A 57,134-nucleotide genomic window follows, 5' to 3' on the forward strand; every position below is an offset into this window, starting at 1 on the left:
GGGTGACGCTCGGCGCCGACCTGGCCGTCTCCGGCAAGGCCGAGCCCGCCCCGCTCCCGCCCGTCCGCGTCACCGCCGAGGTCGACGGCTACCAGGTCGCTCTTGCCGGCGCCCTGACCCCCGGCAAGGCCAACGAACTGAAGCTGACCGTCAGCGAGGACGGCAAGCCCGTCACCAACCTCCAGCCCTACCTCGGCGCTTACGGCCATCTCGTCGCCCTCCGCGCAGGTGACCTCGCCTATCTGCACGTCCACCCGAACGGCGAACCGGATGACGGCGTCACCGAGCCGGGCCCGGACGTGTCCTTCACCGCCACCGCACCCAGCTCCGGCGCGTACCGGCTCTTCCTCGACTTCCAGCACGAAGGCAAGGTCCGCACGGCTGCCTTCACCGTCGACGTTCCGGCCGAGGACGCCGACGCGAAGCCCTCCGCGAAGCCCGGTGGGACGGAGGAGGCCGAAGGCCACGGCCACTGAGCCGAGGGCAGGGGGCGGCGCGGCGACGCACACAGGCCGGGCCGCCCGACCGGTCTGCTTCGGGGGGGCACCGTCACGGGCTGTCGCCCTGCCAGTCCCACCGGTCCGGATCACCGGCGCGCGGCCCGTACCCGGCTCGCCCGCCCGGTCCGTACGCCCCTATCTCGGTGACGAGCATCGCGCCGGTGTCCAGCTCCTCGTCCGTCCATCCGGTCACGTCCAGGAGCAGCCCGTCCAGCGGCCCGGCGCACAGCTCCCGGTACACGCGGCCCGGCCGAGGTCCCGGATCCGGGTCTTCATGGTCGGCGCCGTACACCCGCCGCCGCATCAGTTCGTCCATCAGGGCAGCATCCCAGCCACCACTGACAACCAGGGCCGGAGCGCCCTCCCGCCGTCCGCCGTCCGCCGTCTCCGGCGACGCCCCGGCGTACATCGAGCAGTTCCTCACCGCCTTTCAGCCGCGCGCGTGTGAGCCCTCCGTACTGCCGTTGTTCCGGCACGAGTTGGACGACGACTCGCTGTGGGCCTTTCTGCTCTCGCAGGACGTCGTGTACGTCGGTGGCGGCAGTACCGCGAATCTGCTCGCGGTCCGGCGCGCACAGCGGCGGGCTGGACCGGACGGGTGTGCGGTAGGTCCGCCGCGCATGACACGACGGGGAAAGGGTCACCGTCAGGTGAGGACCGAGGATTCCCCAGGAAGAGGTGTCTGATGAGTCGTGCGCTGATCGTGGTCGATGTGCAGAAGGACTTCTGTGAGGGCGGCAGCGTTCCGGTGAAGGGCGGTGCGGACCGGGCCGCCGCCATCGCCGAACTCGTACGGGTCTCGGCGGACGGCGAGTACGCGCGCATCGTCGCGACGCGGGACCACCACTACGATCCGGGCGATCATTTCTCCGACCGGCCCGACTACGAGAACTCCTTTCCCGTCCACTGCGTGGCCGGCAGCGAGGGAAGCGAATTCCACCCCGGCTTCGCGGCCACCGCCACCTCGGACGCGGTGGACGAGGTCTTCTTCAAAGGCGCTCACTCCGCGTCGAAGAGCGGCTTCCAAGGCGCGACTGAGGGTGGCACGCCGCTGGCCGACTGGCTGCGCGCAGAGAACATCACCGATGTCGACGTCGTCGGCATCGCTACCGACCACTGTGTGAAGGCCACCGCCCTGGACGCCGTCGCGGCGGGCTTCGGCACGCGGGTCCTCCTCGACTACACGGCGGGGGTCGCCCCCGACACCACCACCCATGCCCTCACCGAGATGCGGGAAGCGGGCGTCGCACTCACCGGGCAGCCCGTCGTCCACGGCTGAGGTTGGGTGAATTCAGCGGTGACGACGAAGACTTCGCCCGCGCCTGCGCCCCCCGCCGACCGTCTCGACGCGGCGGCGGGGGGGGGCGGCGCGCAGCGCGCGGGCGTAAGCGAAGGGCGGAGGCGTAAGCGAGAGGCGGCGAAGAGCTAAGGGCGAAGGCGGAGTTCACCGCCGTCCGCGACTCCTCCGTCACATCCCCGGCACGGACGGCCACCGGACGGTCAGCACCACCGACTCCTCCTCCGCGAACCACGAGTGATCGGTGCCTCGGCCCCACACCACGTAGTCGCCCTGCCGCTCCAGAAGCACGCTGCGGCCCGGGAGTTCGACACGGAAGCGCCCGCTGATGAGAACCAGCAGAGCTGTCCGCTCCTCGCCCCTCACCCAACTCGCCCGCTCGTCGCCCCGGGGATGCACGCCCCATTTGATCTCGACGGCATCGCTGTGGCGCGGATCGCCGGCGTCCTTGAAGTGCCCGAGCAGCCAACCCCGGTCCAGCGCCGCGTCCTTGCCCGCGTTGCCCACGTACACGGTGTCGTTCACGTCACCGGTCACCGGATGCCGCTCTCGCCCCGGTCGGCGGGTCGGTCGGCGGGCAGGTCGACAGGCCGGTCGACAGGCCAGTCGCCGCGCTCCGCCAGATTCAGGATCAGCGCGGCGATGTTCCACGCGTCGTCGTCGCCCCGGTGGTGGCGGCCCTCCAGCGGGAGGCCGGCCGTGGTCAGTGCCTGGGCCATGCCGGGGCGTCGGCGCAGACCGTAGGAGGCGGTGAAGACGACCTTCGCGTTGGTGTGGCGGCTGCCGAAGGGATACTCGACAGCCGTCCGTTGGCACTCGCGGGTGAACTGGTTACGGTCGTAGTCGCCCCAACTGGCCCAGGGCAGCAGGCCCGTTCGGTGCTCGGCGGCCAGTGTGCGGCACGCCTCGGCGAAGGACAGACCACCGTCCACCTCGGCCCGGGTCAGCCCCGTCAGCTCCGTACAGAACGGGCTCACCTCCGAGCGGGCCGGGCGTACCAACAGCCGGTGCTTGGCGAGGCGTTCACCCGCGCGCAGGTCGACCACGGTGAGGCCGATCTCGATGATCTCGCTCACCTGGCCGGGCGGCGGCTGCCCCTCCCAGCATGTCGCTTCGACATCGACCACGTTCAGCAGGTGCGCGCCCTCGTCCATGAGGAGTGAGCGTAGAAAGTGCCGCGCCCCAGGTCATCCGGTTTTCCCCGTGGACGGCTCGGCGCGGCACAGGCCGTGCCGCGCCGAGCCGCGCCGTCCGGCGACCGGTGCTCCGCGTCAGCCCGTGTGCTCGGTCCGGCGGCGTACGACGAAGAGGCTGCCCGCGCCCACGACCACCGCCGCCGCGGCGCCGAGTGCGATCGGCACTGCCGGGGAGGAGGAGCCGGTCTCGGCCAGTTCCTCGTTGTTCGTGGTCGGGTCGTTGCCCCCGGTCGAGGACGAGCCGCCGGACGAGTCGGCCGATCCCGACGAGCCCGACGAGCCGCCGGACGAGCCCCCGCCCGTCACATCGAGGCTTATCTCCGCCTTGTCGTTGGCCTTCTCGGGGTCGAACGGGCGCGGCTCGGTGCTCAGCGCCACCGAGCCCTTGGCGCCCGCCACCTCCTTGTCGATCTTCAGCTTGATCGTGTAGGTCTCGCCGCCGCCCTCGTTGACCCACCTCTGACTCGTACCGCAGGACAGTGCCTTGCCCTTGAGCTCGCAGAAGCCGTCCGGCTTGACGACCGACGTCCCGGCGGGGGGCGTGATCAGGACCTCGACGAGCGGGTCCCCCTCCTTGGTCAGCACCCAGGCGGGCCCGGCGTTCTTGAACTTCGCCGTCAGCGTCACCGTGTCGCCGACGGCGCCCTTCAGGGCGGCTCCCGTCACCTGGTAGTCGGCCGTGTTCACGGAGGTGACCGGTACCTCGACGATGTCCTTGGTGGCCTCACCGCCGGCCGCACGCTCGACCAGCTTGATCGCGGGCGCCGTTCCGGGGACCGGCGTCGTGGCGGACTCGTCCAGGTCCGGGTAGAGGTCCCCGATGGTCATCCGCAGGTCGTCGTTGAGCGCGCGGTCCAGCGCCTTGATCGCGAGGGGCTTGTCCGGCTCGTACACGACACCGGGCTCCACGGGCCCGTCGAACTCACACACCACGTTCGACTTCTCGGTCATCTCGTCGTAGGACGGGACCTGGTGCGCCTCGCAGTTGGCCGGAATCGCCGCGTAGTCGAGACCTCGCGTGACGGAGTAGGAGACGTACACCTTGTCGACGGCCTCGGTGCCCTTGTTCGCCACGATGAGGGACGGCTCGAAGTCGGTGCCCGGCTCGACGCCCTCGATCGGGGCGATGTCTCCCATGACCAGCTCGGGCGCCGCTTCGTCGGCGAAGGCGGCGGGGGCGGCGGCGCCCAGCGCGACCAGACCGGCGGCGCCCAGCGCGGCGACAGTGGTACGGGAGGTGCCGAAGGTGCGGTTGCGGCGGCGGTTGCGTGGGGGGATCGGCATGGAACGAACCTCGTCAGACCTGAGCGCGGGCAAACGGACGGTGGACTCCTGGAGAACAACTCCTCGACCGGTAAGACACCTGTCGACGCCGAACGGTTGCGTCCGCGCCGGTGGTTCGGGGCCGTCGTACAGGACCTCTCGGCGCGAACACACCGCCCTTTATGATGTGTTCAGCGTGACGAGTGGTGACGGAGAGCGGGCTACGGGGCGCCATCGAGCAAGTCCGGGGCTCCGGGGCCGGCTGAGCGGGGGCAGATGGTGCAGACGCAGCAGGTCGTCCAAGTGCGCTGTGGTGAGAGCGGTTTCGGCACCGGGTATCTGATCGCGCCGCGCCTCGTCCTGTCCTCCGCGCATGTCGTGCCATCGCCTCACCGAGAGGCGGAGATCACGCTCTCGGAGTCGGCGACTTCCGCGATGGCGGTGGTGCGTTGGCGACGGTACGACGGCGACAACATGGACGCCGTCCTGCTGGAGATCCCGGCCGACCAGGCATGGACACCGCCCGCGTCGCTGCGCGGCTCCTTCGGCCGAAGCCCGCAGCGCTGGGGACGGTTGGTGACTGGCGGTACGGAAGTACCGGTCTCCGCCACGGGGTTCCCCCGGCAACAACGCGTCAGGACCCGGCGGGACGGGGTGGATCAGGCCGAGCGCCACCGCGAGTCGTTGCGGGGCCGGGTAAGGCCGCACGGTGGCGCGAGATCCTTCGAAATCCTCGACGAGGCCGGGCTGTTGGACGCCGACACGGCGGGACTCGGCGCCGCGACCGCCGCGAAGATCACCCCGTGGTCGGGGATGTCGGGCGCGGCTGTCTTCCTGGCCTCCGAGGATCTGCTCCTCGGCGTCGTACGGGTGGATCGCCGGCCGCGCCACGGCACCCGGCTCGTGTACACCCGCAGCGAGGATCTGCTGGCGTGTGCGGACTTCCGCGCCGTGGTCCGCGAGGCGACGGGCGTCGCCCCCGAACCGGAACCGGCCGAGTTCGCCCGCTTGTTGGAGCCCACACCGCCCAAGCGCGAGGTGTCATCGCCGAGCATGCTGCTGCGGGCGGACGCCGAGGTGGTGTCCTTCCACGGCAGGCAGGACGCGCTGGAAGAGTTGGAGGCGTGGTGCCTGGCCGACTCGGACGGCCTGCCGTCCACCCGTGTGCTCACCGCCCCCGGCGGACAGGGCAAGACCCGGCTGGCGCGGGAGTTCGCGGCACGGCTGCGGGCCAGGGGCTGGGTGGCCGGCCAGGTGCGCAAGACACACGGCGACCTGGGCGCGCTGCGGGCCGTCCAGCACCCGCTGCTCCTGGTCGTCGACTACGCGGAGACCCGACCCGAGTTGGTCAGGGAGCTTCAGGAACGGACGGCCGAGGTCAGGCATCCGGTCCGGCTTCTCCTGCTCGCCCGTTCGCGCGGCTCCTGGACCCGGTCGACCGGTACGGTGCGCGAGATCAAACTGCACGCGCTCAGCCCCGACGCCGACGAGCGGGAGCACGCCTTCCGTAACGCGGCGCGGGATCTCTCCGGCCGCCTGGCGGAGGTGACCGACTGGACCGTCGACTGGCCCCGGGTCGCGGACGCACTGCCCGTCGGACGACCGCGAGGGGCACCGGGTGCCGAGACGGCGCTGGCCGTGCAGATGACGGCTCTGGCCGCGCTGCTGCGCCATGTGCCGTCTCCACGGGAGGACGACGCCACCGTGGGGGAAGAGGCCACCGTGGAGGACAAACTCCTCGCACACGAGGAGCGGTACTGGTCGGACACCGCCCGCTGGAGCAGAGAGCGCCGGGACAGTCTGCGCGGGCAGGCGGTGGCGGCGGCGGTACTGTGCCCCACGCGGAACGAGCGGGAGGCACGCGAGACGCTGACCCGGCTGCTGCCGGGCGAACTCCCGGGGCTGATCGGGGACATCGCCGCGTGGCTGAGCGACCTGTACCCGCCGGCCGAGAACCGCTACTGGGGCCAACTGGAGCCGGACCGGCTGGCGGAGTACCAGGCCTCCGAGCAGGTCGTCGCGGACACGGAACTCCTCGCGAGGCTGTTCGCGCGAGCCCCGGACCACCAGCGCGTACAGATCCTCACCGTGCTGGCCCGGTCGGCCGTGGCCCACGCGAACGAAGACCGCGCGGACAGGGCGCAGGCCGTCATCGGGCAGTTGCGTCAGGTGCTGCGCTCCGTGCCCGCCGACATGCCGTTGACCGCCGCGGTACTGCGCGCCCACTCCGACACGCTGCCGGAGAAGTCCCACGTGCTGCGCGACTACGCGCTCGACGTCGCCCGTGAACTGGCCCGGCTGTGTCCCGCCACGGACCGCACCACGCAGGCGCTCCGGGACCGCGCGTGGGCCCTGCACCATGCGGCCGAACGGTATCTGGCGGTCGGCGACTGGGACGAGGCCCGGGAGGCGGCCGACGAGGCGGCGGCGATCCGCGGCCGACTGGCGGGCGAGGAGGCGACCACGCCCCGTACGGAGTGGGCCGACTCGTTGCTGGTGCTGTCGCAGACCCTGCGTATGACGGGGCGGCGGATGGAGGCGTACGACGCCGGTCGTCGGGCGCTCGACCTCTTCCGCGCGCTGGCGGCGGAGGAGGAAGGCGACGAGGAGGAGAGGCGCCGGCGCGGACTGGTGCGGGCCCTCATCAACCAGTCCCAGGTGGTGTGGCAACTCGACCCGGACGCGGTCCCCTTCGACCAGATCGCGAGGTCCGACGACCATACGGCCGAAGCTGTCCGGCGAGCCCGCGAACTGGCCGCCCGGCGCCCCGGCCTGGAACCGCTCCTGCTGCCCAACGCGCTGGTGGCACGGAGCACGACCCTGTGGCGCTTCCAACGGCATGCGGAGACATTGTCGCCGAGCAGGGAGGCGGTGGAGACCTCCCGCCGGTTGGCACGGGAGAACCCGGACGCCTTCACCGCCGACCTCGCGCGCGCCCTGCTGGGTCTGTCCGTCGACATCCACAGCGTCTCGCGCGGCGAGGCGACGGCGCTCCTGCGGGAGGCGATCGACCTGCTGCGCCCGCAGGCCCGGGATCTGCCCCGCGTCCACCGCTCCTCGCTGGCCCAGATGCTGCACAACCTCGCCTGGGATCAGCTCGACCTCGGGGACGAGCGGGCGGCACGGGCATCCATCGCGGAGGCGATCGCCTACCGCCGAGAGCTGGCACGGGGGCCGTACGCGATCGAGCTGCCGAACGTGGCCGGGTCGCTGCACAGCCTCGCCCGCTTCCATGTGGCTGCGGGGGAGCACGACGCGGCGGTGCAGCACTTCGAGGAGGCTCTCGCGATTTACGCACGGGCCGAACTGCCGCTGAGCGCGAGCGAATTGAACGGGAAGGGCTCCACCGCTCTGCATCTCGCGTTCGCCTACGACGCCGTCGGCCGCTCGGCCGACACACTGACCGCTCTCAACCAGGCCCTCGACATTCACCGCCGCCTCAGCGACTACGGCCAGCTCTATACGGAGGACTACGCCCGCAGCCTGCACGACGGCTCGGGGCTGTACTGGAACCACGACCGGCATGTCGCGGTCCGTATCCTGCTGCGCCAGGCGTTGCCGCACTACCGCCGCCACGCCCGTGTCAACGAGAAGGGGCGCCGGGGGCTGGCCGACTGTCTGTACGACCTCGGCACCAGCTACGGGACACACTGGGGAACGGCCGAGCGGGCGGTTCGAATCCTGCGGGAGGCCTACGAACTGCTGCTGGAGCTGACGGCCGAGGATGCGCAGCATGAGGTATTGCTGGCCGACGCCTGCACGCAGCTGAGCCGTGGGCTGCTGAAGACGAGCCGCTTCCACGAGGCCGTACGCGTCGCGGAGACCGAAGTGCGCGTCCGGAAAAGGCTGTTGGTCGACGCCCCGGCCGACCAGCAGCAGCCCCTGTGCCACGCTCTCTTGAGGCTGGCCGACGGCCGGACGATGGCGGGGCAGACGGCCGCGGCCTGGCGCGCGGCCGTTGAGGCGGAGGAACTGTGCCAGGTGTCGGCCGCCCGGACGGGCGAGCCGCCGGACCGGACGGCGTGGCTCCTCGGGCGGCTGGCCGCCACGCTGAGTCTGTGTGGTCGCCACGACGGACGTCTGGCCGTCCGGGCTCTGGAGCCGGCGCGGCGGTCCGTCCGGCTCTACCGGGGAGTGGTCGACCGGGCCCCGGAGAGACAGGCAGATCTGGGATGGGCGGTCGAGATTCTCGCGAAAGCCCTTGAACGCACAGGCAGGCACGCCGAGGCCATCGACGTACGGATACGCAGAGGAGCATGACGCCGTGACATCACCACTCCATGACGAGGAACGGGGCGAGTCCGCCGAGGACATCCGACGGGACGAGGAGAGCGCCGAGCGCGGGGCCGCACTGTTCTACGGGAACGTGAACGAGTTCGTCACCGACCGGTTCATCTATTTCGTCCATCGTCCCACCGCCGGTTCCGGGCGGGTGTGGTGCGCGGAGTGGTATCGGCACGCGGAGGCGTTGTCCCGGCTGGACTCCGTGTGGCGTGCGTGGGAGGCGTTGCGCTGGGACGCCGGTATGGGAATGTCCCACTGGTGGCTCCATCACGCCGACCCGCACCTGCGTGCCCTGCTGGACCCCATCACGGGGCCGTTCGCCGACTGTTCCGAAGGCCACCAGAACGCCAGGCCGCTTCCGGTCATCGATCCACCGGAAGGGCTCTTCAACGACCAGCGGGAGTTGGGCGGAAGGGATCCGTTCTCCTTCGACTGATCCGGCCCCGCGCCACGGCGCGGGGCGGCTCCTACCGGCCGCCCGGGTCGTCGTCGCGGGTGATCAAATGTTCCAGCCGGTCGAAGCGGGCGTGCAGCGCCCGTAGTTCCAGGTCGGCGTCGGCCCTCCCCCGCGCCTCGGCGTGTTCGAGCGCCTGAGTCGCCTGGCGGGCGCGGCGCGCGGCGGTGCCGACGAACCAGGTGGCCAGGGAGGCGGTGACGATGCTGAACACGGCGATCCCGACGAGCATCACGATCGCCGCGATGACGCGTCCGCCCACCGTGACCGGATACAGATCCCCGTATCCGACGGTCGTCGCCGTCTCGATGGACCACCACAGCGCGAGTGGGAACGAGGTGATGGTCGCCCGGGGCGCCGACGACTCGAACGGGACGATGATCCAGGAGCCGATCAGCATCACCAGTACGACACCCACGGCCGCCCAGACGGACGCCTTCACGTGCAGCCGCCGCCACCGCTCGTTGCTCAGCAGTTTGTGGAAGAGATAGAGCGGCGAGAACGGAGGCATGGACCGAAGCTAACGGTCGGCCGGGCGTCCCGGCGGCAGGACACGGCGTACCCGGGGCGCAGGACTCCACCGAGTCGTCAGGCCAGTGTCGCGTAGACGATGAGGTTGTTCACCGGGTGGCCTTCGGCGTCGAAGTCGCCGTCACAGGTGATCAATCGCAGGGCGTGGTCCGCCGTGTCGCCGTAGACCTTGTCGGTGGGGAAGGAGTCCTTGTCGACGCTCTCGGTGTCCGTGACGGTGAAGCGCGCCGACTTCCCCCGGCTGTCGCCCACGGTGATCTCCGCGCCTTCGGTGATCTTCTTGAGGTCGTGGAAGACGGCCTTGCCGAACCGGGTGTCGTTGTGGCCGATGATGACGGCCGCACCGGCTTCGCCGGGCGTGGCGCCGCCGGTGTACCAGCCGGCGGTCATGCCCTTCTCGGGCGGGGGCACCTCGACGGTTCCGTCCGGGTTGAGGCCGAGTTCCATCAGGGAACTCTTCACGCCGATGGAAGGGATGGAGACCTCGACGGGAGTCGCCGTCCGCCCAACTCCCCCCGGAGCACGGGCCGATGGGGTGTCCGCGTCGGCGCTCGCACCGGGGGCCGAGACCGGGGCGGGGGTGTCCGCGGGGGACGAGCAGCCGGTCAGCGCGATGAGCAGCGCGGGTACGACAAGAGCGAGGCGGGCAGAGGGCACAGCGGGCTCCAGAGCAGGGCGGCCGGGGGCCTGTTGTCGGGTCGTCGGGCTGTCGGGCCGTCGGGGCGACGGGTCGTCGGGTCGTCGGGGCGACGGGTCGTCGGGTCGTCGGGGCGGATGAGCGGGACCGGGGCGCCGCGGGGGTCGTACGGCGGTGGCCGGGCGTACGCCCCGGGGGAAGCGATGGGCGCCACCCTGCGAAGGGCGGCGCCACTGTCGCGTCGGGTCAGATCTCGCGCCGCGCGGCGGAGCGGCGGCGTACCACGACGGTGCCGGCGCCCGCGAGCAGCAGCGCCCCGGCGGCCGAGCCGACGAGGGTGGTGATGCCCGAGTCGGTGGCTGCCGGAGCTTCGCCGGCGGCGACGCCACCGCGCGGGGCCTCCTTGGCCGCGCGCGCCTTCTCCGCCAACTTCTTCGCGGCGTCTTCCTTCGAACTCGCCTCGCCCGAGCCTTCCTTGGCCGCCGCGGCCTTCTTCGCGGCGTCCTCCTTCTGCTTCTCAGCTGCGGTCTTCTTCTCCTCGGCCGCCGACGCGGACGGTGTCGGCTTCCCGTCCGAGGCCACGGCCGCGGTGGCGGGAACGAGCAGCGCTCCGGCCACGACGGCCGGCAGGACGACGAGACGCAGACGGTGACGGTGGGACATGTACGACTCCAGTTCCAGCCCGAGATCGGTGGTGCCTGGGTGCCGAGTCGCAGCCAGGTTCCGGGCAGGGCTCCAGGCTGGCGGCCACTTGTGAAGAAGCTGTCAGGGCGTCATGTTGATCGGATCAGGGCCATCCGGTCCGGCCGCCGTTTCGACGGCCGCCGTTTCGACGAGCGCGGCGGGCGCGGCGGGCGCGGGCGCGGCGGGCAGCCGCAGGGTGAAGACCGATCCCTCTCCCTCGGTGCTCAGCACGCTCGCCGTCCCGCCCTGTGCCTCGGCGAGTTTGAGCACGATCGCCAGGCCCAGTCCGCTGCCGCCGGTACTGCGGTTGCGGGACTTCTCCGCCCGCCAGAAGCGGTCGAACACGTGCGGGATGTCGTCGGCCGGGATTCCGGCGCCGGTGTCGGAGACCTCCAGGGCCACCTCGTTCCTGTCGCCGTTCCCGTGATCGGGGCCCGTCCGGTACGAACGCAGTGTCACCCGGCCTCCGGGCGGGGTGTGGCGTACGGCGTTGGAGACAAGGTTGCTGACGGCCTGCCGGAGCCGCACCGGATCGGCGTACAGCGACGGTCCGGCGGGCCCGGTGGCGGAGACGGTGAGTGTGACACCGGCGGTCTCGGCCGGGCCCTGGTACGCCGCGGCGACCTGGCCGAGCAGTTCGTCGGCGTACAACGGCTCCGGGTGCAGTCGTAGCGCGCCCGCGTCGGCCGCGCCCAGGTCCTGGAGGTCGTCGATGATGTGCTGGAGCTGGACCGCTTCCTCAAGGAGCGAGGAGACGAACGCCGGGTCCGGATCGGCCAGTCCGTCCTGGGCCGCCTCCAGCCAGCCTCTGATGTTGCTCAGCGGGGTGCGCAGTTCGTGCGCGACGTCGCTGACCATCACCTTGCGCTGCTCCTCAAGCCGGGCGCGGTGTACGGCCATGTCGTTGAAGGCCGCCGCCAGCCGGCCTATCTCGTTGTCCGGGCCGACCGGCACCGGCGCCGAGTCCAGGCCGTCCCGCATCCGCTGGGCGGCGCCGGTGAGCGCGTGCAGGGGCCGTACGAGCCGGGCTCCGGCGATCACCGAGACGCCCACGGTGAGAGCGAGGACAAGGGCCGTGACCCCGACGATCCGTGCGGTGTTCGCCGGGGAGAGGTCGAAGCCGGGCACGCTGACGGCGCCGGTGCCGTCGATGAACAGCAGGGCGGGCGCGGCGACATAGTCCGTGAGCTGTTCGCGGCGGGCGCTGCCGACGCAGGAGGCGATGGCCCGGTCGTCCCGGTGGTCGGGAGCCATGGCTGCTTTCTCCTGGGCGGCCTGCTTCCGGGCGGCCTCCGCCTTGACGGCGTCCGCGCCGGGCGGGGCGGGGACGATCTGGTCGTATCCACGGTCCCAGGACAGGTCCAGGTTGAGCGTGGTGCCCTTGTGCCCCTGACGTTTCAGACAGGCGTCGGCGAGCGTGTTGAGCTGGTCGAGGGCCTTCTTCTCGGTCGTGGTGGGGCCCGACTTCGCTGTCAGGCACTTGAGTTCGCGGTCACGGTCGGTGTCGCTGCGGACGAACTCGATACGGGGCCGCCCGCTCGGGCTGTCGACCACGTCCGCCGCGACGCCCACCGAGGACAGGCACGCGACGTGCTGGGCCGTGATCCGGCGCAGTTCGGTACGTTCCTCGGCGGGCAGCAGGAAGGGGCCCACGGCGCGTGGATCGACGCGGTCCGAGCCGGCGGTCACGTCCTCGGGCATCAGTACCGTGTCGACGTTCAGCGGATCGACGACCGCCGAGGCCTGGGCCGGCAGCGGGGTGACGGACGAGGAGCCCGCGGAGTCGAAGAGAGGCCGCCGGTCCTCGGTGGTCAGCACGATCCGGCGCTGGGAGGTCCGAGCCAGTTCGCGCGCGGTGGCCCCGACCTCGTCCCAGCCGGGGTGTGTGGCGGCGTACCCCAGCAGCGTGTTGTAGATCTTCGCGTCGGAGCTGAGGTCCTGCCCCTGCTCCTGTCTGATCGCTCCGGAGGTGGTCTGCACCGCGAGCCAGGCGGTGGCGGCGACCGCGCACGAGGCCACGAGCACGGAGACGATCAGCAGCCGGCCGAGGAGACTCCTGCGCAGCGGCAGACGCGGTCTCCCCCGCTCCCGGGGCCTTTGGTCGTGGGGCTCCTCCTCACGGGGCTTCTCACGAGGACGCACGGCGGGCCTCCTTCGCGGGGTCCGTCAGCTTGTAGCCGACGCCGAACACGGTCAGCAGCCGGGCCGGGCGCCGCGGGGCGTGCTCGATCTTCTTGCGCAGATGCATGATGTGCACGTCGACGGTGCGGTTGCTGATGTACTTGTCGAAGCCGTGCAGTTCCTCCAGAAGCCGTTCCCGGCTGAAGACCCGGTCCGGTTCCATGGCCATCGCGGCGAGAATCCGGAACTCGCCGGGGGTGCACACCACCGGTCTTCCCGCGACAGACACCTCGTGCCGGGCGGTGTCGATCCTGAGGGCGCCCACGGTCAGTGATTCGTCCTCGGCGGGGGCGCCGGGGCGGCGGTTGCGGCGCAGCAGTGTCCGTACCCGGGCCGTCAGTTCCCGGGGGCTGAACGGCTTCGTCATGTAGTCGTCCGCGCCCAGGTCCAGCCCGAGGAGCAGATCGTCCTCGGTACTGCGGGCGGTCAGCATCAGCACCAGTACCTCACGGCACTCGGCGCGCAGGATCCGCACCACGTCGAGGCCGTCGGTCCGGGGCATCATTACATCGAGAACGAGCAGGTCGGGCTCCGCGCGCCGCACCTCCTCAAGGGCCGCGCGGCCGTCGGGGACGACCGTGACGGCGTGCCCCTCGTGCTCCAGATAGCGGCGCACCAATTCGGCCTGTTTGACGTCGTCTTCGGCGATCACGATGTTTGCGCACACGTCGCGATCGTAGCGATCGGCGCCCCGGCGGGGCTTCCGCGGTGGGACTTCCGGAGTGGGACTTCGGGGGTGGGATCCGCCCGTGGCTGTCTCAGCCGGGCCAGGCGCGCATCGCGGCGTCGGCCACGCCCTGGAGTTCCTCTCTGGTGGCTCCGTCGCGCGCCTGTTGGGACATGCCCTGGATGATCGCGCCGACGAAGCGGGCGAGTGCGGACGGGTCGGTGTCGGGGGGCAGTTCGCCCGCCGCGATGGCGGCGCGGAGACGGTGCTCGAAGCTGGCGATGTTGGCCTCACGGCGCTCCCGCAGGGCTTTTTCGACCTCCGGGGTCACGCAGTTGACCGCCGCGCAGATCATCAGGCACCCACGAGGACGCGACGGGTCGGTGAACTCGGTCGCTGTCTCGGTCAGCAGCCGCGCGAGGCCGGCGCGGGCCGTCGGCTCCTCGTCGAGCGCGCGGGCGCCGAAGGAGCCGTAGCGCACCGCGTACAGCTCGACGACCTCGGCGAAGAGCGTCTTCTTGTCGCCGAACGCGGCGTAGAGGCTGGGCGCGCCGATGCCCATGGCGTCGGTGAGGTCGGTGATGGACGTCGTCTCGTAGCCGTGTTCCCAGAAGGCCATCGTCGCCCGTTCCAGTGCCGCGTCGCGATCGAAGGAGCGGGGCCTGCCGCGCTGTTTGGTGGCCATGCCGCCATCGTAACGGATTCTGTAGTGGCCGTTAGATATCTGCTACGGTCTTTTCTGTAACGACCACTAGATAAAGAGGGGGCGATGGCCATGGGCGTGCTCACCGGCAGAACGGCGCTGGTCACCGGCGGCAGCAGGGGTATCGGGCGGGGCATAGCGGAGCGGCTCGGTCAGGAAGGAGCGCGTGTCGCCGTGCACTTCGGCACCAACGCCGCAGCCGCCGCCGAGACGGTCCGGGCGATCGAGAGCGCGGGTGGTTCGGCCTTCGCGCTGGGGGCGGAGCTGGGATCGCCGGGCGACGCGCAGGCGGTGTGGGCGGAGTACGACCGGCACGCGGACGGGGTGGACATCCTGGTCAACAACGCGGGGATCGGCACATCGACCGTTTACGAGGAGATGGAGGAGGCGGAGTACGAGCGGCTGTTCGCGGTCAACACCCGCGCGCCGTTCTTCCTCACCAGGATGGGCCTGGAACGGATGCCCGACGGCGGGCGGGTGATCAACGTGTCGACCGGTCTGACGCACGCGGCGGTGATGCCGGACCTGATCGCCTACGCGATGAGCAAGAGCGCGCTGGACGTCTTCACCCGCGATCTGTCCAAGCTCCTCGGCCCCCGGGGCATCACGGTCAACGCGGTCGCCCCCGGCATCATCGACACCGACAACACCGCGCCCCTGATCCGGGCGAGCGACGAGGCCTGGGCGCGGGCCGCCGCCGTGTCGGCGCTCGGCCGGGTCGGCCGGGTGGACGACGTCGCCGGGGTGGTCGCCTTCCTCGCGTCGGACGACGGCCGCTGGATCACCGGACACTGGCTGGATGTGACGGGCGGCTCGCTGCCCTGACTCGCTGCCTTACGAGGGTGTCGCCGCGTACGTACGGGTGAGCCCGGCCGTCAGACGGGAGACCGGGATGCCTCCCATGCACTGGGTCGCCTCGCAGAGGATCACCGGCGCGCGCCGGCTCCTGGCGGACTCCGGCTGGTCGCCGTCAGGGGTCGGGCAGCAGCACGGATAGGCCCGGCCGTTCCGCGTCCGCGTCGGCGTCGGCGTCGTTCAGTCGGCGCGGGCGCCCGGATCGCGGTCCAACGCGGCCACGGCCCATTTCGCCCGGGTGGACAGCCCGCTCAGTGACTTGGCGGAGTGCTTGCTGATGGTCGACAGCAGCGACTTCGTGTGCCGCATCGTCTCGCGGGCCAGTGGGGCGTCGCCGGATTCCACCGCCGCGAGGGCCAGCTCCAGATGTTGTTCCGTGATCATGCGGCCGAGGCCACGGCGGTGCCACTGCGCGACCGTGCCGTCCTTCGCGGGACCCGCGACCGATGCCCGTGAGTGCTCCAACGCCCGGCGCGCGGCGTCGAGATCACCCTTGTGGCGTTCCAGCCGGGCGAGGACGTACGCCGCGCACGCGCGGTCCCAGTCGGTGTCCTGGAGAGCGAGGAGGGCGGACTGGGCGCGGGCCGCCTGGGAGTGGTCACCGAGTCGTTCCAGGGCCCGGCTCAGCGCGTCGAGGTGATCCGCGTCGCGGCCGGCGTCGTCCAGCAGGCGGATGAGCGCGACCCGGGCGTGTTCGATCCTCCCCTGGCGGCGGGCGAGTTCGATCCAGGTGAAAGGGCTCTCCCTCGCCGGATCCCGGCCGTACCGCTCGGCGTCGGCGCGGCGCGCCCAGTCCAGGTCGCCGGGAACATGCGCGGCCCGCAGCAGCGGCAGATCCGCCTCGTCGCCGTGCAGCGTCACCAGCATCGCGGCTGTCCACCGCTCCTCGTACCACTCGGTCCGCTCGGCCGACTCACGCTCCAGGAGCAGCCGCAACAGGGGCAGGTCGCCGTCCCGGCGGTCGTACTGCGCCGCCCGCACCACGCCCGCGCGAAGCACCGCATCGGCCAGAGCCTCGTCCAGCGCTCCGGGTTCCCCCGCGCGGGCGCGCGCGAGCGCCGCCCGTCCGGGGCCGAGTACGAGGTCCCGCAGCGGCCGGCGGTCGGGGGCGCCCGTCAGCCGGTAGGCCCTCAGTTCCCGGGAGTTGAGCAGGAGGTGGTCGGGCTCGGTGCGGGCGGCGGCCGACTCCGCCATGGCGACGAGTTCGGTCAGCGGGCGTTCCGGGAGTCCTAGTCCGGTGAGCAACGCGGCGCGCTGCGCGTCCAGTTCGGGCGCGAACTCCTCGCGCGCCTCCTCGTCGGCGGCGTCGACCTCCGCGCGCAGCCGGTCCTCGTCGAGGTCGCCGGAGATGGTCTCGCAGTACCAGGGGAGCCGGACGAGCGTCTCCAGCGCCTCGGAGACGCTGTCGGCGATCAGCACGGCGTCACCCTCGGAGGAGGCGTACAGCACGGCCGTACCCGCGCACAGGAAGTACGTACCGCCTGTGTCGTCCCCCGCTATGGGTTCCAGCGGCGCTCCGGATGCCAGGTGGACGTCCTCGACGTGGCGCGCCCGGTCGATGTCGAAGTTGAAGGGGAACGCCGCGACGGCGGCCAGTTCGGGGCGGGCACGGAGCAGACTCAGAACACGGTCGGTCATGCGGGGCAAGCCTAGTGGGGCGCTGTCAGGGGGCCGAGGCGGCGGTCGCGTGACGAGGTTCGCCGCGGCCACTCCGGGGACTCCCGCCGGCCTGTGGATCGTGATCGGCGTTGTCAGTGGTCACCAGTAGGTTCATTCGTGTTCCGCCGTTCTGGCGGCGCGCAAGTCCCCCCTGCTGAAAAGGAGATGGTGCGGTGTCGGATTGGGAAAGGTCGAGCACGGCACGGGTGGTTCCGCCAGCCCGGCCGCGCAAGCTCGCCAAGGTCCCCTTCGTCGAGCTGGCCGACGGACGGCTTCAGGGCGTGGTGTCCAGTGGATCGGACATCGAGCGGGTGTACGTGTCGTCGGTCGGGGCCGGCACCTTCGCGTACGCGTGCAGCACCAACAACAACCGGCCGTGCGGCGGCGCGCGGGGCGGGTTCTGCAACCACATCCGGACGCTGGTCAACGAGGCGGTGCTCCAGTACGGCGCCGAGCGCGTCGCCCGCTATCTCCGGGTCGAGACCGCCGAGGCTGAGCCGACCGCCCAGACCCTCACCATGACCATGACCGGCACGCGTCCTCCACAGGGCGACTCCGCCGCGGCGGCGCCCGTCTTCAGCCGGTTCCTGCGCCATCTGGCGTATCTGGAACTCGCCCCGACGACCGTGCCGTTGCCGGAGATGCAGTGGTTCCCGCCGACGAGGGCGGTGGCCTGATGCGCGCCGACCTGCTCACCGAGCCCGTGGCTGGGGTCGACGAGGCCCTGGCGGCGGTCGACGCCTTCGACCGGGCGCTTGTCGTGGGTCTGCTCCGTCCCCACGCGGTCCTCACCACCGGTCTGACGGCGCTGGCCGACGCCGTCACCGGTACACCGCTGGCCGCGCGGGTCGCCGAGGCGGCGGAGAAGGCGGCGGCCGGTGCCGCGAGCGAGGACCATTTCGTCGCTCTCGCCGCCGCCCGTACGGCCCTGGTCGGCTCCGTCCACGACGCGCTGGCGGCGCGTGTGGCGGAGGCGACCGGTCGGGAGCGCGCCGAGGAGAGCGTCCCGGCCCCGGCCGGCCGGCAGGCTGGGAATCTGCTCGCCGCCGCCCGTTCCTGGCTGTCCGATCTGGCACGGGCCGGCTGGCAGGGCATTGACCACGAGGTGGTCTCCGGGGCGGCGCCCGTCGTCTCCGCGATGCTGCCGGACCCGGAGCTGCGCCGGCCGGCGACGCTGCTCGACGGCTTCGCCGCCGAACTCGCCGCGTCCTGCCCGGGGTCGACCCTGGAGCGGGTGCCGGTCCGGCGCTGGGCCGATCTGTGGTCGCGGGCGACGATCCTGACCGTGCCCGGTGCGGCGCACGTGCCCGTGACCGGGACGGCCACCGGGCGTCTCCTGCCGCTGGGTGTGGACGTGCAGGAGCACGCGACCGCCGTCCAGGCGCAGGTGCACGCGGTGTTCGAGCCGGCGGACGGCACTGCGTCCCGGCTGGTACGGGCGAACGTCTCGGTGCCGAAGCCCGACACGGTCGTCGGCGCCGGCCTGTGGCAGCTCCTGCGCCCGCACATGTCGCTTCTGGCGGCGGTGAGCGAGGGCCGTTCCATGGACCTCACGGACATGCCGCTGACCGCCGAGGGCGACCTGGTGTGGAGCGACGAGTTGGCTCGTGCGGGCAAGCCCGCCGACGCCTTCGCCACGGCCCGTGTCGCCATGTCCACCGCCACGGCTCCCATGACCGCGCCCCTGGACCGGCATCCCGCGCGGATCGCCGCGCCGGTCCTCCTGGAGAGGTACGACGCCCAACAGGGCGACGAGGGACTGACGTTCACACTCGCCGGGCACGACCTGGCTGTCGACACCGACCGTATTCCGACCGCCGGGCCGCTGACGCCCGCGGCGGTGGCCGCGTCGGTGGCGTGCGTCGGGCTGCTCCGCTGGGACGCCGGGGCATTCAGCGTCCAGCCGCTCGCGGTCGAGACGCTGGTACGGAAGAAGCCCGCCGCGATCCACGCCGGGGCATGGGCGGGCGGCACGTCCGACAAGGCCGGTGCCAAGGCCGAGAAGGCCGCCACCGACGCCGGAGCGGTCCTCCGGGAACGAGCCGGAAGGCTGCTGCGGAAATGACGGAAACGACGCAGACGACGGAAGCGGCCGGGCGGGGCGCCGAGTTGAGTGCCGACGACAACCGCCGCCAGGTCCTGTACTGGCGGCTCCTGGCCCGGCTCTTCGACCCCGAGGAGCAGGCGGCCCTGGAGTCGGCGAGTCTCGCCGTGGTCGAGGACATCGGCCTGCCGCCCGCGCTGCTGGACCCGAATGTCTCGATGGATTCGACCGTCCAGCGTCACCCCGCGCTGGCCGCCGAACTCGACGGCCTGATGGTGCCGGCGCCGGTGCCCGCGCCGGATGAACACACCGCCGCCGCCGACGACGACAGCGACAGCGAGAACGCCGACGGCAGCGACAGCGGACGTGACCGTGCCGCCGAGGTGCGGCGCGCGGCGCTGGTGTCGAAGGTGCTGCTCAACGTCTACGCGTGCGCCGGCGGCTCCGGCACGGTCACCGCCGGACAGCTCGCGCAGTGGCAGTCCGACGCGGGCTGGCTGGAGCGCGCGCTGGGCTGCGAGCCGGGCGCGCTGCGCGGCGGGCGCCCCGCAGGGGGTGCGGGCGGGCCGGACATCGGCCGGCTGGTTCCGGGGATCGGCCCCGAACTGGGGGCCATCGAAGCGGATCTGGTCAAGCGGATGCATCTGCGGGAGGTGCTCGCCGATCCCGCGCTCGCCGCGCGGCTGACCCCGAGCATGTCGCTGATCGAGCAGCTGCTGCGCGACAAGAGCAATCTGTCGGGTGTGGCGCTGGCCAATGCCAAGTCCCTCATCAGGCGGTTCGTCGACGAGGTCGCCGAAGTGCTGCGTACGCAGGTGGAGAAGTCGACGGTGGGCGCCCTGGACCGTTCGGTGCCGCCCAAGCGGGTGTACCGCAATCTCGACCTGGACCGCACCATCTGGAAGAACCTCACCAACTGGAGTCCCGAGGAGGAGCGGCTCTATGTCGACCGCCTCTTCTACCGCCACACCGCGCGCAAGACGACACCGCAGCGGCTGATCGTGGTCGTGGACCAGTCGGGCTCCATGGTCGACTCGATGGTCAACTGCACCATTCTGGCGTCGATCTTCGCGGGTCTGCCGAAGGTGGATGTGCATCTGATCGCGTACGACACCCGGGCGATCGACCTGACTCCGTGGGTGAACGATCCGTTCGAGTCGCTGCTGCGCACCAATCTCGGGGGTGGCAACGACGGTCCGGTCGCGATGGCGATGGCCCGTCCGAAGATCACCGAGCCGCGCAACACGGTGATGGTGTGGATCTCCGACTTCTACGAGTTCAACCGCTCGCAGCCGCTGTTCGAGGGCATCGAGGAGGTCCACCGGTCCGGCGTGAAGTTCATCCCGGTCGGCTCGGTGACCAGCTCCGGCCGCCAGGAGGTCAATCCCTGGTTCCGGGAGCGCTTCAAGACGCTCGGCACCCCGGTGATCTCCGGTCACATCCAGAAGCTTGTTCACGAACTCAAGACGTTTCTCGCTTAGAAAGGCCCTGATATGTCAGACATGTTGCGCGCTCCCGCCGAGATCAAGTACGCCGAGGAGCTGGACTGGCTGGAGTCGGTGGACGACGGTCCCAAGCCGTTCTCCTGGCGCCTTTCGCCGAAGATGGTCCGCCTGTTCATCCTGGGGTCCGAGCGGGCCGACGGGCTCGACCGGGAGATCCCGCAGAAGTGGTTCGGCGATCGCAGTCTGGTCGAGCGGGCCGTCGTCACCCTGGCCTCCGACCGCGGCCTGCTGCTGATCGGTGACCCGGGGACCGGCAAGAGCTGGCTGGCCGAGCTGCTGGCCGCCGCGATATGCCGCAGCTCCACCCTGGTGGTGCAGGGCACGGCCGGCACGACCGAGGACCACATCAAGTACTCGTGGAACGTGTCCATGGTGATCGCCAAGGGACAGTCGCGTGAGTCGATGATCCCCTCGCCGATCATGACCGCGATGGAGACCGGCGCGATCGGCCGGTTCGAGGAGCTGACCCGCTCCACCAGCGACGTCCAGGACGCGCTGATCTCGATCCTGTCGGAGAAGTACATCTCGGTCCCGGAGCTGGACAGCGACAGCATCGTCTTCGCCAAGCCCGGCTTCTCGATCATCGCCACCGCCAACAGCCGCGACCGGGGTGTCAACGACCTGTCCTCCGCCCTCAAGCGCCGGTTCAACTTCGTACGTATCCCGGTGGTGACGAACCGGAAGAGCGAGGCGGAGATCGTCCGCTTCCGTACGGAGGAGCTGCTGCGCCGGCACCGGATCGAGCTGGACGTGCCGCCCACCCTGCTGGACGTGCTGCTTCAGAGCTTCGCGGATCTACGGGCCTCCGCCGCCGCTGCGGGCAGTGACGACGAGAAGCTGGAGTCGGCGCTGTCGAGCGCCGAGCAGATCGGCGTCCTGGAGGACGCGATCCTGCACAGCAACTTCTTCGGCGAGCGTGAGCTGACGGCCCGTGCCCTCGCCTCCTCGCTCGTCGGTTCGCTGGCGCGGCGCGAGCCCGAGGACCTGGCCATCCTGAACAAGTATCTGCACGGAGTCGTCGAGCCGCGCAGCAAGGAACAGGGCGGTTCCTGGCCGGAGTTCCTGGAGGGCGGTCGGGACGCGATCGCCACCCTCTCGTGAGCCCCGTGCGGGAAGGCGAGGCGGTCTTCGAGGCGCTGCGTACGCAGTTGGGGGAGGCCGCGACGGCGCTGGCCGACGGGCCCGACGCGCTGGAGGGGATCCTCCTCGGCATCGTCGACGACGTCGACCGGGCGGTCCGTGAACCGCTTGAGATCTTCCCCGTCTGCCATCACTCACCGGCCTCGGCGATCGCCATGGCGCGGCGGCTGCGGGAGAAGCGTCCGAAGGTCGTCTATCTGGAGCTGTGCGAGGACATGGCGCCGCTCCTGTCCGAGCTGCGCAACTGCCGGCTCCCGGTGGCGGTGCAGGCGTTCGCCAGTGAGGTCAACGGCCTCCCCGCGGCCTGGGCGCCGCTGTCGGTCGTCGCGCCGATCACCGAGGCGTCGGCCGAGTACCAGGCCATCGCCTACGCGCTGGACACACCGGGCGTGGAGCTGGTCCTGGTCGACCGCTCGTCGGACCACGTCTTCCAGTGGCAGATGGACGGGGCGGCCGGGGCGGGGCCCGCCGATCCGGAAGCGCCCGAGGTGCTGTCGGAGGCATCGCCGGCCGACGAGGACGCGGCGCTGCACGGCGACGCCGTCGGTGTGGAGATCGGCGATCTGCGTCCGCGCTTCGCCGAGCTGGAGGAGCATCTGCTGCGCCACGGCCGGGTGCGGCACTGGTCGGAGTGGTGGCACCAGTACGTCGAGCTGCCGCTCGGCGACAGCGACCACGACACCTACCGGCAGGTCATGCTGCTGATCGGGAGCCTCTTCCGGCGCCTGGCGCCGGGTGACGCCGAGCGGGTCCGGGTGGACGAGGACCGCGAGCGGTACATGTGGACCAGGATGCGCGAACATCTCGCCGCGTCCGGCACCGATGCCGCGGACTGTCTCTATGTCTGCGGCGCGTTCCACGCGGCCAGCCGGGTCGCGGAGTTCGGTGTCGACGGCGCCGCGACCTTCGAGATCGGTCCGCCGAGCGCGAGTGTGTGGCAGCACGGTCTGATTCCCTCCAGCCACTCGGCGATCGAGGCGCAGTTCGGCCTCACCGCGGGCTCGGTGTCCATCGCCGCGACCCAGTGGGCGAAGAATCTCAAGCGCACCCGGGTCCAGCCGTTCCGGCTCGAGGGGCAGGCCGGTGCGAAGAAGCCGGCGAAGACCGCGAAAGCCGCGAAGCCCGCCGTGCCGGTCGTCCCCGGGGTGGCGGACATCCCCTCGGACAAGCTCTCCGGTTTCCTGCGGCGTGCGCCGGTGCTCGACCCGCTGGACGAGGCCGAGTTGCTGGGCTGGTCGGTGGAGATCGTGCGCGCGGCGCGCCGCAACGGCTATCTGGCCTCCACCGCCGACGCCATCGCCGTGTTCGAGACGTCGATCCTGCTGGCCGGTATGCGTGACCGGGCCAGGCCGACGCCGTACGACTTCCAGGACGCGGCGATCACCTGCGTCGAGAAGGACTCGGTGCCGGGCAGACGCGACGTGCGGCGCATCGTGGAGATCATGATGGGCGGCGACCGGATCGGACAGGTCGGCTACGAAGCCCTGCCGCCGCTCGCGCGCGATGTGCACGACCGGCTCGCGCCACTGAATCTGAAGCTCCAGCAGCGCGGTGTGCAGAGGGCGTTGCTGGACATGGCGGCCAGTCCGGAGCTGGCGCGCTGCTCAGACGTGCTGTGGATGCTGCGCCATCTGCTGCCGTGGGGCGCCGCGCGGGCGATCATGGGCGAGCGCCGGCTCGGCGAGCAGCCCATCCAGGAGTCCTGGGACCTGGCGCTGGGCACGCATCAGCGGGAGCTGATCGAGCTCGGGTACGAGGGTGTCACCATCGAGCAGGTCCTGGAGCAGCGGCTGCGGCGTCGGGCGTACGACTCGCAGGCGACCACGGCGGATGTCCTGAAGGCGGTGGAGGACGCCACGCTGTATCTGCGCAGCCGCCGTCTCGCCGACGAGCTGGGCACGCGCGCCCTGGAGGTCCTGGCGACCGAGCGCAGCGTCGACGGCGCGCCGGAGGTGCTGCGCCGGGTGCGCCGGCTCCTCGCGTACTACCGGACCAGTGAGCCGGTGCTGCCGCCGTGGATCGAGTCCTTCGTCAAGACGGGGTACGCGCATTACTGCACCCTGTTGCCGACGGCGTTCGGCGACGAGGACGCGAAGGTCCGGCAGGTGGCGGCCATGCTGGGCTTCCTGTTCAGCATGGAGACTCTGGCGCTGTCGCTGGGCTGCGACCGTACGCAGTTGGAGCTGGCGTTCGCGCAGTCGCATCCGAGGGAACCGGCCAAGGTGGCGTTGCGGTGGGCGGCCCAGGTCCAGCTGGGTCAGCTCTCCCGTGGTGAACTGCGGGCGCGCTGCGACGACTTGCTCGGCAATCCCTTGGTGGTGCCCGCGTATCCGCGTTATCTCAGCGGGTTCCTGCACGCGCTGGAGCCGGTGCCGCAGTTGGCGGACTTCGTCGTGGAGGCGGTGTCCAACGCGTTCGCACGGCTGCCGGATCCGGTGCTGCTGCCGTGGCTGCCGACGCTGATCAGCACGCTGCGGGCGGACGGCTCCGAGCTGGCGCCGCTGCTGATCCGTGAGGCGGGCCGGATCTTCCCCGGCCGGCTCGCGGCTCTGGACGCGTGGGTGCCGCCCTGGCTGGAGGCCCCCGTAGTGGTGGAGGGCCGTCCAGCGGGCACCGGCGCCGGGGTGGGTGCCGCGCTGCTCGCCGCGTATCCCGCGACGTGCGACGCGGTAGCGGATCTGCTGGGTTACGAGGGCACGTGGGAGACGGCGGCTCCCGGTCCGTCGGGCGCGGTCCTCACCGCCCGGCACCCGGACACGGCCGTGGCATTGGAGGCGCTGTTGGCCGGCCCCTGACCCGGAGGAGTCCCCCGGCCGGGCCCCGATCGGCGACGGGGCCCGGCCGGGGCGGCGGTCCGGCGTCCGGACGGTCAGCGGAAGGCCGCGGCGTTCTCCGCGGCCCATTGCTGGAACGTCCTGGCGGGAACACCGCTTGCCCGGGGAGCGGTGTCGCGCACCATGAGCAGTTCGTCGTTGACGTCGCCGCCCGTCAGGTCGAGTACGGCGGCTGCGGATTCGTCGCCCATGAGGTCGGCCATCTGCTGGTGCGCCTCGGCCCGGCTGATCTCGGTGATCGGAATGTCCCGCCCCAGGACCGTGGCGATGGCCCCGATCTGCTCCCGGGGCGTGATCCGTACGGGACCGGTCAGGGCGTAGGTCAGCCCCCGGTGGCCGGGCCCGGTCAGTGCCGCCCTGGCCACGGAGGCGATGTCGGCGGGGTGGATGGTGGGCAGGCCGACGTCCGGGTACGGCAGTCGGACCGCCTCGTGCTTCCGGATGGCCTGCGCCCACAGCAGGGCGTTCGAGGCGAACTGGGTCGGCCGCAGGATCGTCCATGTCATGCCGCTGTCCTTGAGGAGCCGTTCGACGGCCAGGTTCTGGGCGGCGGGGCCCAGATGCGGATGGGTCTGACCGGTGATGGACGACACGAGCACCACGTGTTCCACACCGGCCGATCCGGCCGCCTCGATGATCTCGGCGTCCGCGCCCCTGCCCGACACGAGGAACAGCGAGCGCGCGCCCTCCAGCGCGGCCTGGAGCGAGGATGTCCGGGCGAGGTCGCCGGCCATGACCTCGACCCCTTCGGGAAACGCGGCCCGTGCGGGCTCACGGGTGAGCCCTCGCAGCGGTCCGACGCCGTACGCCCGAAGCTCTCGCAGCAGGGCGCTGCCTATGTTTCCGGTGGCCCCGGTCACAAGGATCATGAGGTCTTCTCCCGTTCGTCATGCCGTGATCAACGAGACCCGACGCTAGGACCTCAACCGGACTTGTGGTCAAGGGGATCGGCGTCGCCGCGGTGGAGTGTGACGGCGGCGCAGAGCAGCGCCGGTGCGGCGACCAGGACGAAGCAGAGGGACAGCGGCAGCGTGCCCACCAGTACGCCCACGAGGGCCGTACCGCCCGAGATCCCGGCGTTCAGCGCGGTGTTGACCCACGCGCCCGCCCGGGTACGGGCGTCCGGCGCGGCTGCCTCGTCCGCGATGAGATAGGCGGTGGTCAGGGCCGGTGCGACGAACAGGCCCGCGACGAGGGCCGCCGCGCCCAGCGCGTACACGTTCGGCGCGAGACCGGCCGCCGCCAGTGCGACGCCGAGCGCCGCGCAGATGACGGCGAGCCTCGGCCGGGCGGCCGACCGCCAGGAGACGGCGCCGTACGCCAGGCCGCCGACCGCGCTGCCGGCCGAGAGCGCGGCCAGTACCCATGCCACCGCACCGGGCTGGTGCGCCCGCTCGGTGAAGGCGATCGCCAGCAGGTCGAGCCCGCCCAGACAGAGTCCGACACCGGCCGCCGCCAGCACCGGCTGCCCGAGACCGCGCGGTCGGGTCGGCGACTCCGTCGAGACTGTAGGCGCGCTGCAACATCCGCCGGTCCGGCATGAGTTGACCCCACAGGGTCCGCATCGTGGGACCGAGCGGCGGCATACAGGCCCCGGCGCAGACGGCGAGCGCGCCCAGCAGCACGGCCGGTGTGTCCGCCTCCGTCGCCGGGTGATCGCGGGTGACGAGGGCGAACGCGGTGAGCAGCGCGGCGTACACGGCCGCCATCGGCACGAGGGCCCGGCGCGGGCCGTACCGGTCGACCAGGGCGGCGCGTACGGGCGAGAGAACGACGCCGGTCGCGCCGAACAGCGCGAGTGCGGTGCCGGCGACGGCGAACGAGCCCGAGGCGTCCTTCGCCGCCAAAGCGAGGGAGAGGGAGACCGTTCCGTAGGAGAGCCGGCCGAGCAGGGCGGCGCCGAAGGTGCTCAGGGCGTGCGGGGTCCGCAGGACGGCGGCGTACGAAGGCATGGGTGTGTTCCTCGAAGAGGGCGGCGCGGGTTCGGGCGCCGCGGCCGTACAGGGACGCCGGAAGACCGCGACGGAGACAGCCGTCGCGGTCTTTACGAGGTCCTACGCACGGAAGAGGAACACAGGGTCAAGGTAACAGCGGCCGGGCCGGGGGCGGGTGGGCAGGCGGGGGCCCGTACGCCCCGGGCGCCTCCCCCGCCCCCGGCTCGTCTCATCAGGCGTTGGGGTCGAACGGGATACCGGCCGGCTTGGCCTTCTCCAGGTGCCCGTTGAAGTTGCCGTCCTTGAGGCCGAAGACGGCGCTGCCGAAGTTGGCCTGGCTCAACGTGTCGCGCAGACCGGCCGGGTAGCCGTTCCAGCCGACCAGCCTGGGGAACTGCCAGCCGCCCTGGTGGTTCTCCGGCGGCTCGTCGTTGCCGTTCGCGGCGCGGAAGGCGTGCGTCCCGATGCCGTCCTTGTGGTAGACGACCTTGGCGTGCGTCCCGTCGAACCGCATCTGGTCACGGGTGTGGATGTCGAAATTGCCGTGGGCGGAGGTGGAGACGTACTGCACCTGGTCGTTCTGCACCCACACCACGACGTGTTCCCAGTCGTGCCGGTGCCCGCCGAGGCCGCTTCCGACCACGGCCTGGTCCTTCTCGAAGTAGAGGCCGTACATGATGGCGCACCAGCCGTTGTTGCACTTGGACCGCGAGTAGCCGTTGGTGTTGTCCAGGTCCCAGGAGTCACGGCACTGGCCGTTGAGCGCACCGCTCGGGTTGAGGCCGGGGTTGATGGTCCCGTCCTGGCCGATGGCGGGGGTGGGGTAGCAGCCGTCCGTGTCGTAGTCGTACGCCGGCTGGAACGTCTGCTCCAGTCCGTCCGCGTTGGCGGGCAGGGCGCTGGGGGGATCGGCGGCGAGAGCGTTCCCGGGAAACGCGATGACCAGTGCGAGGGCACTGCCAAGGGTGAATGAGACCTTGCGGATGCGCGAGTTTTTCTTCACTGCGTCCTCCTGATCGACCGCGGCGTGGGGGCGTCGGTCATCTTGACATGCTCGGATCATCTTCTCCGGCCCTTGTTGACTTGCCGAGCGTCAGGAAGTGTCAGTGCGGTGAAAGATCAACCAATAGAGGGGGTGGGCGAGTCGGGGACACGCGGCCCCGGGCGCCCGGGCGAGTCGGGGACGCGCGGCACCCGGATGCCCGGCCCCTCCCGTCAGGCCGCCCGATGTGCGCCCGGCTCGGGAAACACGTCTCCGAACCGGTCCGCGAGCCCCGCCGCCAGCCGATTACGCGCCTCGACCAGCCCCTCGATCCGCTCGTCCAGCGCCGCCAGGCGACGGAGGGTCACCTCGGCGACCGGACAGTGGTCCAGCCGCTCGTGGGGCCCGGGCCCCGGCCCCGCGGCTTCGCCGTCCATCGGATAGAGCATGTCGAGGACGTCGACGAAGGCCTTCAGATCGCCGATCGTCAGCCCCGCCTCCAGAAGCCGGCGTACCGCCCGCAGCCGGTGGACGTCCTCGGGCCCGTACTCCCGGTGGCCGGACGCCAGGCGCCTGGCCCGAAGCAGGCCCTCCTCCTCGTAGTACCGCAGTGCCCGCGGGGTGAGGCCCGCGGCAGCCGCCGCGTCGCCGATACGCATCGCTGATCCCTCCAGACCGGGCGCCCACGAACGGACACCGATCACAATTCCACCAGCACGGCGCCCGTGTGACGTCCTTCGAGCAGTTCGCACAGTGCCCGGGGCGCCTGGTCGATGCCCGACAGCCGCGCGTGCGGGAAGACGATGGACCCCTCGCGCAGTCCGCGCCCGAACTCCCGCATGGCCTCCGGGATCGCGTCCAGATGATCGCTGCCCGACATCCCGCGCAGCGTGATCCCCCGCATGATGAGCGAACCGGTGTCAATCCGCACGGGCGCCGCGAAGCCGCCGGAGAGCTGGCCTGACAGCGCGCCGACGAGCCCCACGCGCGCGCCGCGCCGGGCCACGGCCAGGGCCGCGACGAGCTGCTCACCGCCGACGTTGTCGAAGACCACGTCCAGGCCTTCGGGAGCCGCCTCGCGCAACTGGTCCTCGATCGGCACCGCCGCTCCCCGGACGACGATGGCGTCGTACCCCAACTCCCGCACCAGATACTCGCCCTTGAGCCGGGAGCCCGTGCTGCCGATCACCCGCTCCGCGCCGCGCAGCCGGGCGAACTGCCCGGCCATGGTCCCGACACCGCCGGCCGCGCCGGTCACGAACACCGTGTCTCCGGGCCGCACTTCGGCGCCCCGTACGACTCCGAGCCACGCCGTCATCGCCTGGGAGAGGTGCGCGGCCGGATCGGGCAGCTCCGCCGGGTCAAGGCGCTGGGCCTCGGCCACGTCGACGGCCGCGTACTCGCGCCAGCCGAGGCCGTGCGTCACGAGATCGCCCGGCGCCAGCTCACCGCCCGGCGCCGCCACCACCTCGCCGAGAGCGGGCGCCCACATCGGCTCACCCAGCGCGGCCACCGGTACGGGCAGACCGGCGCCGTCCGCCAGCAGCGTACGCATCACGGCGACGACGCTCATCAGCCGATTGCGCACCAGCACCTGCCCGGCCCGTACTTCGGGGACCGGTACACGCACCACCTCGAAGTGGTCGGTGCCGAGCGCTCCTTCCGGGCGGGCGCGCAGCCACACTTCACCGTGGGTGGCAGGGACAGCGGTCATCGCGACTCCTCAGGACGGGGACGAACGGGCCGTGACGACGCTAAAACTTGACGCATACGGCAAGTTCAAGTCCCCCGCCGGGCGCGGTCGGGAGACTCGGTTCGCCACCGATGACCTCGGCCACTTCGCGCTCGCGAACAGGCACCGGCCGGGTCGGCCGGTGCCTGTTCGACGACCCTCGCACCACCCGTCGGCGCGTCAGGCCTTCAGCGCCTCCGCGATCGACTCGGCCAGCGGTGTGGTGGGCCGGCCCGCCAGCCGGGACAGGTCACCCGTCGTACGGACGAGGAGTCCACGCTCGATGGCCTTGTCCACGTCCACGAGAATCCCGGGCATCGGCTCGGGCACCCCGGCGCCCGCGAGGATGCCCCGCAGCGTCTCACCGGGGACGTTGTTGTAGACGATGGTCCGGCCGGTCTGCCTCGACAGCTCCGCCGCGTACTCGGCGAAGGACCAGGCGGTGTCGCCGCACAGCTCGTACGCCCTGTTCAGGTGACCGTCACCGGTGAGTACGGCCGCGGCGGCGTCCGCGTAGTCCGCGCGGGCGGCGGAGGCCACGCGCCCTTCGCCCGCCGCGGCCACGACGGCGCCGTGCTCCAGCACGGGGGCCAGGTTCTCGGTGTAGTTCTCCGTGTACCAGCCGTTGCGCAGGAAGGTGTACGGCAGCCCCGAGTCCAGGATCAGCTGCTCGGTGACCTTGTGTTCGGCGGCCAGTTGGAAGTCGGCGTCGGGGCCGCCGAGCGCGCCGGTGTACGCGAGTTGCGCGACGCCCGCCGCCCGCGCCGCGTCGATGACGGCGGTGTGCTGCGGTACGCGGCGGCCGTTCTCGCTGCCGGAGACGAACAGGACGCGGTCACCGGCCCGGAAGACGTCCGTCAGGGTCTCGGGCCTGTCGTAGTCGGCGACGCGCACGTCGACACCGAGCGCGGCCAGGGGCGCGGCCTTGGCCCTGTCCCGTGCGACGGCGGTGATCCCGCCGGCCGGCACCTCGGCGGCCAGCAGGGATTCGATGACGAGTCGGCCGAGGTGTCCGGTCGCTCCGGTGACGACGATGCTCATGAAGGGCCCAATCCATTTCGTACGTTTTGCCATGCTTGGCACTGATTCGTAACTCGCTGGATCAACGATATGTTCCACACTTACTCAGAGGAAGTACCCACCTTGAAGTAAGGTACCGGAATGGACGAAAGCATCCAGACCCGCGACGTCAACCGGCGAATGTGCCCCTCCCGGCTGGTACTGGAACATGTCACCAGCCGTTGGGGCGTTCTGGTGCTGGCCGCCCTGCTGGAGCGCTCGTACCGCTTCAGCGAGCTGCGCCGCACGGTCGACGGAGTCAGCGAGAAGATGCTCGCCCAGACCCTCCAGACCCTGGAGCGCGACGGCTTCGTCCACCGCGACGCCCAGCCGGTCATCCCGCCGCGCGTGGACTACTCGCTGACCGACCTGGGCCGCGAGGCGGCCGAGCAGGTATGGGCGCTGGCGCGCTGGACGGAGCGGCGGCTGGACGCGGTGTTCACGGCGCGCGAGGCGTACGACGAGGCGCGCGCGGCAGCGTCGCGCCCCTGAACGCCCCCTGCCCCACCGCCCTTTCGGATCACCTTTCACGATCACTCCGCCACGGACACCTTCTTCACGACCATCTTCTTCGCTACCGCGAACGTGTCGATCCGGAAGGGCCGTTGCGCGTGCCCGCCGATCCCCCGGACTTTCCGTCGCCTTTCCCACGGGCACAGCACACCTTTTGATGAATCATTAGAAAGTTGTCGAGATTCATACCGAACCTCTGGACAGTCTTCACGTGGCGCTCTAATGTCTCGGCCCACCGAGACATTGTTTCGTCGCGGTAACACCGCAGCCGACGGGCGTTCACCCGAACACCCTTCACCTCACGAGTCTTTCCACGTCTCTCCCCCCATGGCCGGGCCACCGCCCGTCACGAGGCGCTGCGTCGCACGCCACCACGGCGTTCGTCGCACACGCACCGTGCAGCACCCCCGTCGCAGGACGGGGAAACCGGCCGGGTCACCGACCCTGCCGTGACCGCAGCTGAAGGGAAGCGACATGAAGATCCGTACGTTCATCGCGACGGCCTCGCTGGTGGCATCCGGAAGCCTGGTGGCTTTCTCGGGCTCCGCCCAGGCCGCTCTCTACACCACCTGCGTCGGCGACGGCGGGGCCGTGACCGTCAGCAACGACCTGGTCGTACCGGCCGGGAAGTCCTGCACCCTCACCGGTACCAGAGTCAAGGGCTCGGTGACGGTCGAGGCCGGCGCCGACCTCGTGGCGGCCGGCGCCACCTTCAACGGCGCGGTCAACGTCGAGGAGAACGCCTACCTCGACCTGACCGACACCACCGTCAAGGGCGCGCTGACGACCGAGTCCGCGTTCGGCACGCACCTGGAGAAGAGCAACCTCAAGGCGGTCGACGCCACCGAGGGATTCGTCTACGCGGTCGACTCGACGCTCGGCGGGAACGTCAGCACCGAGAACGGCGAGCTGTACGTCTCCGGCAGCACCCTCAACGCGGCGCTGACGGGCGAGAACAACCAGTACACCGACGTGTACGACTCCACCGTCAAGGGCGCGCTCACCGTCAACGGCAACACCCTCGGCGGCGTGTTCTGCGCCAGCGAGGTGTACGGCGCCGCGAAGTACTCCGGCAACGCCGACAACCTCCAGATCGGCGGCGAGGGCGCGCTGGGTGCCTGCGCGGGCGCCTCGTACTTCGGCGGCAACCTGGCCTTCACCGACAACACCGCGAACTCCGTGCTCGACAACGCGATCGTGCGCGGCTCGCTCACCGCGACCGGCAACAACCCCGTCCTGGTCGTGGGCGAGTTGGCGCGTATCCGTGGCGCCGTCACCGGGGACACCGCCGCCGCCGGCGCGTCGTCCTCCCGCTCCGCCAAGAAGGCCGCGCCGCAGGACCGTGGCGCCGAGCTGGCCGAGAAGTCCGCCGAGCGCGCGGCAGCGGCGAAGGCCGACGCCCACGAGGCCGGCAAGTCCCGCCTCTGACGCCGGGCGGCTCACGCCGCGACACCAGCAGGTGACGGCGACCGCCCCGTCGCCGTACCTGCGAACTCCCGCACCCGCGAACCCGCACCCGCGAATCCGCGTATCGCCGCACGCGCCGTACTTCCGCACGGCCGTACACCGTGCCGCCACACCGTCGCACCTCAGTACCACCGCACCCCCGTACCTCCGCACCCCCGTACCTCCGCACCCGCTCGGCGCTTCCCCTCCCGCCGGCGCACAGCCACCCTCCGCCGTCGTCGGCGCGCACCATCGAGAGCATCGCTCCGGCCGCGCGCGCCCCGGTCCCTACCCTCTTCTCCTCATTCCCCTGGAGTGACCGTGAGCCATATTCACAAGTCCTTCGATCGCAGGGACTTCCTGCGCGCCACCGCCGGCACCACCGTGGCCATCGCCGCCGCCTCCGTCACCGGGGCCGCCGCGACCTCCGCCGCCGCCGCAACGCCGAGCAAGCTGTCCATCCCCAAGGACCGGATCGGCATCCAGCTCTACAGCATCCGTGACAAGGTCAGCGCCCTCGGATTCGGCGTCGTCCTGCCCGAGTTGGCCCGGATCGGCTACACGGAGATCGAGTTCGCCGGATACACCCAGAACACCTCCATCCTGGGCCGGCAGATCACTCTCCAGGAGATCCGCACGCTGCTCGACGACAACGGCCTGCGCGCGGTGGGCAGTCACGTCGGTATCGGCAACTTCCGCTCCAACCTCCAGGGTGAGCTGGACGCCGCGCAGATCCTCGGCATGCCGCACGTGGGCACCGCCAACGCGCCGACGAACGTCAACACCGTCGCGGGCTACCGCGCCGCCGCCGACGAGTTCAACGTCTGGGGCGCCGCGGCGACCGCGCGCGGTCTCAAGCTCTACCAGCACAACCACGCGGGCGAGTTCGCGTTCGCCACCGACCAGCCCTCGGTCCGGCTCTACGACGTGTTCCTCAAGAACACCGACCCGCGCCATGTCTATCTGGAGCTGGACATCTACTGGGCGTACGTGGGCCAGTACCGCTGGCCCGGATTCGACCCGGCGGCGTACGTGCGCAACCAGCCGTACCGCTACCCGCTGTTCCACATGAAGGACGGCGACGCCAACTCGGCGAACGCCAACGGCTTCGACATCGTCGAGTTCGGTGCCGGAGACCTGCCGTACGAGAAGTTCGTCCGTGACATCGGGCCGCGCGCCTCGCACCTCGGCATCTGGGAGCAGGACACCGCGCCCAACACGCAGCCCAATCCGCCGGGTTCGCTCGGCGCGGCCGAGCGCAGCTTCACCGCGCTCAAGGGACTCCTCGGCTGAGCGAGTCACCCCTGGTGAACATGTCGGGCGCCGCCGCGCGCGGGGGCGCCCGACATGTTCTCTCCGCTCCTTACCCTCAGCGATCGAGGAGACGTCATCCCGTGCACCGCACCCTGAGACGCATGATCACAGGGGTCCTGCTCGTGGCGCTGCCCGCCCTGGGCGGTGTGGCCGTCGCGCCCGCCGCCCAGGCGCACCCGGGCCACGAACACGCCCTGGACTGGTCGAACTACGAGAAGGTCACCCTGACCAAGGACACCGGCGAGCCGATCGACCTCGCCGTGCTGCCCGACAACCGTGTCCTGCACACCGCCCGCAACGGCGACGTACGGCTCACGGACCCCGGCACCGGGGTCACGAAGGTCGTCAACCACGTCGACGTGTACCAGAACTCCGAGATGGGGTTGCAGACGGTCACGCTGGACCCGGACTTCGCCACCAACAAGTGGGTCTATCTCTACTACTCGCCGCCGCTGAACACCCCGGCCGGCTCCGCGCCGCAGACGCTGCCCGCCGGTCAGACGGACGCGTACTGGAAGCAGTGGGAGGGGTACGACACCCTGACCCGCTTCAAGTGGACCGGCGACAAGCTCGATCTCTCCACCGCCCAGGAGATCATCCGGGTCGACGCCAACCGCGGTCAGTGCTGCCATGTCGCGGGTGACGTGGACTTCGACAGCAAGGGCAACCTGTATCTCGCGACGGGCGGCAACACGCCGGCGTCGGGCCCGAACGTCAACGGCTACACGCCGATCAACGACGCGGCCGGCTTCAACCCGGGGCTCGACGAGCGCCGTGGCGCGGGCAACACCAACGACCTGCGGGGCAAGATCCTGCGGATCGACGTCCAGGAGGACGGCAGTTACACCATCCCGGACGGGAACCTCTTCGAGCCGGGCACGGCCAAGACGCGTCCCGAGATCTTCGTGATGGGTCTGCGCAACCCGTTCCGGCTGGCGGTGGACCGGAAGACCGACGCCGTGATGTGGGGCGACTACGGCCCCGACGCCGGTACGGCCGACCCGAACCGCGGGCCGATGGGTTACGTCGAGTGGCAGACCACGACCAAGCCGCTGAACAGCGGCTGGCCGTTCTGCACGGGCGACAACACCAAGCCCTACCGGGACTTCGACTTCGCGACCCTCACTCCTGGGCCCGCCTTCGACTGCGCGGCGCCGGTCAACGACTCCCGCTGGAACACCGGTCTGACCGAGCTGCCCGCGTCCGCGCCGGCCACGCTCTGGTACGGCGACAAGGACAGCGACCAGCCGTGGCCCGAGCTGACGGCCTTCCGCGGTCCCGGCGGTCCGGGCGGCCAGGCGCCGATGGGCGGTCCGGTCTACCACTACGACGCTGCCAACCCGTCGCCGGGCAAGTTCCCGGAGTACTGGGACGGCAAGGCGTTCATGGCGGAGTTCTCGCAGGACTACGTCGCCGCGCTGACGCTCGACGGTCCGGACGGCCCGGTGAGCAAGCTGGAGAACGTGCTGCCGAACAGCGAGCGTTCGCAGAACGGCATCCCGCAGTGGGACAACCCGATGGACCTGGAGTTCGGCCCGGACGGCGCGCTCTACGTCCTGGACTACGGTGACGGCTTCTTCCGGCAGAACCCCGACGCGGGCCTCTACCGGATCGACTACGCCGAGGGCAACAAGGCACCCACCGCCGTGATCAAGGCCGACAAGACGTCCGGCCAGGCCCCGCTCACGGTCTCGTTCAGCGCGACCGGGTCCAGCGACCCGGAGAACGGTGAGCTGACCTACCAGTGGGACCTCGACGGCGACGGCACGTTCGACGCCACCGGGCCCACCGCCAACCGTACGTACCCGGACAACGGGCAGTTCCAGGCCCGGCTCAAGGTCACCGACCCGCAGGGCAAGTCCGGTCTGTCGAGCCGTCAGATCACCGTGGGCAACACGGCGCCGACGGTACGGATCACCTCGCCGCCCGACGGCGGGTTCTTCAACTGGGGCGACGCGGTGCCGTACGGCATCGCCGTCGAGGACCCGGAGGACGGCACCACACCGGACTGCGCCAAGGCCGCCTGGACCTTCGGTCTCGGGCACAACCAGCACGGGCACCCGGTCAACAGCGGCACCGGCTGCACCGGCGGCGTCCTGACGCCGGCCGACGCGGGCCACGGCGACACCGAGAACGTGTTCGGCGTCCTCGGCATCACCTACACCGACAAGGGCGCGGGCGGCGTGCCGCCGGCCACCGGTGACGCCCAGGTGGTGCTCAACCCGGCGCTGATGCAGGGCGAGCACTACGACTCCGCCGAGGGTGTCACGATCAGCGACGACACCACGGCGTCCGGCCAGCGCAAGCTCACCTCGTTCGACGCGGGCGACTGGATCGCGTACGACCCGGTGTCGTTCGCCGGGATCGACGGGGTCAAGACCCGGGCGAGCGGGGCCGGTTCGCTGGCGCTGCGCTGGGGCTCGGCGGACGCGGAGCCGTTCGCGACGGTGCAGGTGCCGGCCGGTGAGGGCTGGCAGACCGTCACCACCGCACTGGACAAGGCCCCTTCGGGGACCGGCGAGGTCTTCGTCACCACGTCCGGCGGTGTCGAGCTGGACTCGCTGACCTTCCAGGGCGCGGGTGTCGCGGACAAGACCGCGCCCAAGGTCACCGCCACGCTCAACCCGCCCCGGCCCAACGGTGACGACGGCTGGTACACCAGCAATGTGTCGCTCTCCGTGGCGGCGACGGACAACGGGACGGTCGCCAGCCGTCAGTACTCGATCGACGGCGGTACGACATGGCAGTCGGCCAACTCGGCCGTCACCCTGTCGAGGGAGGGCGCCACGACCGTCCGCTACCGGGCGACCGACAACGGCGGCAACGTCTCCGAGGTGGGCTCGCTCACCGTACGGATCGACCGCACCGGTCCGACGGTGACGGCCACCGGCATCGACGCCGACGGCGTCTACGGGGACTCCAAGCGCCTCACCCCGGTCTTCTCGGCGACGGACGCGGTGTCCGGCGGGGCGAGTGTCACGGCCACGGTGGACGGCAAGGCCGTCAACTCCGGCCAGGCGCTCGATCTGTGGCGGCTGCCGCTGGGGAACCACGACCTCACGGTCAGGGCCCGCGACAAGGCCGGGAACACCACCACGAAGACGGTCGCCTTCACCACCCGTACCTCCTACGCGGACATCCGGGCGCTGATCACCCAGCTGCGGGCCGACGGCCTGGTCACGGCGCAGGGACAGCAGCGGCTGACCGTACGGCTCGGGCAGGCCGAGGCACACGCCGACGCGGGCCGCGCCAGTCAGGCCGCGGCGGTACTGGAATCGTTCGCCGGCTACACGTCCGACACCGCCCTGGTGCCGGACGGCGCGGCGGGCGCGGCCCTGGCACGGGACGCGCGGGCGCTGAAGGGAGGCGCCACCGGCTGACGCCGGGGACCGACAGGGCTGCCCCGCTGCCATGCCCCGCTCTCACCGGCGGGGCAGTTCTGTGCCCGGACCCGGACCGTCCCACGGCCACAGTGGGTTCCCACCGGGGCCGGGGCGAGTTCCGTCAACAAGGCGGCAACTTTCGACGTTCTGTGAAAAAGTTACCGAAAGCCCCCTGCGTACCGCCGGTACGCCCGTGCTCCGCCCCGCGACACCTCCCGAAGCTGTCCGAAGGCGTCCAGAGGAGTTACGTCCGTGAACATCCAGTACCGCGTGTTGAGTCTGCTGCGAGACAACGGCCCGCTGTCCCGCGCCCAGCTCGCGGACCGGCTGGAGGTTCCCCGCCCACGGCTGCTCGGCGAACTCGACCGTATGGTCGCCGCCGGGCGGGTCAGCGAGGCGGGCCCCGCCGCGTCGCGCGGCGGACGGCGCTCCACCCTCGTCCAGCTCGATCCCGGTCTGCGGTTCGCCGCCGTCGACCTGGGCGCCAGCTCCGTCGACATCGAGATCACCGACGGCGCGCTCGCGCCGGTGGCCGCGTGCTCCGAGCCCGTCGACATCCGCTCGGGACCCGTCGCCGTACTGGGCCGGGTCAGCGAACTCCTGCGCGCGATGGCCGACCAGGGGCACTACACCCGGCTCGACGCCATCGGCATCGGCCTGCCGGGGCCGGTCAGCTTCCGCGAGGGCGTCCCGGTCTCGCCGCCGATCATGGTGGGCTGGAACCGCTTCCCGGTACGCGACACCCTCGCCCGCGCGCACGGCTGCCCCGTCGTGGTCGACAACGACGTCAACGTCATGGCGCTCGGGGAGCAGCACAGCGGGGTCGCCTCGACCGTCGACCATCTGCTCTTCGTGAAGATCGGCAGCGGTATCGGCTCGGGCATGCAGCACCACGGCCGTATCTACCGGGGCGCGGAGGGCTGCGCCGGCGACATCGGACACGTCCAGGTGGATGCCGAGGCGGCCGGACCGGTCTGCTCCTGCGGGAACACCGGCTGTCTGGAGGCGTACTTCGGCGGGGTGGCGCTGGCCAGGGACGCCACCCAGGCGGCGCGGTCGGGCCAGTCGCCCGCGCTGGCCGAACGGCTCGCCGAGCGAGGGGTGTTGACCGCGCTGGACGTCGCGGAGTGCGCGGACGGCGGCGACAACACGTGCGTCAACCTCATCCGGGCCGGCGGCCACCGGGTGGGCCAGGTGCTCGCCACCCTGGTCAGCTTCATGAACCCGTCGATGATCGTGATCGGCGGCGGTCTGACGGGGCTCGGCTACCCGCTGCTCGCCGAGATCCGCAGCGTCGTCTACAAACGCTCGCTGCCTCTCGCCACGGGCAATCTGCCGATCGTGATGTCCGAACTGGGCCCGCGTGCCGGGGTCGTGGGCGCGGCGCTGCTGGCCAGCGAACTCAGCTACGGCGAGGAGTCCTGACGGACCGGTTTGTGGCCCGTACGCCCGCCCCCGGTGGCAGCTCGGCCCACGGTCGGCGAACATGACCGGAGCCGGGCGGGGCAGTCGCACAAGTGCGCCCGATCGCGGGGGCCACCGCACAGAGGAGAGCCGACATGATCAATTCTGCGGACATCCGTGAATGGCGCGGCCATGACGTCGTCGACGCCGACGGGCGCAAGATCGGTTCGCTGGAGGCGGTCTACGTCGACACACGTACCGACGAGCCCGCCGTGGCGACGGTCATCGTCGGCATGCCGACCCGGCACCGCCTGGTCTTCGTCCCGCTCGCGGGAGCCGTGGTGGGGCCGGGCTATGTCAGGGTCGGCTACTCGAAGACCGTGGTGAAGGACGCGCCGTCGATGGGCACCGACGACGTGCTGCCGGCGGAGGACGAGAAGGCCGTCTTCTCCCACTACGACCTGCCCTACGAGCCCGGCCCCAGCGGCGAGCGCCAGCTCGCCCGGCGCTGACCCCGCCGGGCTCCTCGGAAGCCGAGGTCCGGCACGCCGGATCCCCGTACGCTGACGCCGGTGGACGAATGGCGTGGCTTCATCAACAAGGTGCTCTACTGCACGCAGTTCAGCGCCCGGCTGGACGACGACGAGGCCGCCCGCGTCGGCGGGCTCATCGCGAGGGGCGTGCTGGGCGACGATCCGCCGACGTACCGGACGCGGATGCTGACGGACGCGCTGCGCTCGGCGGAGCCGATCACGGACGGCGACTGGCAGCCGCACGGTGAGCCTGAGGTCCGCGCCTTTCTGGCGGCGCTGCTGATCAAACTCGGCGCCGGCCCGACGGCATGAACGGCTGACGGCTGACGGCTGACGGCTGACGGCTGACCCTTCCGGCGCGGTCCGCTCAGGGCACCCGCGTGATGCCGGCGAGGGCCCCGGTGTCCCGGTGGGGCGGTCGGTCCGCGGCGAGCACGAAACCCGGTGCCTGCCGGTCTACTCCGCCTTGACGAAGGCCTTCACCGCCGTGGCCGCCGCCCGCTCCACCAGGTCGACGCCGGTCTTGTAGGTGGGCTGGCCATCCGACAGGACGGCGACGAGCAGCGTCCGGCCGCCGTACTCGACGCGCCCGATGCTGTTGACGTCCCACAGGTCCGTCTCGCTGCGCGGCAGCCAGCCGTTCTTCAGCGCGGGTCCGCCCGCGGCCCCCTTGCCGTCGTCGGCTGCGGATATCCCCCACCGCTGGTCCGACTCGACCGTGCTCATGAGTGAGCGCAGGTACGCGCGCGAGTGCGCGGTCAGCGGGGAGTGGCCGTCGCCGAGGACGGTCTCCAGGAGCACCATCTGGTCGGCCGCCGTCGTACGGGTCAGGCCCCAGTGGCCGTCCGGGTCACCGTGGGTGGCCTTCAGGCCGAGGCGCTTGTTGGCGGCGTCGAGGCCGTCGGTGCCGCCTATCGCCTTCCAGAGCTTGTCCGTGGCCTTGTTGTCGCTGCTGCGGATCATCGCGGCGGCCAGCTTCTGCTGCTGCGCGGTGAGGGTCTTCCCGTGGTCCTGGGCGTCGAGCAGCAGGGCGGCGAGGATGTCGACCTTGACGATGCTGGCCGTGTCGTAGGCGCCGGTGCCGCCGCCGTACACGGCCGAGGTCCGGCCCTTGAGGTCCTCGACGGCGACGGTGTAACGGCCGTCACTCTTGGGCAGCGCGTCCAGCGCCTTGCGCATCGCGCCGTCGACACCGGCCGACGACGCCTTGGCGGCGTCGACGACGTCCACGGTCTGTGCCGGCCCGTCGGTGGTCTGGGCCGCGGCGAACGCTCCGCCCGACGCCGTCACGGCGAGGGCGAGCGCGGCTGCGGCCAATTGCGGCAGTCTGTGGTTTCGAAGCACAAAACGGACATTAGGCAATTCGGACCGCAGAAGGCAACGTGTGTAAGGTCACACGGACGCCACCGCCCGGCCCGGCGATGCGCCGGGCCGGGGGCGCGCCGACAGCCGCTCAGCAGGTCAGATCGCGGCCGGGCGCGGTCCGCAGGACCCGCGTGAACTGCTTGTACAGCTCGACCCGGTGTTCCATCTGCGCGGGGTTGCCGCCGTTGCACTCGGCCGATCCGTTGAGGCTCCAGATGGTCTGCCCGAAGCCCTTCTTGTTCACGATCGCGTCGTGGCCGGTCATGGTGCCGGGGCCGGACTGGGTGTTCCAGTACCAGAGCGCCGTCATCCAGGCCACTTCCGGGTCGGTCTCGACGAGCCACGGATTGTTCAGCAGGTCGAGGCCGAGCGCGTCGCCGGCCGCCTTGTAGTTGAAGTTCCAGCTCAGCATGATCGCGCCGCGCCCGTAGTACGCGTCGCGTCCGGCCGGGCAGCCGTAGGGCTGGGTGTCGTCGCAGAAGATCGGGTACATGTCGGGGTTCTGCGACACCACGTAGAACAGCCCGCCGGTCTCGTGGCTGATGTTGGCGAGAAAGGCCGCCGCCTCCTGCTTGCGGGTCGTACGGCTGCCGGTCCGCGCGAAGTCGGGGTACGCCTCGGTGGCCTCGACGAGGCCGTCGTACGTGAAGAACGGGTCCCGGTCCGGGAACATCCGCTCGAACTGGGCCTCGCTGACGACGAATCGCGGCTTGTGGTGCCCGCCGCGCGCCTCGCCCGCCGCCGCCGCGGGAAGCGCGGAGACGAGCAGTCCGCAGACCAGCAGCAGGGCGGCCATGACGGCCGTGGTGCCTCTTCTCAACACTCTGGCTTCACTCCTGAACGGTGTGGGGGCGTTCACGACGGATGGACGCATGTCCACAACTGCCCTCCACCAGAGCGCAGTTGCACGGACATCGCCGCGCAGAGGCTACGGGCCCGGACCCCTCGAAGGAAAGGTCCATACCAATTCTTTGAAGAACGGACACACCGGCGACGGGGACATCGACCGGGGCGCCGAGGACGCCAGGGAGCCGTCACTCCCCCGGCAGCACCCGGACCTCCGCGCTCGGCGGCAGCTTGGCCCACCAGTGCCCGTAGCGGCCGTAGACCCCCGGCTCCCGGTCGGCGAGCAACGCCGTCAGCGACCGGGCCTCCGCCGCGAGTCCCGCCCAGGCCTCCTCGGTCAGCGGGTGGAAGGCCCGCGCCTCGATCCCCTCGGGGACCGGCCGCCACACCCCCGCCACATACCCGTCCACCAGCAGCGTCGGCAGCACGTCGCCGTTGATCCGGATGACGAGCCTGCGGTAGTCCGGCGGCAGCACCCGGCTCCGGTCGGCATAGGCCAGCAGCGTGCTGTCCCACATCGCCATCAGCCGGGGCGGCGCCGGCGTGTCGCCGTCCGGACGCGGCGCGCCCGGGACGTCGTACAGCTCCACGCCGTCCGGCCCCTCCAGCACGTCGAGACGGCCCGCAAGCGCCTTCAGGGCCTCTCTGACACGCCCGCGCTGGACCAGGGCGAACTGCGCCACGTCCGCCACCGAGGCCGGCCCGAACCCCTCCAGATAGCGCACCGTCAGCCTCGCCAGCGCGGCCCCCGACGCCTCCTTGTCCCGCAGCCCCGGCCAGGACCCCGCGGCGACGTACGACGGCCGGGAGCCGAAGGACCACGGCGTCCCGGTGGGTACGTGCAGCAGCGGCGCGTACCCCCGCAGTCCGCGCCACGCCCCGGGGCCGGGCGGGGCGCCCAGCCGCTCCCCCAGCCACGCCTCCAGCTCGGCGGCGGTCCGCGGCCGGTCCGCGTGCCCCAGCAGGGCGGGGACGAGCGCATCGGCGTCGTCGAGGGTGAGTCCCGTCGCCGTGAAGCGGCTGTCGAGCCTGCCGCCGCGCAGCGTCGGCTCCACCGCCTCCCGGAACGTCCGGTGGTCGTCGGCGTGGACGGCGTGCAGCGTGATCCGCATCAGCGTCGCCTTCACCACCTCGTAGCCGGTGAAGGCGGCGTCGAGAGCGGCCGGGTCGAAGCCGGTCGTCCTGTTCCACAGCGCGAGATACGGCGAGGCCGCCTGCTGGGCCTGGAGGGCGACGACACGGCGGACCGCCTCGGCGACGCCGAGGGGTTCACGGCGCAGGAGGAGCTGGCGGGCGAGGGTGGAGCGGTTCAGCTCCGGTGCGGTGATCTTCACCCGGGGATTCTCGCGCCGGCGGGCCCGGGGACGCCACCGACGGTTGCCGTCGGCAACCGGCCAGTCCGCGCGGCCGGCGTCCGACCGCCGCTCGACCGGGGGCGGGCCGCCGCACAGCCCTTAAGCTCGGTCAATGGCCAAGTATTTCGACGTACATCCCGAGAATCCCCAGCGGCGCACGATCACGAGCGTGGCCGAGAGCATCCGGTCCGGCGCGCTCATCGCGTACCCGACGGACTCCTGTTACGCGTTGGGCTGCCAGCTCGGCAGCCGCGACGGCATCAGCCGGATCCGGTCCATCCGGAATCTCGACGACCGTCACCACTTCACGCTGGTCTGCCAGAACTTCGCGCAGCTCGGGCAGTTCGTGCAGATCGACAACGACGTGTTCCGCGCCATCAAGGCGGCGACGCCCGGCAGTTACACGTTCATCCTCCCCGCGACCAGGGAGGTGCCGCGTCAGCTGCTGCACCCGAAGAAGAAGACGGTCGGAGTCCGTATCCCGGACCATGTCGTCGCCCAGGCGCTGCTCGCGGAGCTGGGTGAGCCGCTGCTCTCCAGCACACTGCTGCTGCCCGACGACGGCGAGCCGATGACCCAGGGCTGGGAGATCAAGGAACGGCTCGATCATGTGCTGGACGTCGTGGTCGACTCCGGCGACTGCGGCACCGAGCCGACCACCGTCATCGACTTCTCCGGTGGCGAGCCGGAGATCGTACGCCGAGGGGCGGGCGACCCCGCACGGTTCGAGTAGGCGGCGGGGCGTGTCTCCGGGCTCCGGGCGGCGCCGGCCCCGGTCTCGCGTCGCCGCCCCGGGCCCGCGCGTCTACGCTGGTCTGAGGCTGTCCGGACCGTGCTCCCGACCGTCCGGGCGGAGGAAGGAAGTCCCGCCATGGCGATCATCTCGCGCGGGTTCCACGGCCGAAGGCCCGCTCCCGGCCGGAATCTGCCGCCCGGACAGTACGAGGTCCATGACTTTCCCGTCCTGTCCGCCGGTCCCACGCCCCGCGTGACGCACGACGAGTGGGAGTTCACCCTCACGACCGAGACGGGCGCCCGGCGGACGTGGGACTGGGCGCGGCTGATGGCACTGCCCGGCGAGACACCCACGGTCGATCTGCACTGTGTGACGAAGTGGTCGAAGTTCGGCACCCGGTGGGAGGGTGTCTCGCTCGACGTCCTCATGGCGGACGTCGAGACGGCGGCCGATTACGCGCTCGTCCACTCCTACGGCGGCTACACGACCAACCTGCCGCTGGAGGACCTGCTCGACGGCCAGGCGTGGATCGCCCACCGCTACGACGGTGAGGACCTGCCTCCCGAGCACGGCGGGCCCGCGAGGCTGCTGGTGCCGCACCTGTATCTGTGGAAGTCCGCGAAGTGGGTGCGCGGGATCGAGCTGCTGCTCGACGACGAGCCCGGGTTCTGGGAGGGCCTGGGCTATCACTCCTACGGTGACCCGTGGCGCGAGCAGCGGTACCAGGGCGACTAGCGCCGCCCCGGCCGATGCGCTGGCTGGTGGCCGAGCTGGTCGACCGGCGGGCGGAGTCCCGGACGGCCCGGACGCTGGTCTTCGACGTGCCGGGCTGGCCGGCGCATCTGGCGGGCCAGCACGTCGACGTACGGCTGACGGCGGAGGACGGGTACAGCACGCAGCGCAGCTACTCGGTGGCGTCCGCGCCGGACGGTGACCGGGTGGAGCTGACGGTCCAGCGGGTCGGGGGCGGTGAGGTGTCGCCGTATCTGATGGACGTGATGGAGCCGGGCGACCGGGTGGAGCTGCGTGGCCCGATCGGCGGCTGGTTCGTGTGGCGGCCGGAGCGGGCCGAGCCGGTGCTGCTGGTGGGTGGTGGCTCGGGGATGGTGCCGCTGATGTCGATGGTGCGCACGCGTGGCGCGGTGGGCGGGCGCGCGCCGTTCCGGCTGCTGTACTCCGTACGCGAGCCGGACGATCGGCTGTATGTGCCCGAACTGCGCCGCGGGGAGCCGGGCCTGGACACGGAGTTTCTCTACACGCGTGCCGCGCCGCCCGAACACCCGAGGCCGGTGGGCCGGTTGACGGCCGAGGATCTGGTCCGCGGCGGCTGGCCCGCCGATCGGCGGCCCCTGTGTTTCGTGTGCGGGCCGACGGGCTTCGTGGAGAACGTCGCGACGCTGCTGACCGGCCTCGGCCACGACCCGGACCGGATCAAGACCGAACGCTTCGGCCCGAGCGGAGGATGACATGGACGGTGACCGCACCCGCGACGAGGAGTACGAGACGGCGTACGAGGACGGCAACACCCTCGGCGGCCCGCTCTCCGAGATCTTCGCCGTCGACCTGACCGCAGCCGTCGGACGGTGCGCCGGGTGCGGCGCCACGGGTCCGCTGGCGCGGCTTCGCGTCTACGACCGGGCACCGGGTCTGGTGGCCCGGTGCCCGGACTGCTCACGGGTGGTGCTCCGGCTGGTCCGGGGACCGGACACCGCGTGGCTCGATCTCCAGGGCGCCTCCTCGCTCGCGATTCGTCTCGGCGAGCAGACCTGACAGGCCGTCAGATCTGTTGTCAGTCAGATCTGTTGTCTGTCAGGTCTGTTGTCCATCAGGCGCCCACCCTGCGTTTGTTCCAGACGTCGAACCCGACGGCGGCCAGCAGCACCAGCCCCTTGATGACCTGCTGGTAGTCCGTGCCGACACCGACCAGGGACATACCGTTGTTGAGCACACCGAGGACGAGACCGCCGATGACCGCGCCGAGCACCGTGCCGACCCCGCCGCTCATCGACGCGCCGCCGATGAACGCCGCCGCGATGGCCTCCAGTTCGAAGTTGACACCGGCCTGCGGGACGCCCGCGTTCAGGCGCGCGGCGTAGACGATCCCGGCGAGCGCGGCCAGCACGCCCATGTTGACGAAGACCAGGAAGGTGACGCGCCGGTCCTTCACGCCGGAGAGTTTCGCCGCCGCCCGGTTGCCGCCCAGCGCGTACACATGGCGGCCGACGACCGCGTTGCGCATGACATAGCCGAAGCCGATGAGCAGCGCGGCGAGCAGCAACAGGACGACGGGGACGCCTCGGTAGCTCGCGAGTGTCATGGTGAAGGCGAGGACCGCCGCCGCGAGTGCCACGCACTTGGTGACGAACAGGCCCCGGGGCAGGACCTCCAGGTCGTACTCCTTCTGCCGACGGCGGTCCCTGACCTCCTGGATCAGCGCGAACGCGAGCAGCGCCAGCCCCAGCAGCAGGGTCGGATTGTGGTAGTCGGTGGCCGGGCCGAACTCCGGGAGATAGCCGGTGGATATCTTCTGGAATCCCTCGGGGAACGGGCCGAGCGAGCGTGAGCCGAGGAAGATCTGTGTGCCGCCGCGGAAGAGCAGCATCCCGGCGAGGGTGACGATGAACGAGGGGATGCCGACGTACGCGATCCAGAAGCCCTGCCACGCGCCGGCCACGGCGCCGATGGCGAGCCCGAGCACGAGGGCGAGGACCCAGGGGATGTCGTGCTCGACCATCATCACGGCGCACGCGGCCGACACGAAAGCGGCGAGGGAGCCGACGGAGAGGTCGATGTGTCCGGCGATGATGACGATCATCATGCCGATGCCCAGCACCAGGATGTAGCTGTTCTGGAGGACCAGATTGGTGACGTTGTTGGGCTTGAGCAGTACGCCGTCGGTCCAGATCTGGAACAGCACGACGATCAGCGCGAGCGCGACGAGCATGCCGTACTGCCGCATGTTGCGGCGCGCCGCGTCGAGCAGAGTCGCGCGGGTGGTGGCCGGGCCGGTGCCTTCGACCATGTCGTTCACCTCGTGTTCCTGGTCATGTGGCGCATCAGCACTTCCTGGGTGGCGTCCGCGCGCGGGATCTCGCCGGTGAGCCGGCCGGCCGCCATCGTGTAGACGCGGTCGCACATCCCGAGCAGCTCCGGGAGTTCGGAGGAGATGAGGACGACGGCCTTGCCCGCCGCGGCGAGCCGGTCGATGACGGTGTAGATCTCGTACTTGGCGCCGACGTCGATCCCCCGGGTGGGCTCGTCGAGCAGGAGGACATCGGGACCGGCGAAGATCCACTTGCTGAGGACGACCTTCTGCTGGTTGCCGCCGGAGAGCCGGCCGGTCTGTTCGAAGACGGTCGGGGCCTTGATGTTCATGCTTCGGCGGTAGGACTCGGCCACGCGGGTCTCCTCGTGTCCGTCCACGATGCCGCGCCGCGCGACCTTGTCCAGGGCGCTGAGGGTGATGTTGCGGCTGATGGTGTCGATGAGGTTGAGCCCGTACCGCTTGCGGTCCTCGGTGACGTACGCGATGCCGTGTGCCACGGCCTCGGGCACGGTCTTCGTGCCGATCTCGCGGCCGTCCTTGAGGACGGTGCCGCTGATGTCGCGGCCGTAGGAGCGGCCGAAGACGCTCATGGCGAGTTCGGTGCGGCCCGCGCCCATCAGACCGGCGAGACCGACGATCTCACCCCGCCGGACCTGGACCGAGACGTTGTCGACCACCTTGCGCTGCCGGTCGATCGGGTGGTGCACGGTCCAGTCGCGGATCTCCAGCGCGGGCCGCGCCCCGGGGTCGCCCTCGTAGGGGGTGCGTTCGGGGAAGCGGCGGTCGAGATCGCGGCCGACCATCCCCCGGATGATGCGGTCCTCGGTGGCCGATCCGTCCCTGACGTCGAGGGTTTCGACGGTGCGGCCGTCGCGGAGGATCGTGACGGAGTCGGCGACCTCGGCGATCTCGGCGAGCTTGTGCGAGATGATGATGCAGGTGATGCCCTGCTCCTTCAACTCCTTGATCAGAAGCAGGAGTTGGGCACTGTCCCGGTCGTTGAGCGCGGCGGTCGGCTCATCGAGGATGAGCAGCTTGACCTTCTTCGCGAGGGCCTTCGCGATCTCCACCAACTGCTGTTTGCCCACGCCGATGTCGGCGACCCGGGTCCCCGGATGCTCGGCGAGTTGGACGCGTTCGAGGAGCGCGGCGGCGTGCCGAAGCGTCTCGTGCCAGCTGATGATCCCGTGCCTGGCGTGTTCGTTGCCGAGGAAGATGTTCTCGGCGATCGACAAGTACGGGACGAGGGCGAGTTCCTGATGGATGATCACGATGCCGCGTGCCTCGCTGGCGCCGATGTCCTTGAACGCGCAGGGCGCGCCCTGGAAGAGGATCTCGCCGTCGTAACTGCCGTGTGGATGTACCCCGCTGAGGACCTTCATCAGCGTGGACTTGCCCGCCCCGTTCTCTCCGCAGATGGCGTGCACCTCCCCCGGCGCGACGGTGAGCGTGACATCGGAGAGCGCCTTGACGCCGGGGAAGGTCTTGCCGATGGAGCGCATCTGAAGGACGGGTGCGCTCACTTCAGGTCACTCGCCTTGAGGTAGCCGGAATCGACCAGGACCGTGCGGTAGTTGGCCTTGTCGACGCTGACCGGGTCCAGCAGGAAGGCCGGGACGACCTTCTTCTCGTTGTCGTACGTCTTGTCGTCGTTGACCTCGGGCTTCTTGTCGTTCAGTACGGCGTCGGCCATCTGGACGGCCTGCTTGGCCAGCGCCCGGGTGTCCTTGTAGACGGTCTGTGTCTGCTGTCCGGCGACGATCGACTTGACCGAGGCGACCTCCGCGTCCTGGCCCGTGACGACCGGGTACGGCTTGTCGGCGGTGCCGTAGCCGTCCGATTTCAGGGCGGACAGGATGCCGATGGAGATGCCGTCGTAGGGCGAGAGCACGGCGTCGACGTCCTCGGAGCCGTACGACTTGGTGAGCAGGTCGTCCATCCGCCGTTGCGCGGTGCCGCCGTCCCAGCGGAGTGTGGTGATCTGGTCGAGCCGTGTCTGCCCGCTCCTGACGACGAGTTGCTTCGTGTCGATGTACGGCTTGAGGGTCTTCCAGGCGCCCTGGAAGAAGTAGCGGGTGTTGTTGTCGTCCGGCGACCCGGCGAACAGCTCGACGGTGAAGGGGCCTTCGTCGCCCCCGGCGTCCTTCAGGCCGAGCTTGTCGATGATGTACGTCGCCTGGAGCACGCCGACCTTCTCGTTGTCGAAGGAGGCGTAGTAGTCGACGTCCGGGGTGCCGAGGATGAGCCGGTCGTAGGCGATGACCTTGATGCCCTGGTCGGCCGCCTGGCCGAGTACGTCGCCGAGCGCCCGGCCGTCGATGGAGGCGACGACGAGCACGTCGACACCCTTGGTGATCATGTTCTCGATCTGGGAGACCTGTTGGTCGACGTCGTCCTCGCCGTACTGGAGGTCGGTCTTGTAGCCGAGCTTCTCGAACTCGGCGACCATGTTGCGGCCGTCGGCTATCCAGCGTTCGGACGACTTGGTCGGCATCGCGATACCGATGGTGGAGCCCTTACCGCCGGTCTTCTCCTCCTTGCTCCCGCCCTCGCCGCTCTGGCCGCAGGCGGTCAGCGCGAGGGCGAGCGAGGCGACGACGACGGTGAGTGCGGCGCGGCTGGTGCGCATGGTCATCAGTCCTTGTCCTTAAGGAAGCGGGAAACGGTTGAGCGGTCCTGGCAGGCGCGAGCCGAGCGGCGACATACCGCCGTCGGCGCCGTGCCGGGCGAGCAGGTCGAGGACGAGCCGGCCGCGCCGTACGCGTTCGCGTGCGGTGGCCAGGGCGAGTTCGCGCAACTGGCGGCCGTACGGGTAGATGCCGGGCGCCCTGGCGAGACCGAACTTCAGATACAGGGGCGCGCCACGCCGGATCAGTTCGGCGGTCTCGTACATCCGCACGAAGCCGCCGAGGTCGTCCGGTGCCTCGATGTAGAGGTCCATCGGCGCCCGGCTGGCGCGGCGGATCTCGGTGAAGTGGGCGAGCGCGAGATCGGAGGGGATGTTGAGGGAGTCGGCGCCCAGGCGTTCGTAGACCTCGTACGAGGCGGGGTTGACCGGCCCGATGAGCGCGGACACCTTGAGCGTGGTGTCGGCGGGCAGGACACCTCGTGTCCGCAGCCGGTGCAGCGTCCACAGGACTCCCTCGTCGGCGACGAGCAGGCACCTGACGCCCAACTCGGCGGCGCGCAGGGCGTCTTCGACGCTTCCGGCGAGGGCGTCCCGGCCCCGGGCGCGGAGCCCGGCACCGCCGGAGTCGGTGCGGGTGGCCGCGCCGATGTCCCAGGTGCCGCGCGGGCCGGTGAAGAGGCACAGTTCGATGTCGCGGGCGGCGCAGGCACCGGCCATCTCGGTGATCTCGCCGTCGGTGAGCATCCAGACGCCGCTGCCCTGGCTGACGCGGTGGACCGGCACATCGAGCCGGGCGGATTCCCCCAGGACTTCGGCGAGGGCCTCGGGGCCTTCGACGGAGGGGATCTCGGTGCGCCAGGTGCCGCCGTCGGGGAACGTGTGGGGGGACGCGTCGGCGGGGCGGTCGTCGGGGGCGGCCAGGCCGAGCGCGGCGAGCGCCCGCTCACCGGGGCGGCGGCGGGGGCCGGGGGCTGGTGCGTCGGTCAACGGTCATGTCCTTCGGTCGCTGCCTGTCGGTTCGTTGAAGGTGCGGGCGGTCGGGCGGTCTGTCGGTGGTGAGGGTGCGGCCGGTCGGTCGCTGGGGGTGCCGGTTCGCGAGAGTGCGTGCGGGCGGTTCGATATCTCGAACCTTGTTCGGGTCTCTCGGTACGGCGCTGTCGCGGCGTGCCCGACCCGGGCGGGGTCAGGGCCGCAGCAGCACCTTCCCGGTGCCGGGATCGCCGCCGCCGACGAGCGCGACGGCCTCGGCGTACCGCTCCAGCGGGAATTCATGGGTGATCAGCGGGCCGGGGTCGAGCAGCCCCGCCGTGAAGGCGCGCACGGCGAAGGACCAGGCGGCCGACGAGGCACCGAAGACGCTGCGTACGGTCAGCCCGCTCAGCGACAGATGCACCGGGTCGATGCCGCTCGCGCCGGCCGCGAACATGCCGGTGAGGACAACCCGGCCGCCGCGCCGCGCCAGCAGACAGGACGAGGCCGCCGTGGTGGGCGCGCCCGCCGTCTCGACCACGAGGTCGTAGCCGCCCCGGCGGCGCTCGGCCTCCGCCGGGGCGAGGACCTCGTGCGCGCCGAACGCCACCGCGAGGGTGGTGCGGCCGGCCCGGGGCTCGATCACCGTCAGCTCACCGGGCGCGTACGCGGCGAGGAACTGCACGGCGAGCAGTCCGAGCGTGCCGGCGCCCACGACGGCGATCCGCTCGCCGGGCTCCGGGGCCCCGGCCCGTACGGCTCCGGCGACCACGGCCGCCGGCTCCAGGAGGGCGGCGGCCCGCAGATCAGCGTCGTCGGCCAGGGGGTGCAACAGCCGTGCGGGGACGGCGACATGGTCGGCGAACGCGCCCGGCCGGGTGAAGCCCGTCTCGTCGTAGCCGCCGGCGCACAGCGACGTGTCACCGGCCCGGCACCGCTCGCAGATACCGCAGGTGCGGAAGCCCTCGGCGACGGTACGTCTGCCGACAAGCGCCGGGTCCACTCCCCCGCCCACGGCCTCGACGGTCCCGGCCCATTCATGGCCGGGAGTGACGGGGTAGCGGACATACCCGGGGTCGCGGCGGCCGTGGTACACCTCGCGGTCGCTCAGACAGATCCCGGCGGCGGCGACCCGCACCAGCACCTCCCCGGCTCCGGGCACGGGGCGCTCTCCCACGACCAGCCGGTGGACACCGGGCTCGTCGACCACGACCGCCCGGCTCATCGGACCGCCTTCGGGTCGCGCTTCTCCCAGCCCTCGGCCCAGAGGTCGAACCGGGCCCGCTGCTGCGGGAATTCGGCCGCCGCGTCCGCGTCGAACCCGACGCCGAGGCCGGGCGCGTGCGACAACTCGAAGCAGCCCGTCTCGGGGTCGACCTCGGGCGCGCCCGTGACGATCTTCTTGATCTCCGCGTCGGCGAAGTCGTTGAAGTGCTCCAGGATCTTGAAATTCGGTGTGCAGGCGGCCAGTTGGAGACTGGCCGCGGTCAGTACGGATCCGCCGACGTTGTGCGGGGCGACCAGTACGTAGTGCGTCTCGGCGGTGGCGGCGAGCTTCCGCGTCTCCAGGATGCCGCCGAGATGACCGACGTCCGGCTGGATGATGTCGGCGGCCTGCGAGGCGAACAGCTCACGGAACTCGATCCGGTCATGGACGCGTTCACCGGTCGCGACGGGGATGTCCACCCGCGCGGCGACCTTGCTCAGCGCCTGAAGATTCTCCGGCGGTACGGGCTCCTCCAGCCACGCCGGTTCGTACGGGGCCATCTCGCGCGCCAGCCGTACGGCCGTCGCCGGGCTGAACCGGCCGTGCATCTCCAGCATCAGCTCGGTGTCGGGGCCGATCGCGTCCCGTACGGCCTCGATCAGCGACACCGCGTAGCGGGTCGCGGCCCGGTCCAGCTCGAAGTGTCCGGTGCCGAACGGGTCGATCTTCAGGGCGCGGTAGCCGCGCGCCACCACCGCCCCGGCTGCCTGGTGGTACGCCTCGGGGGTGCGCTCCGTGGTGTACCAGCCGTTGGCGTACGCCGGGACACGGTCGGTGACCTTTCCGCCGAGCAGCTGCCACACCGGGACGCCGAGCGCCTTGCCCTTGATGTCCCAGCAGGCCATCTCCACCACGGCGATGCCCGACATCACGATCTCGCCGGCCCGCCCGTAGTCGCCGTACTTCATCCGGCGTACGAGGTCCTCGACCGCGAACGGGTCGGAGCCCGCGATGTGGTTGGCCTCGGCCTCACGCAGATAGCCCACCAGCGCGTCGGTCCGGCCGAGCATCCGCGTCTCGCCGACGCCGGTCAGCCCCTCGTCCGTGTGGACCTGGACGTAGGTGAGATTGCGCCAGGGCGTACCGACGACATGGGTGCTGATTCCCGTGATGCGCACTGCGCTACCCTTCGACGCTGTTCGATATTTCGGCATGCGTTCGAAATGCTGGCGTGACCGTAAGCAGGCGGCCGAGGGGTGTCAATGGGGCGGGCAACGGCTAGCCTTCGTTCGTCACTCCGGTCATTGACCGGAGGACCGAACAACGAGAGGTGGGGGCGGACATGGGCCGGCTGGTCCCCGCGGTGACGCGGGCGTTCGACATTCTCGAACTGTTCCTGGAGGGCGAGGGGAAGCTCTCCGCGCCGGATGTCATCCGCCGGCTGGGGCTGCCGCGCACCACGGTGCACGAACTGCTCACCACCCTCGCCGCGCGCTCCTATCTGGAGGCGATCCCCGAGCAGCCCGGCCGCTACCGCCTGGGCGTCCGGGCGTACCAGCTCGGCAGCCGTTACGCGGAACAGCTCGACCTCGCCGCCGAGGGCCGGCTGATCGCGCGGGACATCGCGGAGACCTGCGACGAGACCGTGCACGTCGCGATCCTCGAAGACCTCGACGTCATCTACATCGCGAAGGTGGACTCGACGCACACAGTCCGCATGGTGTCGGCGGCGGGCCGCCGGCTGCCCGCCCACTGCACCTCGGTCGGCAAGATGCTGCTGGCCTCGCTCCCGGAGCCCGAACTCGACGCCCGGCTCGCGGGCGCCGAACTCACCGCCATGACCGCCAACAGCATCACCGACCCGGCCGTCCTGCGGGCGGCGCTGACCACGATCGGACGGCGCGGGATCGCGGTGGAGCACCGTGAGTCCAACGAGGACGTGAGCTGTGTGGCCGCGCCGGTGCGCGACCGACGGGGTCAGGTCGTGGCCGCGCTCTCCATCTCCGTACCGATGATCCGCTGGTCGGAGTCCCGCGAGGAGGAGCTGGCGGCCCTGGCCACGAAGGGCGCGCGGGCCCTGTCGGCCCGGCTGGGGCACCGGTCCGGCTAGGTCCTGTCCGGTGGACCACGGGCCGTGTCCTTCGGCACGGGCCGGAGAGACGCGGGTCACAATCGAAGCGGTGCTCGTCCATGTCACAGGGGGCCGGGCCGCCTCGTCTCAGGGGTGTAGGTACGGACGACAACCCCGAGGGAGCACGCCATGGACGCGCGACTGAACTACCGCACCAGCTCGATCGCCAAGAAGGTCATGGGGCACTTCATGGCGATGGGCAAGGTGCTCAAGGAGTCGACGCTGCCGATCGAGACGCAGGAACTGGTGGCGCTGCGCGTGAGTCAGATCAACGGCTGCGCCGTCTGCGTCGACATGCACACGAAGGAAGCCGCCGCCGCCGGCGAGACCGCCCTGCGGCTGAACATGGTCGCGGTGTGGCGGGAGGCCACGGTCTTCACCGAGTCCGAGCGGGCCGCGCTGGCCCTGGCCGAACAGGGCACCAGGGTCGCGGACGGGGCCGGCGGCGTCAGCGACGAGGTCTGGGCGAACGCAGCCAAGCACTTCGACCAGGACCAGCTCACCGCACTGGTGATCTCGGTGTCCTTCATGAACACGGTGAACCGGCTGAATGTCATCACCCAGCAGCCGGCGGGCGACTATCAGGCCGGACAGCTGCACTGAAGCGCCGGTGACGGGGGGCTCGGGGCCGGCTGTGGGCCCCGGGCCCCGGGTACGGAGGAGAGGGAAAGACGTGAGCAAGGTCGAGGAGTTCGAGGAGCTGCGGCCACTGCTGTTCTCCATCGCCTACCGGATACTCGGCAGCGTGAGCGAGGCCGAGGACGCGGTGCAGGAGACCTGGTTGCGCTTCGACGCCTCGCCGACCCGGCCCAGGTCGGTGAAGGCGTTCCTGTCGACCACGGTGTCCCGGATCTCCATCGATGTCCTGCGCTCCGCGCGGGTGCGGCGGGAGGCGTATGTGGGCCCGTGGTTCCCCGAGCCGCTGCTGAGCGATCCGTATCAGGATCCGGAGCGGGCGGTGGAGCTGGCCGACTCGGTGTCGATGGCGGCGCTGCTGCTCCTGGAGCGGCTCAGCCCGCTGGAGCGGGCGGTGTTCCTGATGCGGGAGGTGTTCGCCTTCGAGTTCCAGGAGGTCGCGGAGGCGGTGGGGCGTTCGGAGGCCGCGTGCCGGCAGTTGCTGGTCAGGGCCCGGCGGCACATGGACGCGGGGCGGCAGCGGTTCGCGGCGGACCGGGAGGAGCGGCAGGAGTTGGCGGCGCGGTTCTTCGACGCGCTGAAGGACGGCGATGTCGACGGGCTCCAGGATCTGCTCGCCGCGGATGTCCAGCTGGTCGGGGACAGCGGCGGAAAGGCTCCCCGGCTGTCGAAGGCCGTCACGGGCCCGGTGGGTGTGTCCAGGCTGCTGGGCAGGGGCTTCCACTGGCTGCTGCGGCTCGATGTGACGCTGGATCGCCGTGAGGTCAACGGCCAGCCCGGCGCGGTGTTCCGCGACCGGGACGGCAAGGTGGTCCAGGTCCTGGCACTGGATGTGCTCGACGGCCGGATCCAGACCATCCGTATGGTGACCAACCCCGAGAAGCTGGCCCACCTCGGGCCGGTCGGCGATGTGTGGGCGCTCGACCGCGAGGTGCGGCAGGCCCGCCGGGAGGCCCGCTGACCGGCCGCGGAGGTCAGTCCTCCAGGCTCCGCACGCTGATGGACCACGGGCCGTCGGAGCGGACGAAGATCAGGCACGGGCCGGTCAGCGGCGCCTCGCCGCGCCAGCGGCCGATGTGGTTGGCCAACTGGTCGAGAAACCCGCTCCCGTCCAGCTCGAAGGTGTCGACGAGGAAGTAACCCCCGTCGTCGGAGGTCGGGTCGCCCTCGTGCCGCAGCGTCGCGATCCCCGGGCCGCCTTCGTAACGCAGTACGTCCGAGGCGGGCCGCGCCGCCTCGGTGCCCAGGACCAGGGCCGCCGACACCGCGACGGCCTGGACCGACCAGGGCCCGTCGGCCTGGACCCGTACCGCCCGCACCTGCCGGTCGTCGGCGTTGACCAGTGACCGGCTGGCGAACGGGCCTTCGGTGTACACCAGTTGGCTCGCGGACCGCAGCCGCTCGTCCAGGGCGTCCACCACGAACTGTCCTGGCCCGTCATGTGTGAGCCGGAGAATGACCGGCCCCAGGTCCGGGGTCAGCCGGGCGACCTGATGGCCGTGACCGTCGATCCGTTGCAGCACCGGGCCATCCCCGGCCGGCGGTGGTGGTGGCGGCGCCCCGTCGGTCTTCACCACTTCCTGGAGCGGCGCCCCGTACGAGTCCCGCTCCGCCCTCTCACGCCGGAACCAATTCATCGCCTCCCCGGTGATGTCTGTTCCTCAGTGTCACATCACCAGGTCGGACCGGACAGCCATGGAGGACTTTCCACTCGTGCGTGACAAAGTATGGACGCTCCCGACAGAAGTCTCTAGTGTTTCGCTCGACCGTCGACCAATGCCGTTTCCGGCGAGCCGCCATGACGGGTCGTCAGTCGCACGAACGCACCGTGAACCGTGAACCGCCAGAGCGAAACGTCCGCATCCGCTGCCAGACCTCCGCATCCGGATCGAAGGGGCTTGCCCCGGCGGTGAACTCCGCCCAGGGGCCAGGGTGTTCTTCCCGGTGCGCGAAGTGCCAGGAGGAAGAATGGATCAAAGACCGCGCCGCCGACTGCGCAGATGTCTGCTCAGTCTGCTCGCCGCCTCGTTCCTCGCCACCGGTCTCATGTCGACCCCGGCCACCGCCGCCGATCCCGTCGCGGCCGACCCCGTCACCCGTGAGATACCGCCGCAGGAGCCCGGGGTCACCCTGCGCGTGTTCGACGTGCAGGTACCGCTGGAGAAGATCTGCGTCCTCAAGCCCGCGCAGACCCCGAACGTCGACAAGCTGATGCCCGTCATCGACTGGTCCTCGACCGACGACTTCGGCGGGATCGGTGACAACTTCGTCTCCGAGGTCACCGGCAACATCGACGTTCCGCAGGACGGTTCGTACACCTTCCGGCTGACCAGCGACGACGGTTCGCGGCTGCTGATCGACAACCAGGTCGTCATCGACCACGACGGTCTGCACGGCGCGGACCCCAAGGACGGCACGGTCACCCTGACGGCCGGTTACCACTCCCTGCGTATCGAGCACTTCGACCGCACCGGTGGGCAGAACATCACCCTGTCCTGGCAGCCGCCGGGCGCCTCCGGCTTCACCGTCGTGCCCAACTCCGTGCTCAGCACGGACGCCGACGTCGTACGGGTGACCGCGCCGGGCCGCAAGGAGTGCGAGGGCGTCAGGGACTCCCCCGGCGACGGGCTGCCCCTGAACAGCGTGCACCCCGGCTACACGCTCACCGATCTGCGGCCGAGCGGGTTCGAGCCGCAGGTCACGGCGATGGACTGGCTGCCCGACGGCCGGCTGGCCGTCACCACCTGGGGCGGCACCGACAACACGACGGGCGAGGTCTACCTCCTCAGCGATGTCACCGGCAGCACCGGTCCCGAGAAGGTGAAGGCCAAGAAGATCGCCGAGGGCCTGAAGGAGCCCCAGGGGATCAAGTACGTCGACGGTTCGCTGTACGTGTCGCAGAAGCACGAGCTGACGGAGCTTCAGGACACCGACGGCGACGATGTCACCAACACCTACCGCAAGGTGGCGACCTGGCCGTACGGCGGGAACTTCCACGAGTTCGCGTTCGGACTGCTCTACCAGGACGGCTACTTCTATCTGAACCTGTCGGTGGCCATCAACCTCGGCGGCGCGACGACGGATCCGCAGCCCGCGAAGAACCGCGGCTCCACGATCAAGGTCAACAAGGAGACGGGCGAGGTCAGTTATGTGGCCGGCGGCCTGCGGACGCCCAACGGCATCGGCTGGGGTCCCGAGGGCGACATCTTCGTGACCGACAACCAGGGCGGCTGGCTGCCCTCGTCGAAGCTGGTCCACATCAAGCAGGACCGCTTCTTCAACCACTACACCAACCCGGCGGGTCCGTTCGACGCCAAGCCCGTCACCAAGCCGGTGCTGTGGCTGCCGCAGAACGAGATCGCCAACTCCCCCAGCACACCTCTGCTGTTGAAGGAGGGGCCGTACGCCGGGCAGATGGTCTTCGGCGATGTCACCTACGGCGGCCTTCAGCGCGGGTATCTGGAGAAGGTCAAGGGCGAG

General features: G+C 70.9%; 51 protein-coding genes and 2 pseudogenes (2 of these 53 cut by a window edge). 26 read left to right on the forward strand and 27 right to left on the reverse strand.

Annotated features, from left to right (window positions below; translation table 11 throughout):
- On the forward strand, positions 1–476 hold the final stretch of the coding sequence (locus tag ACFYNU_RS29935) for a hypothetical protein (protein WP_356594375.1). It extends 493 nt beyond the left edge of the window; only the last 476 of its 969 coding nucleotides appear in the window; the start codon falls outside the window, past its left edge; its stop codon occupies positions 474–476.
- A 73-nt stretch (positions 477–549) separates the two neighbouring features.
- Here the strand turns inward: ACFYNU_RS29935 and ACFYNU_RS29940 are convergent, their stop codons facing one another.
- Positions 550–816 (reverse strand): hypothetical protein, encoded by a 267-nt coding sequence (locus ACFYNU_RS29940; protein ID WP_356594418.1) that lies wholly within the window; start codon positions 814–816, stop codon positions 550–552.
- A gap of 22 nt (positions 817–838) precedes the next feature.
- Between ACFYNU_RS29940 and ACFYNU_RS29945 the strand changes: the two are divergent.
- A pseudogene (locus ACFYNU_RS29945) lies at positions 839–1,072 on the forward strand (Type 1 glutamine amidotransferase-like domain-containing protein); the annotation flags it as partial.
- 113 nt (positions 1,073–1,185) lie between these two features.
- Positions 1,186–1,779, forward strand: a complete 594-nt coding sequence (locus ACFYNU_RS29950; protein WP_356594373.1) for an isochorismatase family protein — start codon at positions 1,186–1,188, stop codon at positions 1,777–1,779.
- A gap of 189 nt (positions 1,780–1,968) precedes the next feature.
- Here ACFYNU_RS29950 and ACFYNU_RS29955 read toward each other — a convergent pair whose 3' ends face one another.
- The 3 genes from ACFYNU_RS29955 to ACFYNU_RS29965 all read right to left on the reverse strand — a co-directional run bounded on the left by ACFYNU_RS29955 (position 1,969) and on the right by ACFYNU_RS29965 (position 4,277).
- Entirely contained in the window at positions 1,969–2,322 is a 354-nt protein-coding gene (locus tag ACFYNU_RS29955) for a signal peptidase I (RefSeq protein WP_356594371.1), read from the reverse strand.
- Between the two features lie 8 nt (positions 2,323–2,330).
- Positions 2,331–2,951, reverse strand: coding sequence for a 3'-5' exonuclease (locus ACFYNU_RS29960; RefSeq protein ID WP_356594369.1), 621 nt, complete (start codon positions 2,949–2,951; stop codon positions 2,331–2,333).
- 117 nt (positions 2,952–3,068) lie between these two features.
- On the reverse strand, positions 3,069–4,277 hold the full coding sequence (locus ACFYNU_RS29965) for an LAETG motif-containing sortase-dependent surface protein (RefSeq protein WP_356594367.1): 1,209 nt from the start codon (positions 4,275–4,277) through the stop codon (positions 3,069–3,071).
- 255 nt (positions 4,278–4,532) lie between these two features.
- On the opposite strand from ACFYNU_RS29965, the gene ACFYNU_RS29970 reads away from it, so the two are divergent.
- The gene (locus ACFYNU_RS29970) at positions 4,533–8,516 is read left to right on the forward strand and encodes a tetratricopeptide repeat protein (RefSeq protein WP_356594365.1); all 3,984 of its coding nucleotides are present in this window, start codon (positions 4,533–4,535) and stop codon (positions 8,514–8,516) included.
- A 4-nt stretch (positions 8,517–8,520) separates the two neighbouring features.
- Positions 8,521–8,976: a DUF4913 domain-containing protein gene (locus tag ACFYNU_RS29975; protein WP_356594363.1), complete on the forward strand. Its 456-nt coding sequence runs from the start codon at positions 8,521–8,523 to the stop codon at positions 8,974–8,976.
- Between the two features lie 31 nt (positions 8,977–9,007).
- Here the strand turns inward: ACFYNU_RS29975 and ACFYNU_RS29980 are convergent, their stop codons facing one another.
- From ACFYNU_RS29980 to ACFYNU_RS30005, 6 genes are all read right to left on the reverse strand, one after another.
- Positions 9,008–9,505 (reverse strand): potassium channel family protein, encoded by a 498-nt coding sequence (locus ACFYNU_RS29980; RefSeq protein WP_356594361.1) that lies wholly within the window; start codon positions 9,503–9,505, stop codon positions 9,008–9,010.
- Between the two features lie 77 nt (positions 9,506–9,582).
- Complete coding sequence (locus tag ACFYNU_RS29985; protein ID WP_356594359.1) at positions 9,583–10,182, reverse strand: class F sortase; 600 nt, start codon at positions 10,180–10,182, stop codon at positions 9,583–9,585.
- A 226-nt stretch (positions 10,183–10,408) separates the two neighbouring features.
- A complete protein-coding gene (locus ACFYNU_RS29990) occupies positions 10,409–10,825 on the reverse strand; it encodes a sortase-dependent protein (RefSeq protein WP_356594357.1) in 417 nt (138 codons plus the stop codon).
- Between the two features lie 102 nt (positions 10,826–10,927).
- Positions 10,928–12,988 carry a HAMP domain-containing sensor histidine kinase gene (locus ACFYNU_RS29995; RefSeq protein WP_356594355.1) on the reverse strand — a complete coding sequence of 687 codons (2,061 nt, stop codon included), beginning with the start codon at positions 12,986–12,988 and terminating at the stop codon, positions 10,928–10,930.
- Positions 12,975–13,694 carry a response regulator transcription factor gene (locus tag ACFYNU_RS30000; RefSeq protein WP_356594353.1) on the reverse strand — a complete coding sequence of 240 codons (720 nt, stop codon included), beginning with the start codon at positions 13,692–13,694 and terminating at the stop codon, positions 12,975–12,977. Before ACFYNU_RS30000 ends, ACFYNU_RS29995 begins: the two co-directional genes overlap by 14 nt.
- A gap of 91 nt (positions 13,695–13,785) precedes the next feature.
- Positions 13,786–14,379, reverse strand: coding sequence for a TetR/AcrR family transcriptional regulator (locus ACFYNU_RS30005; protein ID WP_356594351.1), 594 nt, complete (start codon positions 14,377–14,379; stop codon positions 13,786–13,788).
- Positions 14,380–14,469: 90 nt separating this feature from the next.
- Here ACFYNU_RS30005 and ACFYNU_RS30010 point away from each other — a divergent pair, with 90 nt between their 5' ends.
- A complete protein-coding gene (locus ACFYNU_RS30010) occupies positions 14,470–15,222 on the forward strand; it encodes an SDR family oxidoreductase (protein WP_356594416.1) in 753 nt (250 codons plus the stop codon).
- Between the two features lie 210 nt (positions 15,223–15,432).
- Here the strand turns inward: ACFYNU_RS30010 and ACFYNU_RS30015 are convergent, their stop codons facing one another.
- Positions 15,433–16,890: a hypothetical protein gene (locus ACFYNU_RS30015; protein WP_356594349.1), complete on the reverse strand. Its 1,458-nt coding sequence runs from the start codon at positions 16,888–16,890 to the stop codon at positions 15,433–15,435.
- 194 nt (positions 16,891–17,084) lie between these two features.
- On the opposite strand from ACFYNU_RS30015, the gene ACFYNU_RS30020 reads away from it, so the two are divergent.
- The 5 genes from ACFYNU_RS30020 to ACFYNU_RS30040 are packed head-to-tail and all read left to right on the forward strand — an operon-like array spanning position 17,085 to position 24,395.
- Positions 17,085–17,588: a hypothetical protein gene (locus tag ACFYNU_RS30020; protein ID WP_356594347.1), complete on the forward strand. Its 504-nt coding sequence runs from the start codon at positions 17,085–17,087 to the stop codon at positions 17,586–17,588.
- Complete coding sequence (locus ACFYNU_RS30025; RefSeq protein WP_356594345.1) at positions 17,558–18,976, forward strand: hypothetical protein; 1,419 nt, start codon at positions 17,558–17,560, stop codon at positions 18,974–18,976. The genes ACFYNU_RS30020 and ACFYNU_RS30025 overlap by 31 nt, the downstream gene beginning before the upstream one ends.
- Positions 18,973–20,436, forward strand: coding sequence for a VWA domain-containing protein (locus ACFYNU_RS30030; RefSeq protein WP_356594343.1), 1,464 nt, complete (start codon positions 18,973–18,975; stop codon positions 20,434–20,436). Before ACFYNU_RS30025 ends, ACFYNU_RS30030 begins: the two co-directional genes overlap by 4 nt.
- A 12-nt stretch (positions 20,437–20,448) precedes the next feature.
- Positions 20,449–21,561 carry an AAA family ATPase gene (locus ACFYNU_RS30035; RefSeq protein ID WP_031232592.1) on the forward strand — a complete coding sequence of 371 codons (1,113 nt, stop codon included), beginning with the start codon at positions 20,449–20,451 and terminating at the stop codon, positions 21,559–21,561.
- A 5-nt stretch (positions 21,562–21,566) separates the two neighbouring features.
- The gene (locus tag ACFYNU_RS30040) at positions 21,567–24,395 is read left to right on the forward strand and encodes a hypothetical protein (protein ID WP_388767705.1); all 2,829 of its coding nucleotides are present in this window, start codon (positions 21,567–21,569) and stop codon (positions 24,393–24,395) included.
- A 74-nt stretch (positions 24,396–24,469) separates the two neighbouring features.
- Here the strand turns inward: ACFYNU_RS30040 and ACFYNU_RS30045 are convergent, their stop codons facing one another.
- The 6 genes and pseudogenes from ACFYNU_RS30045 to ACFYNU_RS30070 form a co-directional block, all read right to left on the reverse strand.
- Positions 24,470–25,303, reverse strand: coding sequence for an NAD(P)H-binding protein (locus ACFYNU_RS30045; RefSeq protein ID WP_356594339.1), 834 nt, complete (start codon positions 25,301–25,303; stop codon positions 24,470–24,472).
- A 53-nt stretch (positions 25,304–25,356) separates the two neighbouring features.
- Positions 25,357–26,386: pseudogene (locus ACFYNU_RS30050) on the reverse strand (MFS transporter).
- A gap of 214 nt (positions 26,387–26,600) precedes the next feature.
- Positions 26,601–27,371, reverse strand: a complete 771-nt coding sequence (locus ACFYNU_RS30055) for an NPP1 family protein (RefSeq protein ID WP_356594337.1) — start codon at positions 27,369–27,371, stop codon at positions 26,601–26,603.
- 212 nt (positions 27,372–27,583) lie between these two features.
- Entirely contained in the window at positions 27,584–28,009 is a 426-nt protein-coding gene (locus tag ACFYNU_RS30060; protein ID WP_356594335.1) for a MerR family transcriptional regulator, read from the reverse strand.
- Positions 28,010–28,050: 41 nt separating this feature from the next.
- On the reverse strand, positions 28,051–29,064 hold the full coding sequence (locus tag ACFYNU_RS30065) for an NADP-dependent oxidoreductase (protein ID WP_356594333.1): 1,014 nt from the start codon (positions 29,062–29,064) through the stop codon (positions 28,051–28,053).
- Between the two features lie 198 nt (positions 29,065–29,262).
- Positions 29,263–30,123 (reverse strand): SDR family oxidoreductase, encoded by an 861-nt coding sequence (locus tag ACFYNU_RS30070; RefSeq protein WP_356594331.1) that lies wholly within the window; start codon positions 30,121–30,123, stop codon positions 29,263–29,265.
- Positions 30,124–30,243: 120 nt separating this feature from the next.
- Between ACFYNU_RS30070 and ACFYNU_RS30075 the strand changes: the two genes are divergently transcribed.
- From ACFYNU_RS30075 to ACFYNU_RS30105, 7 genes are all read left to right on the forward strand, one after another.
- Positions 30,244–30,633: a helix-turn-helix domain-containing protein gene (locus tag ACFYNU_RS30075; protein WP_356594329.1), complete on the forward strand. Its 390-nt coding sequence runs from the start codon at positions 30,244–30,246 to the stop codon at positions 30,631–30,633.
- A 495-nt stretch (positions 30,634–31,128) separates the two neighbouring features.
- Positions 31,129–32,082, forward strand: coding sequence for a hypothetical protein (locus tag ACFYNU_RS30080; RefSeq protein WP_356594327.1), 954 nt, complete (start codon positions 31,129–31,131; stop codon positions 32,080–32,082).
- A gap of 339 nt (positions 32,083–32,421) precedes the next feature.
- On the forward strand, positions 32,422–33,393 hold the full coding sequence (locus tag ACFYNU_RS30085; RefSeq protein WP_356594325.1) for a sugar phosphate isomerase/epimerase: 972 nt from the start codon (positions 32,422–32,424) through the stop codon (positions 33,391–33,393).
- A gap of 122 nt (positions 33,394–33,515) precedes the next feature.
- Complete coding sequence (locus ACFYNU_RS30090) at positions 33,516–36,794, forward strand: PQQ-dependent sugar dehydrogenase (protein WP_356594323.1); 3,279 nt, start codon at positions 33,516–33,518, stop codon at positions 36,792–36,794.
- Positions 36,795–37,049: 255 nt separating this feature from the next.
- Complete coding sequence (locus ACFYNU_RS30095) at positions 37,050–38,222, forward strand: ROK family transcriptional regulator (protein ID WP_356594321.1); 1,173 nt, start codon at positions 37,050–37,052, stop codon at positions 38,220–38,222.
- A gap of 134 nt (positions 38,223–38,356) precedes the next feature.
- Positions 38,357–38,713 (forward strand): PRC-barrel domain-containing protein, encoded by a 357-nt coding sequence (locus ACFYNU_RS30100; RefSeq protein WP_356594319.1) that lies wholly within the window; start codon positions 38,357–38,359, stop codon positions 38,711–38,713.
- A gap of 60 nt (positions 38,714–38,773) precedes the next feature.
- Positions 38,774–39,046 (forward strand): hypothetical protein, encoded by a 273-nt coding sequence (locus ACFYNU_RS30105; protein WP_356594317.1) that lies wholly within the window; start codon positions 38,774–38,776, stop codon positions 39,044–39,046.
- A gap of 144 nt (positions 39,047–39,190) precedes the next feature.
- Here the strand turns inward: ACFYNU_RS30105 and ACFYNU_RS30110 are convergent, their stop codons facing one another.
- The 3 genes from ACFYNU_RS30110 to ACFYNU_RS30120 all read right to left on the reverse strand — a co-directional run bounded on the left by ACFYNU_RS30110 (position 39,191) and on the right by ACFYNU_RS30120 (position 42,279).
- Positions 39,191–40,051, reverse strand: coding sequence for a serine hydrolase (locus ACFYNU_RS30110; protein WP_356594315.1), 861 nt, complete (start codon positions 40,049–40,051; stop codon positions 39,191–39,193).
- A 136-nt stretch (positions 40,052–40,187) separates the two neighbouring features.
- Positions 40,188–40,922 (reverse strand): chitinase, encoded by a 735-nt coding sequence (locus ACFYNU_RS30115; protein ID WP_388767713.1) that lies wholly within the window; start codon positions 40,920–40,922, stop codon positions 40,188–40,190.
- 211 nt (positions 40,923–41,133) lie between these two features.
- Positions 41,134–42,279, reverse strand: coding sequence for a winged helix DNA-binding domain-containing protein (locus ACFYNU_RS30120; protein ID WP_356594313.1), 1,146 nt, complete (start codon positions 42,277–42,279; stop codon positions 41,134–41,136).
- A gap of 133 nt (positions 42,280–42,412) precedes the next feature.
- Here ACFYNU_RS30120 and ACFYNU_RS30125 point away from each other — a divergent pair, with 133 nt between their 5' ends.
- The 4 genes from ACFYNU_RS30125 (at position 42,413) to ACFYNU_RS30140 (ending at position 44,806) form a co-directional block, all read left to right on the forward strand.
- On the forward strand, positions 42,413–43,033 hold the full coding sequence (locus tag ACFYNU_RS30125) for an L-threonylcarbamoyladenylate synthase (RefSeq protein WP_356594311.1): 621 nt from the start codon (positions 42,413–42,415) through the stop codon (positions 43,031–43,033).
- A gap of 138 nt (positions 43,034–43,171) precedes the next feature.
- On the forward strand, positions 43,172–43,771 hold the full coding sequence (locus ACFYNU_RS30130) for a sulfite oxidase-like oxidoreductase (protein ID WP_356594309.1): 600 nt from the start codon (positions 43,172–43,174) through the stop codon (positions 43,769–43,771).
- A gap of 14 nt (positions 43,772–43,785) precedes the next feature.
- Positions 43,786–44,502, forward strand: a complete 717-nt coding sequence (locus tag ACFYNU_RS30135) for a ferredoxin reductase (RefSeq protein WP_356594307.1) — start codon at positions 43,786–43,788, stop codon at positions 44,500–44,502.
- A 1-nt stretch (position 44,503) separates the two neighbouring features.
- Positions 44,504–44,806 (forward strand): DUF6510 family protein, encoded by a 303-nt coding sequence (locus ACFYNU_RS30140; RefSeq protein WP_356594305.1) that lies wholly within the window; start codon positions 44,504–44,506, stop codon positions 44,804–44,806.
- A 55-nt stretch (positions 44,807–44,861) separates the two neighbouring features.
- Here ACFYNU_RS30140 and mmsB read toward each other — a convergent pair whose 3' ends face one another.
- The 6 genes from mmsB to ACFYNU_RS30170 all read right to left on the reverse strand — a co-directional run bounded on the left by mmsB (position 44,862) and on the right by ACFYNU_RS30170 (position 52,065).
- Positions 44,862–46,058, reverse strand: coding sequence for a multiple monosaccharide ABC transporter permease (gene mmsB / locus ACFYNU_RS30145; RefSeq protein WP_356594412.1), 1,197 nt, complete (start codon positions 46,056–46,058; stop codon positions 44,862–44,864).
- Positions 46,059–46,063: 5 nt separating this feature from the next.
- Positions 46,064–47,605, reverse strand: coding sequence for a multiple monosaccharide ABC transporter ATP-binding protein (gene mmsA, locus ACFYNU_RS30150; RefSeq protein WP_356594303.1), 1,542 nt, complete (start codon positions 47,603–47,605; stop codon positions 46,064–46,066).
- Positions 47,602–48,711: a multiple monosaccharide ABC transporter substrate-binding protein gene (gene chvE / locus ACFYNU_RS30155; RefSeq protein WP_356594411.1), complete on the reverse strand. Its 1,110-nt coding sequence runs from the start codon at positions 48,709–48,711 to the stop codon at positions 47,602–47,604. The genes mmsA and chvE overlap by 4 nt, the downstream gene beginning before the upstream one ends.
- 18 nt (positions 48,712–48,729) lie before the next feature.
- The gene (locus ACFYNU_RS30160) at positions 48,730–49,698 is read right to left on the reverse strand and encodes a hypothetical protein (protein WP_356594301.1); all 969 of its coding nucleotides are present in this window, start codon (positions 49,696–49,698) and stop codon (positions 48,730–48,732) included.
- A gap of 196 nt (positions 49,699–49,894) precedes the next feature.
- Entirely contained in the window at positions 49,895–50,905 is a 1,011-nt protein-coding gene (locus tag ACFYNU_RS30165; RefSeq protein WP_356594299.1) for an alcohol dehydrogenase catalytic domain-containing protein, read from the reverse strand.
- Positions 50,902–52,065, reverse strand: coding sequence for a mandelate racemase/muconate lactonizing enzyme family protein (locus ACFYNU_RS30170; RefSeq protein WP_356594297.1), 1,164 nt, complete (start codon positions 52,063–52,065; stop codon positions 50,902–50,904). The genes ACFYNU_RS30165 and ACFYNU_RS30170 overlap by 4 nt, the downstream gene beginning before the upstream one ends.
- Before the next feature lie 164 nt (positions 52,066–52,229).
- On the opposite strand from ACFYNU_RS30170, the gene ACFYNU_RS30175 reads away from it, so the two are divergent.
- The 3 genes from ACFYNU_RS30175 (at position 52,230) to ACFYNU_RS30185 (ending at position 54,615) form a co-directional block, all read left to right on the forward strand.
- Positions 52,230–52,997 carry an IclR family transcriptional regulator gene (locus ACFYNU_RS30175; protein WP_356594295.1) on the forward strand — a complete coding sequence of 256 codons (768 nt, stop codon included), beginning with the start codon at positions 52,230–52,232 and terminating at the stop codon, positions 52,995–52,997.
- A gap of 150 nt (positions 52,998–53,147) precedes the next feature.
- Positions 53,148–53,621 carry a carboxymuconolactone decarboxylase family protein gene (locus ACFYNU_RS30180; protein WP_356594293.1) on the forward strand — a complete coding sequence of 158 codons (474 nt, stop codon included), beginning with the start codon at positions 53,148–53,150 and terminating at the stop codon, positions 53,619–53,621.
- Between the two features lie 70 nt (positions 53,622–53,691).
- On the forward strand, positions 53,692–54,615 hold the full coding sequence (locus ACFYNU_RS30185; RefSeq protein WP_356594291.1) for an RNA polymerase sigma-70 factor: 924 nt from the start codon (positions 53,692–53,694) through the stop codon (positions 54,613–54,615).
- A 13-nt stretch (positions 54,616–54,628) separates the two neighbouring features.
- Here ACFYNU_RS30185 and ACFYNU_RS30190 read toward each other — a convergent pair whose 3' ends face one another.
- A complete protein-coding gene (locus ACFYNU_RS30190) occupies positions 54,629–55,291 on the reverse strand; it encodes a hypothetical protein (RefSeq protein ID WP_356594289.1) in 663 nt (220 codons plus the stop codon).
- Between the two features lie 331 nt (positions 55,292–55,622).
- Between ACFYNU_RS30190 and ACFYNU_RS30195 the strand changes: the two genes are divergently transcribed.
- Positions 55,623–57,134 carry the 5' portion of a family 16 glycoside hydrolase gene (locus ACFYNU_RS30195; protein WP_356594287.1) on the forward strand. The gene runs 1,506 nt beyond the window's last position, so the window shows 1,512 of its 3,018 coding nt (coding positions 1–1,512); the start codon lies at positions 55,623–55,625; its stop codon lies beyond the right edge, outside the window.

It is taken from the genome of Streptomyces sp. NPDC006643, from assembly GCF_042870175.1.
Classification (GTDB): Bacteria; Actinomycetota; Actinomycetes; order Streptomycetales; family Streptomycetaceae; genus Streptomyces.

What these genes read in the sequence shown, in the direction of transcription:
- ACFYNU_RS29940 (WP_356594418.1), bottom strand. Translation starts at nt 816, where the DNA reads ATGGACGAACTGATGCGGCGGCGGGTGTACGGCGCCGACCATGAAGAC.
- ACFYNU_RS29950 (WP_356594373.1), top strand. Translation starts at nt 1,186, where the DNA reads ATGAGTCGTGCGCTGATCGTGGTCGATGTGCAGAAGGACTTCTGTGAG.
- ACFYNU_RS29960 (WP_356594369.1), bottom strand. Translation starts at nt 2,951, where the DNA reads ATGGACGAGGGCGCGCACCTGCTGAACGTGGTCGATGTCGAAGCGACA.
- ACFYNU_RS29965 (WP_356594367.1), bottom strand. Translation starts at nt 4,277, where the DNA reads ATGCCGATCCCCCCACGCAACCGCCGCCGCAACCGCACCTTCGGCACC.
- ACFYNU_RS29970 (WP_356594365.1), top strand. Translation starts at nt 4,533, where the DNA reads ATGGTGCAGACGCAGCAGGTCGTCCAAGTGCGCTGTGGTGAGAGCGGT.
- ACFYNU_RS29980 (WP_356594361.1), bottom strand. Translation starts at nt 9,505, where the DNA reads ATGCCTCCGTTCTCGCCGCTCTATCTCTTCCACAAACTGCTGAGCAAC.
- ACFYNU_RS29990 (WP_356594357.1), bottom strand. Translation starts at nt 10,825, where the DNA reads ATGTCCCACCGTCACCGTCTGCGTCTCGTCGTCCTGCCGGCCGTCGTG.
- ACFYNU_RS30005 (WP_356594351.1), bottom strand. Translation starts at nt 14,379, where the DNA reads ATGGCCACCAAACAGCGCGGCAGGCCCCGCTCCTTCGATCGCGACGCG.
- ACFYNU_RS30010 (WP_356594416.1), top strand. Translation starts at nt 14,470, where the DNA reads ATGGGCGTGCTCACCGGCAGAACGGCGCTGGTCACCGGCGGCAGCAGG.
- ACFYNU_RS30015 (WP_356594349.1), bottom strand. Translation starts at nt 16,890, where the DNA reads ATGACCGACCGTGTTCTGAGTCTGCTCCGTGCCCGCCCCGAACTGGCC.
- ACFYNU_RS30030 (WP_356594343.1), top strand. Translation starts at nt 18,973, where the DNA reads ATGACGGAAACGACGCAGACGACGGAAGCGGCCGGGCGGGGCGCCGAG.
- ACFYNU_RS30035 (WP_031232592.1), top strand. Translation starts at nt 20,449, where the DNA reads ATGTCAGACATGTTGCGCGCTCCCGCCGAGATCAAGTACGCCGAGGAG.
- ACFYNU_RS30045 (WP_356594339.1), bottom strand. Translation starts at nt 25,303, where the DNA reads ATGATCCTTGTGACCGGGGCCACCGGAAACATAGGCAGCGCCCTGCTG.
- ACFYNU_RS30060 (WP_356594335.1), bottom strand. Translation starts at nt 28,009, where the DNA reads ATGCGTATCGGCGACGCGGCGGCTGCCGCGGGCCTCACCCCGCGGGCA.
- ACFYNU_RS30065 (WP_356594333.1), bottom strand. Translation starts at nt 29,064, where the DNA reads ATGACCGCTGTCCCTGCCACCCACGGTGAAGTGTGGCTGCGCGCCCGC.
- ACFYNU_RS30070 (WP_356594331.1), bottom strand. Translation starts at nt 30,123, where the DNA reads ATGAGCATCGTCGTCACCGGAGCGACCGGACACCTCGGCCGACTCGTC.
- ACFYNU_RS30075 (WP_356594329.1), top strand. Translation starts at nt 30,244, where the DNA reads ATGGACGAAAGCATCCAGACCCGCGACGTCAACCGGCGAATGTGCCCC.
- ACFYNU_RS30080 (WP_356594327.1), top strand. Translation starts at nt 31,129, where the DNA reads ATGAAGATCCGTACGTTCATCGCGACGGCCTCGCTGGTGGCATCCGGA.
- ACFYNU_RS30090 (WP_356594323.1), top strand. Translation starts at nt 33,516, where the DNA reads ATGATCACAGGGGTCCTGCTCGTGGCGCTGCCCGCCCTGGGCGGTGTG.
- ACFYNU_RS30100 (WP_356594319.1), top strand. Translation starts at nt 38,357, where the DNA reads ATGATCAATTCTGCGGACATCCGTGAATGGCGCGGCCATGACGTCGTC.
- ACFYNU_RS30125 (WP_356594311.1), top strand. Translation starts at nt 42,413, where the DNA reads ATGGCCAAGTATTTCGACGTACATCCCGAGAATCCCCAGCGGCGCACG.
- ACFYNU_RS30130 (WP_356594309.1), top strand. Translation starts at nt 43,172, where the DNA reads ATGGCGATCATCTCGCGCGGGTTCCACGGCCGAAGGCCCGCTCCCGGC.
- ACFYNU_RS30135 (WP_356594307.1), top strand. Translation starts at nt 43,786, where the DNA reads ATGCGCTGGCTGGTGGCCGAGCTGGTCGACCGGCGGGCGGAGTCCCGG.
- ACFYNU_RS30140 (WP_356594305.1), top strand. Translation starts at nt 44,504, where the DNA reads ATGGACGGTGACCGCACCCGCGACGAGGAGTACGAGACGGCGTACGAG.
- mmsB (WP_356594412.1), bottom strand. Translation starts at nt 46,058, where the DNA reads ATGGTCGAAGGCACCGGCCCGGCCACCACCCGCGCGACTCTGCTCGAC.
- chvE (WP_356594411.1), bottom strand. Translation starts at nt 48,711, where the DNA reads ATGCGCACCAGCCGCGCCGCACTCACCGTCGTCGTCGCCTCGCTCGCC.
- ACFYNU_RS30165 (WP_356594299.1), bottom strand. Translation starts at nt 50,905, where the DNA reads ATGAGCCGGGCGGTCGTGGTCGACGAGCCCGGTGTCCACCGGCTGGTC.
- ACFYNU_RS30175 (WP_356594295.1), top strand. Translation starts at nt 52,230, where the DNA reads ATGGGCCGGCTGGTCCCCGCGGTGACGCGGGCGTTCGACATTCTCGAA.
- ACFYNU_RS30180 (WP_356594293.1), top strand. Translation starts at nt 53,148, where the DNA reads ATGGACGCGCGACTGAACTACCGCACCAGCTCGATCGCCAAGAAGGTC.
- ACFYNU_RS30190 (WP_356594289.1), bottom strand. Translation starts at nt 55,291, where the DNA reads ATGAATTGGTTCCGGCGTGAGAGGGCGGAGCGGGACTCGTACGGGGCG.